Annotated in this window: 54 protein-coding genes (2 of these 54 cut by a window edge); 37 read left to right on the plus strand and 17 right to left on the minus strand. The window is 63.5% G+C overall.

What is annotated here, in order from left to right:
* On the plus strand, nt 1-134 hold the 3' portion of the coding sequence (locus ACVJNE_RS17400; RefSeq protein ID WP_499567588.1) for a 4-oxalomesaconate tautomerase. The gene continues 928 nt to the left of window position 1, outside the view; the window shows 134 of its 1,062 coding nt (coding positions 929-1,062); its start codon lies off the left edge, out of view; the stop codon is at nt 132-134.
* A gap of 18 nt (nt 135-152) precedes the next feature.
* On the opposite strand, the gene ACVJNE_RS17405 is transcribed toward ACVJNE_RS17400, so the two are convergent.
* The gene (locus ACVJNE_RS17405; protein ID WP_499567590.1) at nt 153-938 is read right to left on the minus strand and encodes an IclR family transcriptional regulator; all 786 of its coding nucleotides are present in this window, start codon (nt 936-938) and stop codon (nt 153-155) included.
* Nucleotides 939-1,237: 299 nt separating this feature from the next.
* Between ACVJNE_RS17405 and ACVJNE_RS17410 the strand changes: the two genes are divergently transcribed.
* Genes ACVJNE_RS17410 through ACVJNE_RS17465 form a run of 12 tightly spaced genes read left to right on the plus strand, consistent with a single transcriptional unit; the run spans nt 1,238 to nt 13,797 of the window.
* Nucleotides 1,238-2,458, plus strand: a complete 1,221-nt coding sequence (locus ACVJNE_RS17410) for a CaiB/BaiF CoA transferase family protein (RefSeq protein WP_499567592.1) — start codon at nt 1,238-1,240, stop codon at nt 2,456-2,458.
* 11 nt (nt 2,459-2,469) lie between these two features.
* Nucleotides 2,470-3,636 (plus strand): acyl-CoA dehydrogenase family protein, encoded by a 1,167-nt coding sequence (locus ACVJNE_RS17415; protein ID WP_499567594.1) that lies wholly within the window; start codon nt 2,470-2,472, stop codon nt 3,634-3,636.
* Between the two features lie 16 nt (nt 3,637-3,652).
* Complete coding sequence (locus ACVJNE_RS17420; protein WP_499567596.1) at nt 3,653-4,918, plus strand: acetyl-CoA hydrolase/transferase family protein; 1,266 nt, start codon at nt 3,653-3,655, stop codon at nt 4,916-4,918.
* Nucleotides 4,911-6,089: a CaiB/BaiF CoA transferase family protein gene (locus ACVJNE_RS17425; protein ID WP_499567598.1), complete on the plus strand. Its 1,179-nt coding sequence runs from the start codon at nt 4,911-4,913 to the stop codon at nt 6,087-6,089. Before ACVJNE_RS17420 ends, ACVJNE_RS17425 begins: the two co-directional genes overlap by 8 nt.
* 23 nt (nt 6,090-6,112) lie before the next feature.
* Entirely contained in the window at nt 6,113-6,568 is a 456-nt protein-coding gene (locus tag ACVJNE_RS17430) for a MaoC family dehydratase (RefSeq protein WP_499567600.1), read from the plus strand.
* Nucleotides 6,568-7,446, plus strand: coding sequence for an HpcH/HpaI aldolase/citrate lyase family protein (locus ACVJNE_RS17435; RefSeq protein ID WP_499567788.1), 879 nt, complete (start codon nt 6,568-6,570; stop codon nt 7,444-7,446). Before ACVJNE_RS17430 ends, ACVJNE_RS17435 begins: the two co-directional genes overlap by 1 nt.
* Before the next feature lie 31 nt (nt 7,447-7,477).
* Nucleotides 7,478-8,056 (plus strand): TRAP transporter small permease, encoded by a 579-nt coding sequence (locus tag ACVJNE_RS17440; RefSeq protein ID WP_499567602.1) that lies wholly within the window; start codon nt 7,478-7,480, stop codon nt 8,054-8,056.
* Nucleotides 8,053-9,339 carry a TRAP transporter large permease gene (locus ACVJNE_RS17445; protein WP_499567604.1) on the plus strand — a complete coding sequence of 429 codons (1,287 nt, stop codon included), beginning with the start codon at nt 8,053-8,055 and terminating at the stop codon, nt 9,337-9,339. The genes ACVJNE_RS17440 and ACVJNE_RS17445 overlap by 4 nt, the downstream gene beginning before the upstream one ends.
* 35 nt (nt 9,340-9,374) lie before the next feature.
* Nucleotides 9,375-10,412, plus strand: a complete 1,038-nt coding sequence (locus ACVJNE_RS17450) for a TRAP transporter substrate-binding protein (protein WP_421928552.1) — start codon at nt 9,375-9,377, stop codon at nt 10,410-10,412.
* Nucleotides 10,413-10,466: 54 nt separating this feature from the next.
* The gene (locus ACVJNE_RS17455; protein ID WP_499567606.1) at nt 10,467-11,771 is read left to right on the plus strand and encodes an MFS transporter; all 1,305 of its coding nucleotides are present in this window, start codon (nt 10,467-10,469) and stop codon (nt 11,769-11,771) included.
* 19 nt (nt 11,772-11,790) lie between these two features.
* On the plus strand, nt 11,791-12,252 hold the full coding sequence (locus tag ACVJNE_RS17460; protein ID WP_421928554.1) for a MaoC family dehydratase: 462 nt from the start codon (nt 11,791-11,793) through the stop codon (nt 12,250-12,252).
* A 30-nt stretch (nt 12,253-12,282) separates the two neighbouring features.
* Nucleotides 12,283-13,797: a class I adenylate-forming enzyme family protein gene (locus ACVJNE_RS17465; RefSeq protein ID WP_499567608.1), complete on the plus strand. Its 1,515-nt coding sequence runs from the start codon at nt 12,283-12,285 to the stop codon at nt 13,795-13,797.
* Between the two features lie 62 nt (nt 13,798-13,859).
* Here ACVJNE_RS17465 and ACVJNE_RS17470 read toward each other — a convergent pair whose 3' ends face one another.
* The gene (locus tag ACVJNE_RS17470) at nt 13,860-14,852 is read right to left on the minus strand and encodes a TRAP transporter substrate-binding protein (RefSeq protein ID WP_499567610.1); all 993 of its coding nucleotides are present in this window, start codon (nt 14,850-14,852) and stop codon (nt 13,860-13,862) included.
* 34 nt (nt 14,853-14,886) lie between these two features.
* The gene (ilvD, locus tag ACVJNE_RS17475) at nt 14,887-16,560 is read right to left on the minus strand and encodes a dihydroxy-acid dehydratase (RefSeq protein ID WP_499567612.1); all 1,674 of its coding nucleotides are present in this window, start codon (nt 16,558-16,560) and stop codon (nt 14,887-14,889) included.
* 115 nt (nt 16,561-16,675) lie between these two features.
* Here ilvD and ACVJNE_RS17480 point away from each other — a divergent pair, with 115 nt between their 5' ends.
* The 3 genes from ACVJNE_RS17480 to ACVJNE_RS17490 all read left to right on the plus strand — a co-directional run bounded on the left by ACVJNE_RS17480 (nt 16,676) and on the right by ACVJNE_RS17490 (nt 19,560).
* Nucleotides 16,676-17,614, plus strand: coding sequence for a LysR family transcriptional regulator (locus tag ACVJNE_RS17480; protein ID WP_499567614.1), 939 nt, complete (start codon nt 16,676-16,678; stop codon nt 17,612-17,614).
* Nucleotides 17,592-18,254, plus strand: coding sequence for a TetR/AcrR family transcriptional regulator (locus ACVJNE_RS17485; RefSeq protein WP_499567616.1), 663 nt, complete (start codon nt 17,592-17,594; stop codon nt 18,252-18,254). Before ACVJNE_RS17480 ends, ACVJNE_RS17485 begins: the two co-directional genes overlap by 23 nt.
* An 85-nt stretch (nt 18,255-18,339) precedes the next feature.
* Entirely contained in the window at nt 18,340-19,560 is a 1,221-nt protein-coding gene (locus ACVJNE_RS17490; protein WP_499567618.1) for an MFS transporter, read from the plus strand.
* 18 nt (nt 19,561-19,578) lie between these two features.
* Here ACVJNE_RS17490 and ACVJNE_RS17495 read toward each other — a convergent pair whose 3' ends face one another.
* From ACVJNE_RS17495 to ACVJNE_RS17520, 6 genes are all read right to left on the minus strand, one after another.
* Entirely contained in the window at nt 19,579-20,007 is a 429-nt protein-coding gene (locus ACVJNE_RS17495) for a hypothetical protein (RefSeq protein WP_499567620.1), read from the minus strand.
* An 83-nt stretch (nt 20,008-20,090) separates the two neighbouring features.
* The gene (locus ACVJNE_RS17500) at nt 20,091-21,119 is read right to left on the minus strand and encodes a zinc-binding alcohol dehydrogenase family protein (protein WP_499567622.1); all 1,029 of its coding nucleotides are present in this window, start codon (nt 21,117-21,119) and stop codon (nt 20,091-20,093) included.
* A gap of 105 nt (nt 21,120-21,224) precedes the next feature.
* The gene (locus ACVJNE_RS17505; RefSeq protein WP_499567624.1) at nt 21,225-21,575 is read right to left on the minus strand and encodes a cupin domain-containing protein; all 351 of its coding nucleotides are present in this window, start codon (nt 21,573-21,575) and stop codon (nt 21,225-21,227) included.
* Entirely contained in the window at nt 21,572-22,672 is a 1,101-nt protein-coding gene (locus ACVJNE_RS17510) for an alkene reductase (protein ID WP_499567626.1), read from the minus strand. Before ACVJNE_RS17510 ends, ACVJNE_RS17505 begins: the two co-directional genes overlap by 4 nt.
* A gap of 22 nt (nt 22,673-22,694) precedes the next feature.
* On the minus strand, nt 22,695-23,102 hold the full coding sequence (locus tag ACVJNE_RS17515) for a VOC family protein (RefSeq protein WP_499567627.1): 408 nt from the start codon (nt 23,100-23,102) through the stop codon (nt 22,695-22,697).
* On the minus strand, nt 23,099-23,299 hold the full coding sequence (locus tag ACVJNE_RS17520; RefSeq protein WP_499567629.1) for a hypothetical protein: 201 nt from the start codon (nt 23,297-23,299) through the stop codon (nt 23,099-23,101). The genes ACVJNE_RS17515 and ACVJNE_RS17520 overlap by 4 nt, the downstream gene beginning before the upstream one ends.
* Before the next feature lie 98 nt (nt 23,300-23,397).
* Here ACVJNE_RS17520 and ACVJNE_RS17525 point away from each other — a divergent pair, with 98 nt between their 5' ends.
* Nucleotides 23,398-24,282 (plus strand): LysR family transcriptional regulator, encoded by an 885-nt coding sequence (locus ACVJNE_RS17525; protein ID WP_499567630.1) that lies wholly within the window; start codon nt 23,398-23,400, stop codon nt 24,280-24,282.
* Here the strand turns inward: ACVJNE_RS17525 and ACVJNE_RS17530 are convergent.
* Genes ACVJNE_RS17530 through ACVJNE_RS17540 form a run of 3 tightly spaced genes read right to left on the minus strand, consistent with a single transcriptional unit; the run spans nt 24,279 to nt 27,731 of the window.
* Nucleotides 24,279-24,899: an SCO family protein gene (locus ACVJNE_RS17530; RefSeq protein ID WP_499567632.1), complete on the minus strand. Its 621-nt coding sequence runs from the start codon at nt 24,897-24,899 to the stop codon at nt 24,279-24,281. The two genes, ACVJNE_RS17525 and ACVJNE_RS17530, sit on opposite strands and share 4 nt — an antisense overlap.
* Complete coding sequence (locus ACVJNE_RS17535; RefSeq protein WP_499567634.1) at nt 24,896-25,387, minus strand: copper chaperone PCu(A)C; 492 nt, start codon at nt 25,385-25,387, stop codon at nt 24,896-24,898. The genes ACVJNE_RS17530 and ACVJNE_RS17535 overlap by 4 nt, the downstream gene beginning before the upstream one ends.
* A gap of 58 nt (nt 25,388-25,445) precedes the next feature.
* Complete coding sequence (locus tag ACVJNE_RS17540) at nt 25,446-27,731, minus strand: heavy metal translocating P-type ATPase (RefSeq protein WP_499567636.1); 2,286 nt, start codon at nt 27,729-27,731, stop codon at nt 25,446-25,448.
* Between the two features lie 168 nt (nt 27,732-27,899).
* Between ACVJNE_RS17540 and ACVJNE_RS17545 the strand changes: the two genes are divergently transcribed.
* Entirely contained in the window at nt 27,900-28,880 is a 981-nt protein-coding gene (locus ACVJNE_RS17545; protein WP_499567638.1) for an endonuclease/exonuclease/phosphatase family protein, read from the plus strand.
* Between the two features lie 58 nt (nt 28,881-28,938).
* Nucleotides 28,939-29,436, plus strand: a complete 498-nt coding sequence (locus ACVJNE_RS17550) for a hypothetical protein (protein WP_499567639.1) — start codon at nt 28,939-28,941, stop codon at nt 29,434-29,436.
* A gap of 2 nt (nt 29,437-29,438) precedes the next feature.
* Here ACVJNE_RS17550 and ACVJNE_RS17555 read toward each other — a convergent pair whose 3' ends face one another.
* Complete coding sequence (locus tag ACVJNE_RS17555; RefSeq protein WP_499567641.1) at nt 29,439-30,785, minus strand: Nramp family divalent metal transporter; 1,347 nt, start codon at nt 30,783-30,785, stop codon at nt 29,439-29,441.
* Nucleotides 30,786-30,933: 148 nt separating this feature from the next.
* The gene (locus ACVJNE_RS17560) at nt 30,934-31,350 is read right to left on the minus strand and encodes a MerR family transcriptional regulator (RefSeq protein WP_444728293.1); all 417 of its coding nucleotides are present in this window, start codon (nt 31,348-31,350) and stop codon (nt 30,934-30,936) included.
* Nucleotides 31,351-31,559: 209 nt separating this feature from the next.
* Between ACVJNE_RS17560 and ACVJNE_RS17565 the strand changes: the two genes are divergently transcribed.
* From ACVJNE_RS17565 to ACVJNE_RS17580, 4 genes are all read left to right on the plus strand, one after another.
* Nucleotides 31,560-32,216, plus strand: a complete 657-nt coding sequence (locus ACVJNE_RS17565; RefSeq protein ID WP_499567643.1) for a transglutaminase-like cysteine peptidase — start codon at nt 31,560-31,562, stop codon at nt 32,214-32,216.
* Between the two features lie 357 nt (nt 32,217-32,573).
* On the plus strand, nt 32,574-33,581 hold the full coding sequence (locus tag ACVJNE_RS17570; protein ID WP_499567644.1) for a L,D-transpeptidase family protein: 1,008 nt from the start codon (nt 32,574-32,576) through the stop codon (nt 33,579-33,581).
* Between the two features lie 370 nt (nt 33,582-33,951).
* Nucleotides 33,952-34,731: a L,D-transpeptidase gene (locus ACVJNE_RS17575; RefSeq protein WP_499567790.1), complete on the plus strand. Its 780-nt coding sequence runs from the start codon at nt 33,952-33,954 to the stop codon at nt 34,729-34,731.
* A gap of 123 nt (nt 34,732-34,854) precedes the next feature.
* A complete protein-coding gene (locus tag ACVJNE_RS17580) occupies nt 34,855-35,907 on the plus strand; it encodes a flavin-containing monooxygenase (RefSeq protein WP_499567646.1) in 1,053 nt (350 codons plus the stop codon).
* A 54-nt stretch (nt 35,908-35,961) separates the two neighbouring features.
* Here the strand turns inward: ACVJNE_RS17580 and ACVJNE_RS17585 are convergent, their stop codons facing one another.
* Together ACVJNE_RS17585 and ACVJNE_RS17590 are read right to left on the minus strand one after the other, a co-directional pair.
* Nucleotides 35,962-37,686: a M28 family peptidase gene (locus ACVJNE_RS17585; protein ID WP_499567648.1), complete on the minus strand. Its 1,725-nt coding sequence runs from the start codon at nt 37,684-37,686 to the stop codon at nt 35,962-35,964.
* Between the two features lie 150 nt (nt 37,687-37,836).
* Nucleotides 37,837-38,649, minus strand: coding sequence for an IclR family transcriptional regulator (locus tag ACVJNE_RS17590; protein ID WP_499567650.1), 813 nt, complete (start codon nt 38,647-38,649; stop codon nt 37,837-37,839).
* A 120-nt stretch (nt 38,650-38,769) separates the two neighbouring features.
* On the opposite strand from ACVJNE_RS17590, the gene ACVJNE_RS17595 reads away from it, so the two are divergent.
* From ACVJNE_RS17595 to ACVJNE_RS17655, 13 genes are all read left to right on the plus strand, one after another.
* Nucleotides 38,770-39,525 (plus strand): aspartate/glutamate racemase family protein, encoded by a 756-nt coding sequence (locus ACVJNE_RS17595; RefSeq protein WP_499567652.1) that lies wholly within the window; start codon nt 38,770-38,772, stop codon nt 39,523-39,525.
* 48 nt (nt 39,526-39,573) lie between these two features.
* The gene (locus ACVJNE_RS17600; RefSeq protein WP_499567654.1) at nt 39,574-41,229 is read left to right on the plus strand and encodes an ABC transporter substrate-binding protein; all 1,656 of its coding nucleotides are present in this window, start codon (nt 39,574-39,576) and stop codon (nt 41,227-41,229) included.
* A gap of 92 nt (nt 41,230-41,321) precedes the next feature.
* The gene (locus ACVJNE_RS17605) at nt 41,322-42,299 is read left to right on the plus strand and encodes an ABC transporter permease (RefSeq protein WP_173187552.1); all 978 of its coding nucleotides are present in this window, start codon (nt 41,322-41,324) and stop codon (nt 42,297-42,299) included.
* Nucleotides 42,292-43,191: an ABC transporter permease gene (locus ACVJNE_RS17610; RefSeq protein WP_499567656.1), complete on the plus strand. Its 900-nt coding sequence runs from the start codon at nt 42,292-42,294 to the stop codon at nt 43,189-43,191. Before ACVJNE_RS17605 ends, ACVJNE_RS17610 begins: the two co-directional genes overlap by 8 nt.
* The gene (locus ACVJNE_RS17615; RefSeq protein WP_499567658.1) at nt 43,188-44,213 is read left to right on the plus strand and encodes an ABC transporter ATP-binding protein; all 1,026 of its coding nucleotides are present in this window, start codon (nt 43,188-43,190) and stop codon (nt 44,211-44,213) included. The genes ACVJNE_RS17610 and ACVJNE_RS17615 overlap by 4 nt, the downstream gene beginning before the upstream one ends.
* A complete protein-coding gene (locus tag ACVJNE_RS17620; RefSeq protein WP_499567660.1) occupies nt 44,210-45,205 on the plus strand; it encodes an ABC transporter ATP-binding protein in 996 nt (331 codons plus the stop codon). The genes ACVJNE_RS17615 and ACVJNE_RS17620 overlap by 4 nt, the downstream gene beginning before the upstream one ends.
* Nucleotides 45,205-46,203, plus strand: coding sequence for an NADPH:quinone reductase (locus ACVJNE_RS17625; protein ID WP_499567662.1), 999 nt, complete (start codon nt 45,205-45,207; stop codon nt 46,201-46,203). The genes ACVJNE_RS17620 and ACVJNE_RS17625 overlap by 1 nt, the downstream gene beginning before the upstream one ends.
* A gap of 23 nt (nt 46,204-46,226) precedes the next feature.
* A complete protein-coding gene (locus ACVJNE_RS17630; RefSeq protein ID WP_499567664.1) occupies nt 46,227-48,062 on the plus strand; it encodes a hydantoinase B/oxoprolinase family protein in 1,836 nt (611 codons plus the stop codon).
* The gene (locus tag ACVJNE_RS17635) at nt 48,049-50,088 is read left to right on the plus strand and encodes a hydantoinase/oxoprolinase family protein (protein ID WP_499567666.1); all 2,040 of its coding nucleotides are present in this window, start codon (nt 48,049-48,051) and stop codon (nt 50,086-50,088) included. Before ACVJNE_RS17630 ends, ACVJNE_RS17635 begins: the two co-directional genes overlap by 14 nt.
* Entirely contained in the window at nt 50,085-51,449 is a 1,365-nt protein-coding gene (locus ACVJNE_RS17640; RefSeq protein WP_499567668.1) for a M20/M25/M40 family metallo-hydrolase, read from the plus strand. The genes ACVJNE_RS17635 and ACVJNE_RS17640 overlap by 4 nt, the downstream gene beginning before the upstream one ends.
* A gap of 297 nt (nt 51,450-51,746) precedes the next feature.
* Nucleotides 51,747-52,796, plus strand: coding sequence for a TRAP transporter substrate-binding protein DctP (gene dctP / locus ACVJNE_RS17645; RefSeq protein WP_499567670.1), 1,050 nt, complete (start codon nt 51,747-51,749; stop codon nt 52,794-52,796).
* A gap of 62 nt (nt 52,797-52,858) precedes the next feature.
* Nucleotides 52,859-53,371 carry a TRAP transporter small permease subunit gene (locus ACVJNE_RS17650; protein ID WP_173187538.1) on the plus strand — a complete coding sequence of 171 codons (513 nt, stop codon included), beginning with the start codon at nt 52,859-52,861 and terminating at the stop codon, nt 53,369-53,371.
* Complete coding sequence (locus ACVJNE_RS17655) at nt 53,368-54,684, plus strand: TRAP transporter large permease (protein WP_499567672.1); 1,317 nt, start codon at nt 53,368-53,370, stop codon at nt 54,682-54,684. Before ACVJNE_RS17650 ends, ACVJNE_RS17655 begins: the two co-directional genes overlap by 4 nt.
* 13 nt (nt 54,685-54,697) lie before the next feature.
* Here the strand turns inward: ACVJNE_RS17655 and ACVJNE_RS17660 are convergent, their stop codons facing one another.
* Nucleotides 54,698-55,468, minus strand: a complete 771-nt coding sequence (locus tag ACVJNE_RS17660) for an IclR family transcriptional regulator (RefSeq protein WP_173187534.1) — start codon at nt 55,466-55,468, stop codon at nt 54,698-54,700.
* 144 nt (nt 55,469-55,612) lie between these two features.
* Between ACVJNE_RS17660 and ACVJNE_RS17665 the strand changes: the two genes are divergently transcribed.
* A protein-coding gene (locus ACVJNE_RS17665) for a hydantoinase/oxoprolinase family protein (protein WP_499567674.1) crosses the window boundary here: on the plus strand, nt 55,613-55,934 show its 5' end (the start). The gene runs 1,724 nt beyond the window's last position; only the first 322 of its 2,046 coding nucleotides appear in the window; the start codon lies at nt 55,613-55,615; its stop codon lies off the right edge, out of view.

Raw genomic sequence — 55,934 nt, forward strand, 5'->3', positions numbered from 1 at the left:
GACGCGCGCTGTCAATAGAGCACCCGACCGGCGAAATGACCGTGCTGGCGACGCTCGACGACAGCGGGGCGGTGGTGTCGGCCGCCATCCTGCGCACGGCACGCAAGTTGTTCGACGGCATGGTGTTCGGTTGAATTCGAGCGCTAACGCGTTCAGCCGTTTTCAGGCAGCAGAGAGCGCAGGCCCTTGATGTTCTTCTTCACGTAATCCGGCCCGAAATGCAGCGCGATGGCGCTGTGCATTATGTGGGCGAACTCGTCGAGCCGCTCGCCGACCCGGAACCACGGCCCGGCGACGGTGATCGCAAACACCCGGTCGCCGAAGACGATCGGCAGGCCGATGCCACCGAGATCGGGCGTGAAGGCCGACGAGCTGACGAACCAGCCGCGATTGAGCGACTGACGGATGCTGGTCTCCACCGCTTCGATGCTCATCGGTGTGCCTTCGCCGTAGCGCTTGAACACCGCCTTGCGCAGAAGCGTGGCCTGCTGTGCCGGCGGCAACTGGCTGATGATGGCCTGGCCGGTCGCTGTCCCGTGAAGCGGAACGCGCGTGCCGACGCTGGCCGTATAGCGCACCGACGCCTTCGATTCGATAACCTCGAGAAAGATCGCATGCTGGCCGCTGGGGGCCGCGATCCACACCGTCTCGCCGGTCCGCTTCGCCAGATCGTTGAGCAGGCTGAGCAACGCTTCCGGCAAGGGTTCGGCAGCCGCGACCTCCTGCGCCAGCGTCAGCCAGCGTGGCGTCGGGTAGAAACGCCCGCGCGCCTCCGGCTCATACAGGAATCCGCGCGCCACCAGTGTGGACAGCAGGTTGAACGTGCTCGAGCGCGGCCAGCCGAAATGCTGCGACACCTCCGCCAGGCTCGCCGCCTTCTTCTGTTCGGCAAAAAACTCCAGCAGATCCAGTACGTTGGCTGCCTGTTTGACCAGCATTCGGAACGTCCCGTGTTTGAGGGGTGTCTGGGCGCGAATGGCCCGCGCGGAGTTGCCCGCCACCTCTGGTGACTCCACGTTTTCATGAAGATCGTAGGAGTTTACGGCGCTGTTGTCCATCAGCGTGGACCCATTCATCACGATTGCCCCGCGAAAGCCGGCAAACGGCATCCATCGTCGATTTTGAATTGACTTGCGCGAACTCATACGGCTAACTGTCCATAGAATAGGACAGATTGTCCATATATATGAATAAGCAGTGGGGAGCTTCCCGAAAGGGTTGGCTGCGGAGGAGGCAAATGGGACCGTTGCGCGGGATCCGCATCATTGACATGACCACCGTGCTGATGGGGCCGTACGCGACCCAGATGCTGGGGGATTTCGGTGCGGATGTGATCAAGGTCGAGGCGCCGGAGGGAGACCTCGTGCGCAAGATCGGCCCGGCGCGCCATGACGGCATGGGACCGATCTACCTCAACGCAAACCGCTCCAAGCGTTCGATCACGCTCGACCTGAAGCAGGCCGAAGGCCGCGCGGCCTTGCTGCGCCTTTGCGCCGATGCCGACGTGCTGGTCTATAACGTGCGCGCCAAGGCGATGAAGCGATTGGGCCTTTCCTATGAGGACGTATCTGCCGTCAACCCGAAGATCGTCTATGCGGGCATGTTCGGCTACGGCCAGGACGGCCCCTATGCGGCGCGGCCGGCCTATGACGATCTGATCCAGGGTGGCGCGACGATCCCGTTCCTGTTCTCGCGGGTTAACGAGGGCCAGCCGCGTTATGTGCCGTCGGCGATTGCTGACCGCGTGGTCGGTCTCGCGGCGGTGGGTGCGATCCTCGCATCGATCGTCGAGCGGGAGCGCTGTGGCCTGGGGCAGCGCGTCGACATTCCGATGTTCGAGACCATGGTCAGCTTCGTGCTCGGCGACCACATGGGCGGGCTCACCTTCGAGCCGCCACTCGATGCAGGTGGCTACTCGCGGCAGCTCTCACCCGACCGGCGCCCGTATCAGACCAAGGACGGCTATGTCTGCGCGCTGATCTACACCGACGGGCACTGGCAGCGCTTCTTTTCGGCGATCGGCCGGCCTGAGATGCCTGCGGCCGACCCGCGCTTTGCCAGTTTCGTTTCGCGGATGGCGCATATCGACGAGGTCTATGGCGAACTCACCCGGATTTTCCTGACCCGCACCAGCGCCGAATGGCTCGACCTGCTGGAGGAGGCGGACGTGCCGGCCATGCCGATGTACGACTTCCAGGGTGTGCTGCAGGACCCTCATCTGGTGGCGACGGATTTCTTCCGCGTCGTCGAGCACCCCAGCGAAGGCGCGATCCGCACCATGGCGGTGCCGGCCAAATGGTCGCGCAGTCCCGCCGGCCCCGCGCGTCACGCGCCGCGCCAGGGCGAGCACAGCGAAGAGGTGCTGCGCGAAGCAGGATTTTCGCCGGAAGAGATCGCCGATCTGCTGGAACGCGGTATCGCGCGGACGGCCGTGACATACGGTCCGGCGCAGGCTTGAGGAGACAGGGAATGGATTTCGGCTTCACCGAGGAACAGGAGGCGATCCGCGATTCCGTCGCACGGATCTGCGCGGATTTCGACGATGCCTATTGGCTGCGGCGCGACCGCGAGGGCGGCTTCCCGCACGATTTCTACGACGCGCTGGCACGCGAGGGCTGGCTGGGCATCTGCACGGCCGAATCCTCGGGCGGCGCGGGGCTGGGCATCCAGGAAGCCGCGATCATGATGCGCACCATCGCCGAATCCGGCGCCGGCCTCTCGGGCGCCTCGGCTGTGCACATCAATATCTTCGGCCTCAACCCGGTCGCCGTCTACGGCACCGACGAGCAGAAGCAGCGGATGATCCGGCCGATGGCCGAGGGTCGCGAGAAGGCATGCTTCGCCGTCACCGAGCCCAACACCGGCCTCAACACGACGCAGCTCAAGCTTAAGGCCGAGAAGCGCGGCGACCGCTACCATGTCAACGGCCAGAAGATTTGGATTTCGACGGCGCAGGTCGCCGACAATATCCTGCTGCTTGCCCGAACCACGCCGTTGGACGAAGTGAAGAAGGCGACGCACGGCCTCAGCCTCTTCTACACCAAGTTCGACCGCGACCGGATCAAGGTTCGCGAGATCGAAAAAATGGGCCGCAAGGCGGTCGATTCCAACGAACTGTTTTTCGAGGATTTCCAGATTCCCGAGTCCGACCTGATCGGCGAAGAGGGGCGCGGCTTCGAATACATCCTCCACGGCATGAACCCGGAGCGCATCCTGATCGCCGCTGAAGCGGTCGGGCTCGGCATGGCGGCGATCAACCGCGCCACGCGCTACGCCAAGGAACGCATCGTCTTCAACCGGCCGATCGGCCAGAACCAGGGCATCCAGCATCCGCTGGCCAAGTGCTGGGCGGAACTGGAAGCCGCATGGCTGATGGTGATGTCGGCGGCCTGGCAGTATGACACCGGCAAGCCTGCTGGTGCTGCCGCCAACGCGGCGAAATATCTGGCCGGCGAGGCCGGCTTCCACGCCTGCGAGACCGCGGTGATGACCCATGGCGGCTTCGGCTATGCCAAGGAATATCACGTAGAGCGCTATCTGCGCGAGATCATGATCCCGCGTATCGCGCCCGTCAGCCCTCAGCTCGCGCTTTCCTTCGTCGCCGAGAGGGTTCTCGGCCTGCCGAAATCCTATTGAGGCGCGTAGAGAACCGATGCGCGCCGTCGCTGCCGACGATCTCGATCTTGCCACCCTGCTGCGGCCGGGGGATCGTATCGTGGTCGGCCAGGCGACGGCCGAGCCGCGGACGTTGACGCGGCGGCTGGTCGGCACTGGTGGCCTGCCGCAAGGCTGCTCGGTGTTTCTCGGGGTGCTCAATTCGGACACGTTCGACGGCGCGGACGGGCTGTCGCTCGCGGGGTACGGCGCGGTTGGACAAGGTGCGCGGCTGGCGCGCGCCGGCAGGCTGGACATTCTACCATGGCATTATTCGCAGCTTGCACCGGCCTTCGCCGACGGCACGCTGCGCGCCGATTGCGTGCTGATCCAGCTTGCGCCCGCCCTTGAAGGGAACGGCTTCAACCTGGGGCTCGCCAACGACTACGTGCTCGATGCGGCGCGCAGGGCGCGGCTCGTCATCGCCGAGATCAACCCGGATGTGCCGCGGTGCCATGGCGCACAATGGCCCTCGGACATACCGATCCACATCTGCGTTGCCGCCGAACATCCGCCGCTGCAGCAGCAGGGCGTCGTGCCCGGCGAAACCGAACTGGCAATCGCCGACAATGTCGCTTCGCTGATACCGGATCGGGCTGCACTGCAGCTCGGCGTGGGTGCGATACCGCAGGCGGTGACCGGGAAACTCGCCGGGCACCGCGATCTCGGCCTGCACTCAGGCGCGCTGTTCGATGCCGTCGTCGACCTGATCGAATGCGGCGCGGTGACCAATATGGCCAAGGAATACGATACCGGCGTCAGCGTCGGCGGGATTCTGCTCGGCAGCCGAAGGCTCTACGACTTCGCGAACGACAACCGCGCGTTTTGCCTGCATCCGCCGGCCCGGACACATGCGCACGGAGTTCTCGGCGGATTGTCGCGTTTCTGCGCGATCAATTCGGCGATCGAGGTGGATCTGACCGGCCAGGTCAACGCCGAGACCGCCGGAGGACGCTATCTCGGTGCAGTCGGTGGGCAGGTCGATTTCGTGCGGGGTGCGAATGCCTCACGGGGCGGTCGCGCGATCATCGCACTGCCTTCAACCGCGCGAGGCGGTGCGGTCTCGCGCATCGTTTGCAGGGTGGAAACGGTGACCTGCGCGCGTTCGGACGCCGACGCGATCGTCACGGAATGGGGTGTGGCCGAGCTGCGCGGTTGCACGCTCTCGCAGCGCGTCGAACGCATGATCGCGATCGCTGCGCCGCAGTTCCGGGAAAGCCTGTCTCGCGAATGGCACGATGTGGGGAGGGCCGCCTGTGGCTGAGAACCGCAAGGGGCCGCTTGCCGGCCGGCGTGTCGTCGAGATGGCCGGTATCGGTCCTGCGCCATTTGCCGCGATGCTGCTCGCCGACATGGGCGCCGACGTGGTGCGGATCGACAGGCAGGTCGCGTCGGGGCTGGGCGTGCCGCGCCCCGACCGTTTCAATTTTGCCGGACGCGGACGGCGCTCGGTTGCACTGGACCTGAAGCGCCCGGAAGGCATCGACTGCGCCCTGGAGCTGATCGACAAGGCGGATGCGCTGGTCGAGGGCTTTCGTCCCGGCGTGATGGAGCGGCTGGGCCTCGGCCCCGAAGTTTGCCATGCCCGCAATCCGCGCCTCGTTTTCGGCAGGCTGACAGGTTGGGGGCAGCAGGGGCCGCTGGCGCAAGCGGCCGGCCACGACCTCAACTACATCGCACTGACCGGCGCGCTCGACGCCATCGGCCGTCGTGGCCAGCCACCGACACCACCGCTGAATCTGCTGGGCGATTTCGCAGGCGGCAGCCTGCTGATGGCCTTCGGTATCGTCAGCGCGCTGCTTCATGCGCAGCGCACGGGAGAGGGACAGGTCGTGGACGCGGCGATCGTCGACGGCGTTTCGCTGCTCACCACGCCACTGATGGGCTTGCAGGCGGCCGGGGTCTGGCCGGGCGGGCGCGGCGAAAACATTCTCGACAGCGGCGCGCCGCAATACGACGTCTATCGCTGCGCCGATAACGAGTACATCTCCATCGCGCCGATCGAGGGCAAGTTCCAGACCGTGCTTTTGAGCGCCATGGGCTTCGATCCGGCAGGCTTTCCCGACATGAACGAGCGCGCCAACTGGGATGAGGCGCGCCGGCTTCTGGCCGAGCGGTTTTCACAAAAGACGCGGGCGGAATGGTGCGCGTTGCTGGAGGGAACCGACGCCTGTTTCGCGCCCGTCCTGTCGTCGGCGGAAGCGCCGTCGCATGTGCACCATGCCGAGCGTGGCACTTTCATCACCATCGACGGGCTGGTGCAGCCGGCACCTGCGCCTCGTTTCAGCGGCACGCCCGCTGCCGCGCCGACGCCGCCCGAGGCGCCCGGCGAAAGCGGTGAAGCGGTATTGCGCGACTGGGGCATTGCCGAAGAACGCATCGCCGAATTGACAAAAACCGGCGTCCTCGGACGCAGAAACGAGAACGCGGCCTGACCGCCGCGAAAGGGAGGAAGAAGATGGCAGGTCTCTATTACGAGGAGTTCGAGGTCGGGCAGGAATTCGCGCACGAGCTGACGCGCACCGTTACCGAGCACGACAACATCTCGTTCAGCCTGATGACGATGAACCCGCAACCGCTGCATGTCGACGCGCATTTCTCCGCGCAGACCGAATGGGGCAAGCCTTTGTTCAACAGCCTTTACACGCTCGGCATCATGATCGGCATGAGCGTGCAGGACACCACGCTGGGCACCACTGTCGGCAATCTCGGCATGTCCGACGTACGCTTCCCGAAACCGGTCTTCGCCGGTGACACCTTGCGCAGCCACACGAAGATCGTTGCGAAGCGCGAGAGCAAATCGCGCGGCGATGTCGGCATCGTTGAGTTCGAGCACACCTGCACCAACCAGAACGGCGAAGTTGTCGCCGTCTGCCGGCGCGCGGGCATGATGCGCAAGCGGGCGGCTGCGTGATGCGCTCGTTCCTGTTCGTACCGGGTGACAGCGCCCGCAAGTTCGAGAAGGCGCGCGGCGGCAATGCCGATGCGCTGATCATCGACCTTGAGGATTCCGTTTCGGCCGAAGCCAAGGAGGCGGCCCGTGCTGCCACACGCGCGATGCTTGAAACGACCCGGAACGCCCAGAAATGGTTCGTGCGTGTCAATGCGCTTGACACGGGATTGACGCTCGCCGACCTGACGGCGGTGATGCCGCTGCGTCCGGACGGCATCGTGCTGCCGAAATGCGCCAGCGTGGCGGATGTCGAGAAGCTGGCGTTCTATCTCGATGCCTTCGAGGCGGCATCCGGGCTCGAAGACGGGTCGACGCGGATCATCGCGGTGGCCACGGAAACCGCCGAATCCATCTTCGGCTTGTCGAGCTACAAGGACGCCAGCCCGCGGCTATGGGGCCTGATGTGGGGCGCGGAGGATCTTGCCGCTTCGCTGGGCGCGACCGAGAACAGCGTCGACGCCGTCTATTCCGAGCCGTTCCGGCTGGCGCGCAACATGTGCCTGATGGGGGCGGCGGCCGCCGGGCTTGCTGCGATCGACACGGTCTGCACCAATATCGGTGATCTTGCTTATGTCGAGGCTGAAGCCAATGCAGCTCGGCGCGACGGCTTCGCGGCCAAGGCGGTCATCCATCCAAGCCATGTCGATCCCGTGAACCGCGCCTTCACGCCGCGGCCGGAAGAGGTCGCGTGGGCCGAGCAGGTGATCGCCGCCTTCGCGGCCGATCCGCGGGCCGGCGTGGTCAAGATAGACGGGAAGATGATCGACAAGCCGCACGAGCGCGCGGCGCGGAAGATCATGGCGATGGTGAACCGGCCCGAAGTGGCCGACGCCGTCTGAGGGGTCTGATCCACAGGGAGGAGGAAGAAAGATGATGCAAAGTCAGCCGCCTGCAAACGGTGCCTCGGCGCTGCTTGCGCGCATCGAGAGTGTGCTCGCGCTGCTGTCCGGCCTGTCGCTGGGCGCCATCATGCTGATCGTCGTTGCCGACGTGGCGATGCGCTACGTGTTCGCCGCGCCGTTGTCGTGGTCCTATAACCTGATCGGCCTCTATCTGATGGTCGCGGTGTTCTTCTTTGCGTTGTCGGACACGCTGCACAATCACGGCCATATCGCCATCGATATCTTTCAGCACCAGATTCCGCATCGTCCGCGGCATCTGGCTCTGGCGGTCGGCTATTTCCTGTCCACGGTCTTGATGGCGCTGATCGGCTGGCAGGCCTGGCTGCGGCTCAAATCCGCCTATCTGAACGACGACCGCATCGCTGCCGTCATTCCCTGGCCGACCTGGGTCGCCTATTTCATTGTGGCGGCAGGTTGCTTGGTCATGACACTGCGCTGCGTCTATCGCACCTTCGGTCATGCGGCATCCGGCCTGACGGGTCGCGACCTCGTAGAGACGCCACCGCCACCGGAAACCGAACCGCAGGCCGGGGAGGGCGTGGAATGACGATCGCGCTCGTTCTGCTGGCGCTAGTCGTCATGCTCGTCATCGGTCTGCCGGTTGCCTTCGCCATGGCCGTGTCGGGCGCCATCGGGCTCTACATCTTCGGCGGTCTGCCGGTGCTGTCAGGCATCCTGCGTACGTCGCCGCTGTCGACCGCCAATTCGTACGAGATCATCACGATCCCGATGTTCATCCTGATGGCGGAGTTCGTCATCATCTCGGGCGTGGCAAACGATCTCTTCCGCTCGGCGACCATATGGGTCGGGCGGATCAAGGGCGGGGTCGCGATGGCCACCGCGCTTGCGGGCGCGGGCTTCGGTGCGATCTCGGGCTCGAGCACGGCGGCGGCGGCGACGCTCGCCTCGACCTCGATCCCGGCGATGATGAAGGAAGGCTACGAGCCGAAGCTGGCCGGCGGCGTGGTCGCCATTTCCGGCACGCTGGCGATGCTGATCCCGCCATCGATCGCGTTGATTCTGTACGGCATCCTTGCCGACATCTCGATCTCGGCGCTTCTGATCGCAGGCGTCATTCCCGGCCTCATCGTCACCGTCGCGATCATCGCCACCATCGCCATACTGGTCTGGCTCTGGCCGGAATCCGCGCCGGCGGGCCGCGCCTACACGATGCGTGAAAAATTCGCCTCGCTGAAGCGCGTCGGGCCGATGATCCTGCTATTCTTCGCTGTCACCGGCACGATCTATACCGGCATCGCGACGCCGACCGAGGCTTCCGGCATCGGCGCATTTGTCGCCATGCTGCTGGCGATCAAGGAAGGCAAACTCAGTCTTCCAGCTTTCTCCGGTGCGCTGCGCCGCGCCGCGCAGACCAGCTGCATGATCCTGTTCATCATCCTTGGCGCGCACATCTTCGGCTACTACTTCACGCTGGCGCGGGTCACCAACGACCTGACGACATGGGTCGGCGGCCTGCCGCTTTCGCCGATGACGATCATGGTCTTCATCCTGCTCGGCTATATCGTGCTGGGCTTCATCATGGACCAGATCGCGATCCTGATCCTGACCGTGCCAGTAGTGTTGCCACTGGTCATCTCGCTCGGATTTGACCCGATCTGGTTCGGCGTCATCATCGTGGTCACCGCCGAGGTTGGCATGGTGACCCCGCCGCTCGGCATGAACGTCTTCGTCGTCGCACGATACACACGCCGCCCGCTCGGCGAACTGTTCCGGGGCGTGATGCCCCACGTCTGGGCGCATCTGCTCGTCATCGCACTGCTCACCGCCTTTCCGGCTATCATCCTGTGGCTTCCGTCCACGATGCAATGACCGCAAGGCAATCGTTCAAGAAGGAGGAGAACGTCATGAAATACCAACTGCATAGAACATTGCTTGCCGCGTCCGTGGTGGGCGCTGCCCTGGCTGCCGGCAACGCCGCGCAGGCCCAGGAACTGACCCTGCGTATCGGCGACAGCTTTCCGGTCGGCCACTACATCCCCGAGAACATGACCAAGTTCTGGATGGAGCGCGTGACCGAGCTGAGCGGCGGCGAAGTCGCGTTCGACTATTACCCCGCGGAACAGCTCGGCAAGGCGAAGGACCTGCTGTCACTGACGCAGACCGGGGTGATGGACATCGGCTATGTCGGCGCATCCTATGTCAGCGACAAGCTGCCGCTGTCGTCGGTTGCCGAGCTGCCGGAAAACTTCACGACGTCCTGCAAGGGCACAAAGGCATTCTGGGAGATCGCCAAGCCAGGCGGTGCGCTCGATCAGGCGGAGTTCGCGCCGAACGGCGTACGCGTGCTCCTCGTCATGGTGCTGCCGCCATACCAGGTGCTGACGTCGAATTCGGAAATCACCGATCTCGACAGCCTGCGCAACCTCAAGCTGCGCACGACGGGCGGCGCCAAGGAAATCGCGACCACCAAGATCGGCGCGGTGCCGGTGCAGATTTCCGCGCCTGAGACGCGCGATGCGCTTTCGCGCGGAACCATCGACGGCGTGCTGTTCCCGCATTCGAGCGTGCTGCCTTACGACATCCATCCGCTGCTGAAATACGGCACGCAGGACGTCAATTTCGGGTCCTTCGTGGTCACATACGTGATTTCGCAGGAGCGCTGGGACGCGCTCGATGAGGACGTGCAGGCGGCGCTCGTGCAGGCCGGCGACGAAGCCATCACCAAGGGGTGTGAAGCCGCCGACGATCTCGATCTCAAGGACAAGCAGACGATTGCCGATTCCGGTGTCACCTTCGTCAGCCTGCCCGACGAGGACAAGGCCCGCCTCGGCGAGCTGATGGGCGAGGTCAGCCAGCAATGGGCTTCCGACCTCGACGCTCGCGGGCGTCCGGGAACGGATATCCTCAACGCGTTCCGCGCCGCGCTCGAAAAGGCCGACTGATCGCATATGAACCGCCCCGGTGCGAGCCGGGGCGGTCTTCCACTGTAGGCATCCATGACCTCTCGCGGCGACCCTGAAGACAAACCGGCGTATCAACGCGGTTCGCGGAACGAGCTTGCGCTGGCCGGGCTGGTCGTGGCCATCGGCTTTCTGTTCAACTTCACCGCGCGCGGCGTGGTCGACACCTTCATGGTGTTCATGCTGCCGATGGAGGCCGAATTCGGCTGGAGCCGCTCGACGCTCACCGGCGTCTATTCCTTCTATCTCATCACGGTCGGCCTGATGGCGCCGCTGTCCGGCATGATGCTCGACAGGCTGGGGCCACGCGCCACCTACGGGTTCGGCCTGTGTGTGCTGATCGCGGCGACCTGGGCTGCTTCCACCACCACCGCCCTGTGGCATATCTACCTCTTCATCGGCGTATTCTGCGGTGTCGCCGCCTCTGCGCTCGGCATGGTGCCGGCGGCAGCCCTGATCGGGCGCTGGTTCGACCGCAACATGAGTCTTGCCATCGCTATAGCCTATGCCGGCTTCGGTTCCGGCATCCTCGTCATCGTGCCGTTGGCGCAGGCTGGTATCGATGCCTATGGCTGGCGCGAGACCTATCGTCTGATTGCCATGGCCCTCGTCTGCGTCGTGCCCCTGCTGCTCCTGCCGTGGGGGCGTATCCGCCAGGGACGCGTGCGTCCGTCCGCTGCCGAGCCGCTTGCCGATCAACCGGCCATGGCGGTGTCGAGACCAACCGGCTGGACCATCCGTAGCGCGGTAAAGACGCGCGAGTTCTGGCTTCTGGTACAGGTTTTCTTCTTCACCGCGTGCGGCGTCTACAGCGTCGTCGTGCAGACCGTGCCCTATCTCGTGGAACAGGGCTATCCGCCGATCGAGGCCGCACTCGCCTTCGGCGCTTCGGGCATGCTTTCGATCTTCGGCGTCGTCTTTGCCGGCTGGCTCTGCGCGCGTTTCGGCAACCGCTTCACGGCGACGCTGTCCTTCACGGGAACCTTTCTGGGCGCGGGCGCGCTGCTTGCCTATTCGGCCTTCGCCAGCCCATTCCTCATCCTGGTCTATGTGCTTGCGTTCGGTGTGAGCCAGGGCGCGCGCGGGCCGATCGTATCGACATTGACGGCGCGCATTTTCGCGAGAGGCGCGGTGGCTTCGATCTTCGGCACCATCTTCATGATGATGTCTTTCGGCTCGGCGTTCGGCGCCTGGATCTCGGGATTCCTGCACGATGTGACGGGCGACTATCGCGCTGCCTTCATCTTCTCCGGCGTCTCGATCCTGTTTGCCTGTTCGCCGTTCTGGATTTCGACGCGACTGTGCCATCCGCGCACGCTGCAGCCTCCGCTGGCAGAGTAACAATCTGAAAGGAACCGACATGCAACTGCTCGGAGAAGGATTTCGCTGGAACGACCTTTCGGTCGGCCAGCAGTTCCGCACATTCGGACGCACCATCACCGAAACCGACATCGTCAATTTCATATCCTGCGTCGGCATGCTGGAGTCGCTGTTCGTCGACAAGGAATACCGCGCGCAGCACTCTGCGATACCGGGCCGCCCGGCGCCGGCAGCGCTGGTCTATGCCCTGGCCGAGGGGCTTGTGCTCAACGCGACCGGGCAGGGCACGGGGCTTGCATTCCTGCACATGGAGCTGAATGTGGAGGGACCGGTGCTGGAAGGCGATACGATTCACGTCGAGATCGAAGTGATCGAGGTGCGCGCGGCGAGCAAGGGGGGCCGAGGCCTCGTGCGCACGCGCAATCGCATCGTCAACCAGCGCGGCGAGGCGGTCATCGTCTATACGCCGCTGAGGCTGATGGAAGGGCGGGCAACGGACTGACACGGCGGCGCCGCTAGCAGGAGGATACGCATGAACCTTGCCGACTGGCTGGACGCCACGGCCCGGGCAAAACCCGACGCGCCGGCGATCTTCGAAGGTACGGAGCTCTACGCGACCTATGCCGGCTTCGCGGCACGGGTGCGTGCGCTGGCGGCAGGCCTGCAGGCCGCGCACGACCTCAAGGCTGGTGACCGCGTCGCCGTCTTCATGAAGAACTGTCCGGCCTATCTTGAACTGTTCTATGCGGTCTGGTGGTTTGGCGGCACCATCGTGCCGATCAACAGCAAGCTGCATCCCCGCGAGGCTGCCTGGATCGTTGGCGACGCCGGCGCGACGGTTCTCGTCTGCGACGGTGACGGGCTGGGCGCGGATGCAGGCCTGCCGGCCGACTGCGCACAGATCGCCGTAGGCTCGCCGCAATGGTCCGCCCTCTTCGAGCAGGGTGAGGGAGATGCCTCGCCGGCGCGCGTGTCGGGGGATGATATTGCCTGGCTATTCTACACATCGGGCACGACCGGCCGTCCCAAGGGCGTCATGCTGACCCATTGGAACATGCGCGTGGCAACGCTTGCCTATGCCCTGGATGTCGACCAGCCTGCGCCGGACCAGGCGACGATCTATGCGGCGCCCATTTCGCATGGCGCAGGCATCTACAACTTCGTCTTCGTGCGCGCCGGCGGCAGTCACGTGTTCCCGCTGTCGCGCGGGTTCGATCCGGCAGAGATCGAGGCCCTGTCGCGCCATTTCGGCCAGACCGTGATGTTTGCCGCACCCACCATGGTCAAGCGCATGATCGAGGCCGCCAAGGCTTCAGGCTATCGCGGCGAGGGCATCCGCACCGTGGTCTACGGCGGCGGGCCGATGTATGCGGCGGACATCGACGAGGCGCTGTCGCTGTTTGGCCCCCGCTTCGTCCAGATCTACGGACAGGGCGAGACGCCGATGACGATCACGTCGCTGCCCCGCGAACTCGTTGCCGACGAGACGCATCCGCACTGGCGAGAGCGCCGTGCCTCCGTAGGGCAGGCGATGTCCTGCGTTGAGGTGCGCATCGCGAATGACGGCGAGGATGTGCAGCCCGGCGAAGCAGGCGAAATCCTCGTTCGTGGTGCGACAGTGATGAAGGGCTATTGGCGCAACGAGAAGGCGACGGCGGAGACACTGCGTGACGGCTGGCTCCACACCGGCGACATCGGCCGGCTGGACGAGGACGGATTCCTGACGCTCACCGACCGCGCCAAGGACCTGATCATCTCCGGCGGCACCAATATCTATCCGCGTGAGGTCGAGGAGGTGGTCGCCCGGCATCCCGGTGTGCTCGAGGTCTCGGTTGTCGGCCAGCCGAGCGCGGAGTGGGGCGAAGACGTCGTTGCCTTCGTGGTGCCGCGCGGCGAAGGCGCCTGCGATGCCAAGGTGCTCGACGCATGGTGCCGTGCCGAGATGGCGTCCTTCAAGAAGCCGAAGCGTTATGTCTTTTGCGCCGAACTGCCGAAGAACAGCTACGGCAAGGTGCTCAAGACGGAGCTGCGCAGGCAACTCGCCTGAGGCCGGACGATTGTGGTTGGCATTGGAGCGCCAATGCCAACCACGCGATCAGGTTCGCAAGGCTACTTGCTTGCGATGATCTGGTCGACAAGCTCCTTGCCAAATGTGCCGTAGTAGGTCTCATACGCAGTCGTCAGCGCCTTCTGAAAAGCAGCGCGTTGCTCCGCGCTGAGTTCTCCGACGTCCATTCCGGCTTCCTTGAGCTGTGCGACGCCGGAGGTTTCGACGTCGTCGACGAAGCCGCGCATGGCGGTCACGGCTTCGGAGGCTGCCTTGCGGAAGATCTCCTGGTCCTCTTCCGACATGCCGTCCCAAAGCTGCTTGGAGACGAGCAGCATCGCCGGCGAATAGACGTGGCCCGACAGCGTCAGGTACTTCTGCACTTCCGACAGCTTGGCGGACGTGATGACCGACAGCGGGTTCTCCTGGCCGTCGATGGTGCCCTGCTGCAGGGCGCCGATTACCTCCGGCCATGCCATCGGGGTGGGAGCCGCGCCCAGCGCCTCAAAGGCGGTGATGTGGGTCGGGTTCTCCATGGTGCGCAGCTTCAGGCCGGCGACGTCGGCAGGCCCTGCAATGGCGTTGCGGTTGTTGGTGATGTGGCGGAAGCCCTGCTCGCCCCAGGCAAGTGCGACGAGGCCGACATCGTCGAACTTGGCCAGGATCTCCTGGCCGATCGGGCCGTCGAGCACGGCGCGGGCATGGGCAAGGTCACGGAACAGGAACGGGATGTCGAAGACGCCGGTCTCCGGCACGAAGTTCGACAGCGTGCCGGACGAGACGATGGTCGCCTCTACGGTGCCGAGCTGTACGCCCTCGATGACCTCGCGCTCGCCGCCGAGACCGGACGAGGGGAAGTGGCGGAACACGTAGCGGCCGTCGCTCTCGGCCTCGACGACCTCCTGCCACTTCTCGGCAGCCACGCCGTAATGCGACGTCGTCGCCAGAGCGTAGCCGAGCTTTACTTCCTGCTGCGCGTAGGCGGAGACCGACAAGGCCAAGGTCGTTGCAGCGGCGAATACCGTGCCGGCGATGTGTCTAACGTAGTGGTTCATGTTTATTCCTCCCTGTTGAAGATTGTGACGCCACCTATCCCGTGACGGCTCCCTTGCTGGCGGGGCTGGCGAGCGCTGCGAATTTGGCGAGTACGCCACGCATGTAACGGGGCTTCGGCTGGGTCCAGTTGCGCCGTCTGCGCTCGATCTCGTCGTCATCGACGTCGAGCTGGATCAGGCGCGAGGGTGCGTCGATGGTAATCATGTCGCCTTCCTCGACCAGCGCGATGGTGCCGCCTTCAAAGGCTTCCGGCGTGACGTGGCCGACGAGCAGCCCCCACGATCCGCCGGAAAACCGCCCGTCGGTGATGAGGCCGACCTTGTCGCCGAGCCCACGCCCCACGATGGCTGACGTCGGCGCCAGCATTTCAGGCATGCCCGGCCCGCCCTTGGGGCCGAGATAGCGCAGCACCAGCACGTCGCCGGGACGTATCGCATCCGACAGGATGGCGTGCATGGCGCTCTCCTCATCCTCGAACACGCGTGCCGGCCCGGTAATCGATGTCGATTTCAACCCAGTGATCTTCGCGACAGCGCCGTCTTCGGCGAGATTGCCGCGCAGGATCGCCAGATGGCCCTCCTTGTAGAGTGCATCTTCGACGGGACGCACAACGTCCTGATCGGCAGGGGGGCTGGCCGGCACCTGCGCCAGCTCTTCAGCGATGGTCCTGCCGGTAATGGTCAGGCAGTCGCCGTTGAGCATCCCGGCTTCGAGCAACAGCTTCAGCACCTGCGGCACGCCGCCCTGCCGGTGCAGGTCGACGGCCATGTATTGACCCGATGGCTTCAGGTCGCAGATGACCGGCACCTTGCGCCGCATCCGTTCGAAGTCCTCCAGCGTCCATTCGACTTCAGCCGCATGGCAGATGGCGAGGTAGTGGAGGACTGCATTGGTGGAGCCGCCGGTCGCCATGACCAGCGCGATGGCGTTTTCGACGCTCTGCCTGGTGATGATGTCGCGCGGCTTTATCCCCTTCTTCACCGCCTCGACGAGCACGCGCGCCGACTCAGCCGTGGACTCCAGCTTTTCCCCGTCGACGTTCGCCATGGTCGAAGACCCCAGCAGCGACATGCCGAGGGCCTCGAAGGAGGAACTCATCGTGTTGGCCGTGTACATGCCGCCGCACGCGCCGGTGGTGGGGCAGGCGTTGTGTTCTATGCCTTCGAAATCCTCCCGGCTCATCGTGCCGGCATTGAATGCTCCGACGGCTTCGAATGCGGAGATGACGGAAAGGTCCTGCCCCTTCCAGCGGCCGGGCTTGATCGTGCCGCCATAAACGTAGATCGCCGGAACGTTTGCCCTCGCGATACCCATCATTCCGCCGGGCTTGTTCTTGTCGCAGCCGCCGATGACCAGCACCCCGTCCATCCACTGGCCCTGCACGGTGGTTTCAACGCAATCCGCTATGACCTCGCGGGAGACCAGAGAATATTTCATGCCTTCCGTGCCCATGGACATGCCGTCGGAAATCGTGGGCACACCGAACATCTGCGGATTGGCGCCCGCAGCCTTGATCGCCGCGGCGGCGGCGTCGGCCAGCGGTTGGAGACCCGCATTGCAGGGGGTGATGGTGGAGTGACCGTTGGCAATGCCGATCATCGGCTTGTCGAAATCGTCGCTGGTGTAGCCGAGGGCGCGAAACATGGCGCGATTGGGTGCGCGCTCATTGCCCTGCGAGATCGTTTTCGATCGCTCGTTATGTGGCACTGGCTAACTCCTCCGGCTGGCTTAGGCGGAGCCAAGCATAGACCCGAGCGAATTAATCCAGGAAATCTATTTATTATATGGTATTAGGTCGCCAAGTATATTAATTGGGTGCAACATGGAACTGCGCCAGCTTCGTCATTTCGTCGCCGTTGCGGAAGAACTGCATTTCGGCCGCGCCGCCGAACGGCTGGGGATCACCCAACCGCCGCTCAGCCAGAGTATCCAGGCGCTCGAAGCCGAACTCGGCCTCGCGCTGTTTTTTCGGACCAAGCGGAGTGTGCGGCTGAGCCCGGTGGGGCAGGAATGGCTGCCCTATGCGCGACGGATCCTCAAGGAGGCTGCGCTGCTGCCGGATCTCGCGCGCCGTCTGTCGCGCGGCGAAGTCGGCACGGTACGTTTGGCGTTCGTGAGCTTCGTCAGCTACAGCTTCCTGCCGCCGCTGGTGCGTCGCTTCAAGCAGTCATTCCCGGAGGTGGAACTGGTGATGGGCGAGGCGACGAGCGATGTGCAGATCGAGGCACTTCTCGGCGGCGAGCTGGATGCCGGATTGATTATCCCTCCGCCGAACCGCGCAGTGCCTGTCCCGCTTGGCTATGTGCCAGTCGTGTCCGAGGAGCTTGTGGTCGCGGTGCCGTCGGCGTGGATCGAGGCCGGGCAGATTGCGCCTATCGGCGGAGCGGTGTCGTTCGACCATCTGCGCGACAAGCCGCTCATCCTGTTTCCAAGGCAGGGTGCGCCCGCGCTTCACGATGTTGTCACCCGCTATTACGCGGACCAGGGCGCGCGTCCGTTCATCGCGCAACATGCGATGCAGATGCAGACGATCGTCAACCTGGTCGCGGAAGGCATGGGGATCGCCTTCGTGCCCGGCTGCATGCGCAGTCTCGCGCCGCCGGGAGTCACTTATCTGAAGCTCGAAGGAACGGCTCCGGTGACGGAGGTGGGCGTGGCCTGGAGACCCGACAGCGCGTCGGAAGCACTCAGGCAACTGGTCGATATGGCAACGAGCGCCCGGGAAGGCCCGTTGCGGAATGACGCCGTTCGAGCAAATTGATTGCGCCAGCCAGAGAGGGATAGCGCCAATGTCGGAAACCACGCGATCCAGGATCGTCGATGCCGCGGAAGCCCTCTTTTACGCGCATGGCCTGCGCAGCGTCAGTGTCGACGCGATCGCGGCGCAGGCCGGCGTGACCAAGCGGACGCTATATTATCACTTCGAAAGCAAGGATGCGTTGATCGCCGCTTATCTGGAGGCGCGTGACGCGTCGACGCGCAGCCGGTATCGCGATTGGCTGGGTGATGACGACCGGCCGTTGCCCGACAGGATCGGGCGTATGTTTATGGCGCTGGCTTCGCATGCGGCGCAGCCGAAGTGGCGCGGCTGCGGCTTTACCCGAGCGGCCGTCGAACTGGCTGGGCAGCCGGGCCATCCGGCCGTGTTGATGGCGGCGGACCACAAGCGGCGTTTCGAGGCGTGGCTGGCCGAAGAATTTCGGAGCAGCGGCGCCGGAGACCCGGAAACGCTTGCGCAGCAGGTCATGCTGCTGCTCGAAGGCGCTATCGCCCTGATGCTCGTCCACCGCGACGTGTTGTACGCGCGGGTGGCCGGCGAGGCTGCCGCCACGCTTGTTTCCAGCCGGATTGCCAACCGGCTCGGCTCCGGCCGGAACGTGGAGGTCCGCGCCGTCGGCTGAAGCCAATCGGCATGTATACCGACTAGTGAGTTTCGCCTTTCCGGTGCGGGCTTATCGTCGGCGGAACTCGTCGAGGAGGATTCCCGTGCCGCAGCCGATTGCCAGACAATGGACGCCAGCTCTGATCCTGTGCCTTGTGGCCGCCGGCACCATCCTTTCGCTTTCGATGGGGCTGCGGCAGAGCCTGGGCCTGTTCATGGAGCCGATGGTGCGCGCGACCGGTATCACGGTGGCAACGTTCGGCTTCGCGATGGCGCTTCAAAACCTTGCCTGGGGTATTGGGCAGCCGTTTATGGGCGCCGTGTGCGACCGCTTCGGCGGGCGTCTGGTCGTCGTGATCGCTGCCGCGCTGTATTGCGCCGGCCTCTACATGACCGCCTCGGGCGGGCATCTCGGGCTCTACATTGGCGGTGGGCTGCTGATCGGCCTGGCGGTGGCGGCAACCTCGCACGGGGTGCTGGTCGGCATCGTTTCGCGCCTTGCGGCACCTGCCGTGCGTGCGACGGCGGTTTCGATCCTGGCAGCCGTCGGTTCGCTCGGCACCTTCGTCGTTGCACCTGCCGCGCAGGTAATGATCGACGCCTGGTCCTGGCAGGGTGCGCTCGGCGGTCTCGCCTTGCTGGCAGCGTCGATGGCGGCTGTGGCGTTGCTGTTTCGACGAGGGGGTGTCGATCCGGTCGCTTCAAGTCCGGCGCACCGCGTCGATGCACGCAGTGCGATTGCCGAGGCCCTCGCCAACCGCACATTCGTCATCACGACCTTTGCCTTCTTCGCCTGTGGTTTCCAGTTGATATTCATCGCGACGCATTTGCCGAACTTCATCGCCATATGCGGCCTGCCGCCTTCCGTTGGCGCCGAGGCGATTGCGCTCATCGGCATATGCAATGCAGTGGGAACGCTGGTTGCAGGCTATCTGTGCCAGCGCTGGGGCAACCGGAACGTGCTGGCGCTGATCTACCTGTTACGGACCGCGTCGGTTGCCATCTTCTTCGCGCTGCCCGTCAGCGTCGAGACGACGCTGGTCTTTGCAGCGGCCATGGGCTTCCTGTGGCTGAGTGTCGTTCCTCCGGTCAGCGGCCTTATCAACGGATTGTTCGGCCCGGCGAATTTCGGCGCCCTGTTCGGTGTCATGTTCATGAGCCACCAGGTCGGCGCTTTTCTCGGCGCCTGGCTGGGTGGCCTGAGCTACCAGTGGAGCGGCAGCTATTCGATTGGCTGGGTGTCCCTCATCGTCGTCGGCGTTCTGGCGGTAATGCTGCAACTTACCGCCGCCGACGACCGCGCGCGCGGCCTGCCGCAGCATTGAGCCTTGGTATTCGGTTTTTCAGCCGGGTTCCGGTGCCTGGCCTGACCGGTGGTCGTGCAGCGTTCGGCCGGCCAGCACCCAGAAGAGAAAGCCGGCAAACGCCGCCGACAGCACACCGGCACCTAGCACAAGCCAGTCTTCAAGACGTTGATCGATACTGACATTCCCCGTTAGCAGCAGGATCGAAAGCCCGGCCAGGGCCCCCGTGATGCTGAAATAAGCCGCTCCGCCCGTTCGCTTCCACCAGGCATAAGCGACAGCGCATAGGGCGAATGGAATCGTCAGCACGGCGATTATGATCGCGATGAAAGTCACCACGGCGATACCCTCGTCGAACAGATTGGTGTTGGTGGCTGCGCTCATAAGTAGCCAAAACACCAGCGCCGCCGCGAATGACGATACGCAATATGCAACCAATGTGCGTAGAACCAGCGCGAGAATCGTCAATGTCAGTGCCTCCCTTCAAACGAGGCGTCACACATATTTACAGCGGCGACAACGAGACCGTCACCGCCGCCGAAACTTTTGGGCTATTCCCAACCCTCCACGACGATCTTGCCGATCATTGCACCGGTTTCAACGGCTGCGTGAGCCTCGCGCATTGAACTCGCCGTGATTGGAGACAAGGTCTTCGTCACCGTAGTGCGGATTCGCCCTGCATCGACCTCATCTGCCAGGTCGTTGAGCAGATTGTGCTGCTCGATCATGTCGGGCGTCTGGTGCATCGCGCGCGCGAACATGAACTCCCAGTGCAGGCTGGCGGCTTTGGATTTCATTCCGCCCATGGGCATCGGCAGGTCTGTGTCGTCGATGGAGACGATGGCGCCCTGCGGGCGGATCAGCTCGACCGCGGCGCTCCAGTGGCGCATGTCGTTGAATATGGCGATGTGGTCGACATGTTCGAAACCAAGCGCCCGCACCTGCGTGACGAGATCGTCCCGATGGCTGACCGAATGGTCGGCTCCCATTTCGCGCACCCACGAAATCGTTTCAGGTCTCGAGGCTGTCGCGATGACGGTCAGCCCCACCAGTTTCGCGAGCTGGATGGCAATGGAGCCGACGCCGCCTGCGCCGCCTACGACCAGGATCGTCTGGCCCTTGTCTGCACCGTTTCTGTCGATCCCAAGCCGGTCGAAAAGCGCTTCGTAGGCCGTGATAGCGGTCAACGGCATCGCCGCCGCTTCGCCGAATGTGAGGCTGCTCGGCTTGCGGCCCACAATCCGCTCGTCGACGATATGGAACTGCTGGTTGGAGCCCGCCCTCGTAATATCGCCAGCGTACCAGACCTCGTCTCCGGGCTTGAACAGGCTGGCGGCCGATCCGACGGCGACGACGACGCCTGCGGCATCCCAGCCGATCACCCGGGGTTCGGCTTCGACCTTGTCCTTTGGCGCACGCACCTTGACGTCGACCGGGTTTACCGAAACGGCCTTCACTTCGACCAGTATGTCGCGACCGGCTGGTTCTGGCATCGGCAATTCGACGTCCACAAAGGCCTCGGGGTTGGTTGTCGGCAAATAGCGGGTCAGTGCTACCGCTCTGGATTTGATGTTTGTCATGTCTGTGATCCTGCAAGTGTTAAGGAGAGTGATAGGCGCCGCTCCAGCTATCTCATTCGCGGCGTGGGCCGGCCGTTACGTCGAGTTTTGCGGTGGTCGTATTCATCATCTGTCGAATTCCAGTGTGACGAAAACCAGATCCTGGTCGCCGGTGTTGGTGAGGTCGTGAACGAAGTCGTCGCCAGGCCCCAGGTCGGGAAAATGACGGGTGTCGCCTGCGCAGTAGGCAACAGTTTCCACCCGTCCGTCGCCGTAGCGCGATATCGCGTGCCCGTCGGTCAGGACTGTCCAAAGATAGGGCCGGTCATGGTGATGGGCGGCGAGCGTTTCGCCCGGCCCGAGACGTAGATGCCAGATGCGCATGCCGCCCGTTTCTGCAACCAGCTCGGTGCCGATGCGGTCGTTGCGCCGAGCGGTCTCGATCTCCTCCCGCGTCAGGGGACGTGTGGTGTTCATGCCGCGTCCGCCCACGTGCTATAGGTGGTGTAGCCTTCGGCATCGCCGCCGAAGAGCTTGCCACCGTCGAACGAGGCCAGCGGCAGATCGCGGCCCAGCCGGCTTGGCAGGTCCGGGTTGGCGATGAAAGGCCGACCGAACGCGACGACGTCGGCGTGGCCGGCTGCCAGAATGCGCTCGGCCTTTGCCTTGTCGTAACCGCCGGCGACGATGATCCTGCCGGGGAAGGCCTTCCGAAGCATTTCCCTGAATTCGATGGGCGTTTCCGGAGCGTCGTCCCAGTCCGCCTCGGCAATGTGGATGTATGCGAGCCCTATCCTGTCGAGCTCGCGTGCAAGCTCAAGAATGGTGCGCGGCGCATCGGCGTCGTCCATGCCTCGTTGCGTAATGAATGGCGAAAAGCGCATGCCGGTTCTGTCTGCGCCGAGCTCGGCCGCCACAGCCTCCGCCACGTCAACCGCGAAGCGGATGCGATTCGCGCTAGTGCCGCCATAGCGGTCGCTTCGCTTGTTCGACGTCGAACGCATGAACTGATCGATCAGATAGCCGTTGGCACCATGAATTTCTGCGCCATCGAATCCGGCCGCCCGGGCATTGCTCGCGGCCTGCCCGTAGTCGGAAACGATGTCTTCGATCTCCTGCGCCGCGAGTGCGCGCGGGACTGGGCATTCGACCATGCCTCCCTGCCCTGTCGCTGGGTCGACGACCCAGACGGTCGCGCCGGGCGCGATCGCCGAGGGCGCAACAGGGGTTCCGTCCGGGTGGAAGCTCTGGTGGCTCATGCGCCCGACATGCCAGAGCTGGGAGAATATCCGGCCATGGCGTGCATGCACGCTATCGGTAACGGCCCGCCAACCCGCGATCTGTTCGGCGGAGTGGATGCCGGGCGTGTAGGAATAGCCCTGGCCCTGCGGCGTGATCTGTGTTGCTTCCGTGACGATCAGCGCCGCGTCGGCGCGCTGAGCATAGTAGGTGGCCATCATCGCATTCGGAACATTACCGGGCTGTGTCGAGCGCGACCTCGTCATCGGGGCCATCGCGATGCGGTGCGGGAGCTTCGAGGCTCCCATATCCAGCGGTGCGAACAATTGGTTCACGGACTTTCTCCTTGTTCTGGGTTCAGCTTTGCCAAGCCACTGTTTCGTTGTCGGCGGCGTGGAAAACGGCCTCTATGAGCGGGCCGCCGGGCGCGCGGAAAAACAGCCGGCGTTCGGCCAATTCGGGCAGATCCATCTGCGAATATCGAATGTCGCGCGCGTCAAGCTTCGCCCGGAAGCCGTCGTAGTCATCCATGCGGAAGCCGACATGGTCCCACGCTTCGCGGGCCATTTCCGTGCCCAGCCCATATGAACCGATGAGATGCACGATCGGCCTATCGCCGGCATAAAGCCAATGGCCAGGTATCGTCCGTATCGCTGCTGGCCGGCGTCTTTCCTCGAGATCGAAGACGTCGATGAAGAACGCGAGGCTCGACGGCAGATTCCGGGTTCTCAGCGTCACGTGGTCAAGCGACGGAAGTGCGGTCATCCCAGTGCGACCCGCCGCAGGCGCTGGCGCCCTAAGTTGGATTTCGCTGTGGTGAACACCTTGTGCAGTAGCGCCCGGGTTGCAATCGCGCGGTTCGTACGCGCCGCGTCCTGGCGCTGCTCGATGAACCTCGATTGTTCGGAGGGTGTCATCCGATCGTAAGCAGTTCGCAAATCCGTTTCGTTCGCACCGGCCATTTTGTCCCTCCGCGATTTGTGTTGCCGCGGTTTTACGCCTTGCGCCTTAGTCTGATAATTGAGAGATTTTCGAACTGTCTTTTTGAGAATGGCGAATAATGATCCTGGACAATCTCAACCTTTTCCTGCGGATCGTGGAACGCGGCGGCATGGCTGCGGCCGGGCGCGATCTTGGCCTGTCGCCGGCTACCGTTTCCGAACGCGTCGCCGGGCTTGAGGCCCATTTTGGAACGCGGCTCCTCAATCGCACGACGCGTTCGATCAGCCTGACGGAGGAAGGTCGCGAGCTCGTGCAGGGGGCTCAGCGCTTACTGGCCGAGGCGGAGGAACTGGATGCCCGCATTCGGCTCGGCGTCGAACGGCTGGCCGGGCCGATAAAGATCAGCGCGCCGATCGATCTGGGGCGCAACCGGATAGCGCGCGTTCTCGACCGCTTGGTCGAGCACCACCCCGAGATCACTGTCGATCTCCACCTGAACGATGGTTACGTCGATCTGGCTGGTCAAGGCTTCGATCTCGCGGTGAGGTACGGCAACCTTCCAAGCAGTTCGCTTCATGCCAGGCGGCTGGCCGAAAGCCCCCGATTGATCTGCGCATCGCCAGCCTATCTGAAAAAGAACGGCACCCCGGCCACGCCCGAGGACCTGCTCTCGCACAATTGCATCCTGATGCGGTTCGGCGAGAACGTCGACCGGATGTGGCATTTTCTGATGAATGGCGAGCCGCTCAGCATCCCCGTGCGCGGCAACCGGATCGCCAATGATGGCGACCTGGTTCGGACCTGGTGTGTCATGGGACACGGCATCGCACGGAAATCGCGCTGCGACATTGAAGCCGATCTGGCCGGGGGCAGGCTCGTCGCACTGCTTGACGATTACCAGACGCCGCCGCTGGACCTCCAGGCAGTGTTCACGGAAGGCCGAACGCAGACCCGCCGTGTTCGCGTTCTGGTGGATTTCCTTGTTGCGGAATTCTGCAACTAGCCGGTGTTCGCCATCCGGGCGAGCCGCCGCAGCTTCTCCAGTTTCGTTTCGCGCGGCTCGTGCATGTCCATCATGCCGGTGAAGCCGCCGTCGGGCCGCATGAGGAAGACGCCGGCCGTGTGGTCCATCGTGTATCCGCCCGTCTCGAGCGGCACCTTTTTCGCGTAGGCGGAAAAGGACTTCAGCGTGTTCTCTGTTTCCTTCGCCGACCCACGAAGCGCGGTTATGCGGCTGTCGAAGGACGTCATGTAGCTCGAAAGCGCGGCCGGGGTATCCCGTTCCGGGTCGACGGTGACGAATAGGACCTCGAAGCTGTCTGCGTCCGGACCGAGGTCGGCCATCAGGTCCGTGAGTTCGAAGAGCGTCGTGGGACCGATGTCGGGGCAATAGGTGAAGCCGAAAAACACGATATACGGGCGACCGGCAAGCGACTGGTTGTCGATGCGTTCGCCTGCGGGCGTCAGAAGCGAGAACGGACCGCCGGCCTTTGCCGTCCCGGTGGCCGTTGTCTGGTGTGTAACCGTGCTTTCGGGAAACTGCATCGAGATGAGCAGAAAGCCACCAAGCATGAAGACAGCCGCCCACACGGCCAGCCGGAATAGCCGGGCGCCGTTCATGGCTTGTGACCTGCATGCTCGCCGTCCCCGGTTGCTCCGCCCAAGGCTGTGCGCTGGATCACGAACTCGACGTCGATCGTTCCCGACCGTGCGAACTCGAGCGTTGCCTTGTAGCTGTCTCCTTCGATCAGTTGCCAGTCCGGGCCTATGAGCATCAGATGCATGCCTCCGGGTGCAAGCTCGATGGTTGCGCCGGGCGCGATCTCAGCGCCGTCGGGAAGGGCGCGCATGCGCGCGACACCGTCGTCCATCGTCATCTGGTGAATCTCGATGCGCGACGCGATCGGTGTGGAGCCGCCAAGCAGCCTGTCAGGTTCCGATCCTGTATTCGTGACCGTCAGGTAGGCCCCCGCCACCGGGGCGGACGCCGCCGTAACCCGCGCCCAGGGGTGGTCGATCACGACAGCGCCGGACGAAAATTCATGCGCTGACGCGGCTGTGGAACAGAGCGTCCCGGCCAGCAGGACGACTTTGAATGGCAATGACAAGAAACGGCTCCCTCACTGAACGGTTTTTCGAATGCGGCAATTGGCGATCGAGCCTCGATCAGCTTGCCGAGATGCCTCTCCAGCCAAGCAGGCGCATGGCGTTCGCCGTGACAAGCACCGTGGCGCCCGTGTCGGCCAGAATGGCGGGCCACAACCCGGTCACTCCGAGAACCGTCGTCACCAGGAAAACGGCTTTCAGGCCGAGCGAGATGGTTATGTTTTGGAAGATGTTGCGCATCGTCAGGCGCGACAGCGTGACCATGTTGGCCACATCGATGACACGACCATGCAGAACCGCTGCGTCCGCGGTCTCCAGCGCCACGTCGGTTCCGCCGCCCATGGCGATTCCGATGTCGGCTGCCGCAAGCGCGGGAGCGTCGTTGATGCCGTCTCCAACCTTGGCGACAAACTTGCCTGCCTTGCGCAGTTCGCCGACGATCTTCTGCTTGTCCTGCGGCATAAGTTCCGCCCGGGCTTCCATGCCCAGAGTGCTTGCGATTGCCTTCGCCGTGCGCCGGTTGTCGCCGGTGAGCATGATCGTTTCAGCACCGAGATCGCGCAGCGCAGCGATGCCCGCCCTGGCATCCTCACGCGGCTCGTCGCGCATCGCGATGAGGCCGGCGACGGTGTCTGCGACAAGCAGGACAGAGACCGTCTTGCCCTCGTCGTTCAGTGCGGCGATGCGCGCTGACAGTGTCTCGTCCAGCACGACCTTTTCGGACGCCGCGCGCGGGGAGGCCAGAAAGAGCTTCACACCGTCGACAGTGCCCACGACTCCCTTGCCGCCTACGGCACCGGCATCCGATGCCGCTGTCACGGCCACCTTCTCGTCGTCGGCCTTCGCCAGTATGGCGGTTGCCAGCGGATGGCTCGATCCCGCTTCAAGGGCGGCTGCCAGCCGCAGAACCTCGTGCTCCGTGCGGTCGATCGCGATGATGTCAGTAACCTTGGGCTTACCTTCTGTGAGCGTTCCGGTCTTGTCGAATGCCACGCTGTCGACCTTGCCGAGATTCTCCAGAATGGCCCCGCCCTTCATCAGCAGACCACGCCGGGCGCCGGCCGAAAGGGCAGCGGCAATTGCCGCCGGGGTTGAAATCACGAGGGCGCAAGGGCAGCCGATCAAAAGTGCGGCGAGCCCGCGATAGATCCATGTCTCCCAGTCTGCGCCGGTAAGCAGCGGCGGCAGGATGGCGATCAGTGCCGCCACGACCATCACGCCAGGCGTGTAATATTTCGCGAACCGGTCGATGAAGCGCTCGGTCGGGGCCTTGGTCTCCTGTGCTTGCTCGACCAGCGCGATGATGCGGGAGATGGTGTTGTCGGCGGCGGCAGCAGTGACCCGAACCCGCAACACGCCTTCCTGATTTATGGTGCCTGCAAAGACGACGTCGCCGGGCTCCTTGCGCTTTGGCACAGATTCGCCGGTGATCGGGGCTTCGTCGACCGCGCTTTCGCCACTGAACACTACGCCGTCCGCGGGGATCCTGTCGCCCGGCCGTGCGAGCACGATCATATCGACCCCGAGGCTTTCCGCCGAGACCGTTTCGGTTGCGCCGTCGCGCTCGACAAGCGCGGTCTTCGGCATCAACGTTGCAAGTGCGCGTATCGAGGCGCGGGCGCGGCCCCTCGCGATCCCCTCGAGCAACTCGCCGACGAGGAAGAGCACCACGACGACGGCTGCCTCTTCCGCCGCATCGATGACAACCGCACCCACCGCCGCAATCGTCATCAACGTTTCGATGGTAAACGGGCTGCCGTTCGTGGCCCCGGCAAGCGCCCGGCGCGCAATGGGAATCAGTCCGATGGCCATGGCGATGATGAAACCCCATGGCTGCGTCTGCGGGAGAAGCTTGGCGGCCACGAAAGCGATGCCAAGCGCTGCGCCGCAGGCGATGGTCAGCCGCGCCTTCGATGTCGCCCACCAGGGGCCGTCCTGCTGGGCATGGTCGTGTCCGTGCAGATCCTCCAGCCCATCAGACTTGTCAGCGCGCGAGCTGTTCCTGGACGAACCCGAATGGCTGGTCGGTTCGTCCGTTCCATGCCGGGCGCCATGCTCGTGCGCGTGGTCGCCGGTGCAGCCCTGCGCTGCCTTGGCCTTTGCGTCCGCCGGGCTCTGCGCGTTCCCTGCAGGGACTGTCTTGTAGCCCAGCCCGCTTACCTTCCGCGATACCGCGGCGACATCGAGGCTGTCGTCGTGATCGACAGTCATGGTGCCGGCGACAACCGAGACTTTGACATCGGCAACGGACGGCATGCGGCGTACCGCGGTATCGATTTTCGCCGCGCAACTCGCGCAATCCATGCCTTCGACCCTGAAGCGGGTCTGGCGGCTCGAAACGGTCATTGTAGACACTCCTGACTCACAGGAGTGCCGGTATAAGACCTCTAGTGGCTAGAGAGACAAGGGGTGGCGCAGGAAATCTTAACCTGCGCCGTGCGTCAGATTGACTTCTTGGCGCGGTGCGTGCCTCTGCGTCACTTTAGACATGGGTGTTATATGAGGGGGCGGCATTTGGGTGCTTTTGGGAAATACGCCCGCATTGTGCGGGTGCTGGTTTTGCTGACGGTGGCGACGCAAGTCGTCTTCGCCGCGGCGGCTCTCGTGTCCCTGTTCCTTTCGCGCCATGTGTGGGCTGCGGACATGGCCAACTTTCTGCGCCCGCACCTGTTCCTTGCTGGCGCGGGCCTTTTCGTGTTCGGCTTTGCCCTGCCGTCCCGATGGGCCAGGGCAGGCGGTGTTCTCGCACTCGTCGCCGCCGCCGTTCCCTTTTTTCTCCTGCCGGCTCCCGCGCCATCGACGCCCGGAACGGCGATCTCCGTGGTGAGCGCCAACATCTATGTCGACAACCCGGACCCCTCGGATTTTCTTGCGATACCGGAAGTCGCCAGCGCCGACATCGTGGTTCTGCAGGAGATGACGCCACTGTGGCAGGATGCGCTTGTGGCCAGCGGCCTGTGGCCCCACGAGAGCAGCCGAGACCTCGACGCCAACACGGATATGAAGCTGTTCAGCCGGTTTCCCGTCTTGGACGAGAGGACGGTTTCGCCGCAAAGCACGGATACCGGCGGCCGCTTCGCAATCCGCTATGAAGTGCTCGTTGGCGAGCGGACGGTGGTCGTCTACGCAGTGCACCCGCAGACGCCCAGAACCCCGCCGATGTGGCGCGAGCGCAGCGCCTATCTCCGCGACCTTGCCGAGGCTCTCAAATCCGAACCGCCGGAGACACCGGTTATCGTGGCGGGTGACTGGAATACACCGTCCTGGTCTCCCTTCTTCCAGGACCTGCTGTCGTCGACCGGCTACCGCACGACCGAGTCGCGCTGGTGGCCGGCTCCGACGCGCTTCAGCACCAGATACGGATCGGTGACGCAGTTGGGTACGCCGATCGATCGCATTATTGTCTCGCCGTCGGTCGGCCTCGAAGATGTGTCGATGGGCCCTACATTTGGATCGAACCATCTTCCGGTCATCGCGAGGCTGACCATTCCGTAGCGCGCTCAAGCGGCCGGGTTCACGGGCCGCTCGGCCTACAGGCGGGGAGACAAGACGCATGCGATTGACATCACTTTTTCGTGCGCCTGCGGTCGTGTTGATGCTCTGCACGGCGGCCACCGCCGCCGAGCCTCCGGTTGGGGTTTTCCTGTTTTATCCGCAAGAGGGCGGTGCGCCGACATCCGCCGATTGCGAGGCGCTGGTCCGCGAGGTGAAGCCGTCCGTTGAGAAGGCTGAGGCCTGGCGCTGGGGCCGCGCACCCATGGGCGCCGACCTGGAATTCTATCTGTTCCTCGACCAGGACAGGATGGAGCCGAGCTACGCGGCGGAGGGAGATTACGATTCCGGCACGGTCCGGTGGGGTGAGACGCGGGGCGGCGAGACGGGCTTCGACCTCGTCCCCGACGATCATCCGGAAGTCACGATCAGAGGTTCGATGCAGACGCGGCCGGGCAGCCAGGTTGTCGCCGTCACGCTGCACGGCATCCCTTCGTCCAAGGGCAAGCAGGACCGGACGTCGTATTTCTGCCGTTTCGAGGACGAGATGCGGGCCTGATCCTAAGTCCGTGCCGACAGGAAATCCGCGATCAACTTGATGTTGAGCGCCGCTATGATGAAGGCGATTGCGAATGCGAACGCGACCAGCCAGCGCGGAGCGACGAGTGCGCCCATCTTGCGTTTGTCCGCCGTGAACATCACCAGCGGAAAGACTGCGAAGGACAGTTGCAGGCTCAGGACAACCTGGGTGAGGATCAACAGATGCGCCGTGCCGCTTTCGCCATACCAGATGGTGACGGCCGCCGCCGGCACGATGGCGATCGCCCGGGTCACCAGCCTGCGCAGCCACGGCGGCAGCCTGATGTCGAGAAAGCCTTCCATCACGATCTGGCCCGCAAGCGTCGCTGTCACGGTCGAATTAATACCGGAACACAGAAGCGCAACGCCGAAGAGCGTCGGTGCGATCGCGGCGCCGAGCAGCGGCGCCAGCAGGCTATGCGCCTCGCCCAGCTCGGCGATTTCCGTTCGCCCGGTGGCATTGAATGTCGCGGCGGCGAGGATCAGGATCGCCGCATTGATACAGAGCGCGAACATCAGCGCGACCGTCAAGTCGATGGTGGCGAACTTCAACGCCTCCCGCTTGTCGGTCAGGCTGTCGCCGTAGTTACGGGTCTGGATGATACCGGAGTGCAGATAGAGGTTGTGCGGCATCACCGTGGCGCCAAGGATGCCGAGTGCGAGGTAGAGCATTTCCGGATTGCTTACGATCTCCGTCGTTGGCGCGAAGCCCCTTATCACGTCGCCCCAGTCAGGATCGGCGAGCACGATCTGCAGCGCGAAGCAGACGGCGATGACGCCGAGCAGCGCAATCACCAGCGCTTCCACCCACCGGAAACCGAGCTTCTGGAGGTAGAGGATCAGGAAGACATCCAGTGCGGTGATGATCACCCCGATTTCCAGCGGAATGCCGAAAAGCAGGTTGAGCCCAATCGCTGTGCCTATGACCTCGGCGATATCGGTTGCGATGATCGCGATTTCCGCAAGCAGCCATAAAATACGCGATACCCACACGGGGTAGGCGTCCCTGCATGCCTGGGCGAGATCGCGCCCGGATGCGATCGCCAGCCGCGCGCAAAGCGACTGCAGGACGATTGCCATTATGTTGGATATCAGGGCAACTACGAGAAGCGTGTAGCCGAACCTTGATCCTCCGGCGATCGACGTCGCCCAGTTGCCAGGGTCCATATAGCCCACGGCAACGAGATAGCCCGGCCCGAAGAAAGCCGCTGCCCTGCGCCAGGACGACCCGCCGGTGCCCACCGGAACCGATCGATGAACGTCCGACATAGAAGGCACTTTGGGTCTGCTGCTCCAGCCTCCGGGAAGGTCTGGCGTTGGATCGGTCATGGTTGTGTTATTGTGTTACTAGATGCATTTGCAATTCATTTGCAAATAATGCCAAATCCGCTCCTTTTGCAAGGCCGTTTCTTCTCGGCCGCAGTGCCCGCGCAAATTTGCGGGAATGGGGGGACGGTTGAGGCTCGTCTAACCGGACCTATTGATGTTCGCTTTCACATAGGTCGTGGTTTGCAAGCGACTGCAGCACGTAGCAGTCTTTGATATGGTCGCCATGACAGCAGGTGGCGATACGCCCCAGTTCCGTTTCCAGCGTCTGCAACCTGGCGATCTTCTCGCGCACGCTCTGGAGCTGGCGAACGGCAATCTGGTCGGCATCGGCGCAGGGGCGTTCTGGATGGGCGCTCAGCTCCAGAAGCTCCCTGATGGCCTCGATCGTGAAACCGAGATCACGGGCGTGCTTTATGAACGAAAGACGGTCCCTGTCGCGGAGCCCGTAGCGACGCTGGTTCCCCTCCGACCGTTCGGCAGCGGCCATCAACCCCATCTGCTCGTAGTAGCGGATGGTGGGAATCTTGACTCCTGTCTGGCGGGAGAGGGTTCCGATCGTCAGCATCAAATCCTCCAGTCTCTAGAGATATTAGCCACAACGAAGCGGTTTGTAACTGGCCTTTCGCCGCATTGGAACAAACCATGTGGTCAATGAAAACTTGCTGCGACGCATGCAATTTTCAGAAAAGTTGTATCTAATTCAAGTATCTGATTTTTCAGCGTTTTCAGGCGATTGAAGTATCTCTTCCCTAAAGACAACGGGGAGACGACCAGATGATACACCTGATGCTCGGCACCTTCGTGCTCATGATGTCGTGCGTTGCTGCTTCGGCCAATGCCTTTCATTTCAATCCCACCCAACCGACCAATGCGCGCAACATGCTGACCTTTGGCGCAACGAGCATGCCCGTCGGCTATTACAACTACTGCCGCAACTATGCCGAGCGCTGCGCTCGGGCACCGGAAGGGCCGTCGGTCCAGCTCACCAAGCCGCGCTGGCGCGAGATTGTCACGGTCAATGCCGAGGTGAACCAAGCTGTCGCACCGCTGACCGACATGGAGATTTTCGGGGTCGAGGAACGTTGGGAATATCCGACTACGGTCGGAGACTGCGAGGATTACGCGCTGATGAAGCGCAAGCGGCTGAACGAGATGGGGTATCCCCTCGGAGCCCTTCTGCTCACCGTGGCGCGTGATGCCAATGGCGGCGGGCATGCGGTCCTGACCGTCGTGACGGATCTCGGCGACTTCATTCTCGACAACGTCGAGCAGAAGGTGCTGCCCTGGCAGGAAACGGAAATCTATTACCTCAAGCGCCAATCGCAGGATGACCTGAATCTTTGGGTTAGTCTCGTTGACGAGACCGCACCTCTCGCCTTCTCGGGCGGGAAAAGCGCTCCTTCGACCGCAGCTGCGAGGGAGAAGAGATAAAGCGCAGCCTCTGCGAAGAGCATTTCCATCGCATTATGCCCAAGCGCCAGACAGACAAGCCGCAACACCATTGAAAGTGTGAGGTAAATGGCCGCTCCTGCGGCGATGAAAGTTCCCAGGCGCAACAACATTTCGTCGGGTGGGTCGCACTGTTTCGGTCGGCTCACCCTTTCACCATGGCCTGACACGCGCCAGTCAAGCGTGTTTGATCCATCCGTTATCAACGCCGTTCCCGACGCGGACATTTCGCACCATGCTCGCTCGCGAAGTTGTGGGCGGAAACATCATCTTAACTATGATAAGCGGACAATCGTGTCTTGGCCGAGCCGTACGAGTCCGTCGAAGAAGCGATAGTTGATGATGCCGACAGCACTGAGAATTGCAGGGATTGTAGCACTGGCGTTTTTGCTGAGCGCCTGTGTTTCCACCGTTCTCGACGTTGACAGCAAGGCGACACAGCCCATTCCCGCCGCGCTCAAGGCCGAGATGTCGCGCAAGTCGATGTCGCCCTCCGCGCCCATTCTGGTCAGGATATTCAAGCAGGAAAGCGAGCTTGAAATCTGGAAGCGAGGCCGAAATGGCACATTCGCGCTTCTGAAGACCTATCCGATGTGCCGTTGGTCGGGAAAGCTCGGCCCCAAGAAGCAGACCGGAGACAGGCAGGCGCCCGAAGGCTTCTACCATGTCTCGGCAGGCATGCTGAATCCCAAGTCCCAATATTACCTTTCGTTCAACCTCGGCTACCCGAACAGGCTTGAATCGGCGCTGGGCTACACTGGTGAAGCCCTGATGGTGCACGGCGCCTGCTCGTCGTCCGGCTGCTATGCACTGACGGACGAAGGCGTTGCGGAGATCTATGCTGTGGCACGCGAAGCACTGCGGGGAGGGCAAGGGTCGTTTCAGGTTCAGGCATTCCCCTTCCGCATGACGCCCGAAAACATGGCGAAGAATCGCAACGACCCGAACTTCGCATTCTGGTCCGATCTCAAGCAGGGATACGATATTTTCGAGGTGACCCGCCGCCAGCCGAAGGTTTCCCATTGCGGTGGCCGGTACGTCTTCGACAGGGAGTTTGAGGGCGGCGAACCGACGAATGTGCTTGCTGCCTGCCCGCCGTCGCTTGACGCATCATCGCCGCTGGTTGCCGCCAAGACACAGGCCGACCGTGTCGCGATGGAGAAGCTGACGGTGACGGGCACGGCGCTTTCCGCCCACGCCTACGTCGACGGCGGCATGCACCCGACCTTCCGCAAGCTCCTGGAGCGGAGCGGCGAAGCCGCGTTGGCAAAGCGAACCTCGCTCACATCCGTGCCGATCAGCCGCCCTGCCGCAGCGCTTGCCGACCCTCACTCCCCCGGGAAATAGGGTCTTATGATCAGGGCGCTGGCTCTCCTTCTGCTGGTGTGTTTGGCCAGCCTGCACATCGCGGTCCAGCCGGCAACGGCCGGCTTCGAGCCGCGTGAAGCAGCATACCTCTCTGTTGACGCGGAAGACGGCGACACCACGTCCTCGTCATTGCCGGGCGAACCGACCGACTGTCACGATGGGTGCGTCTGGCTTGTCGCTGTGCAGAAATCAATGGAACGCGCAACGGCCCGCGCATTCGTGAAGGCGCGCCCATGCAGCGGTTTCGGAGCCTTCGCCGCCATACTTGGCCCTCCACCCCGATAGGTTTGCCTGGCGAAAAGATCGACCATCGCATCAGGCGGGAAACCAACCCGCGACACAGGGGTTGATGGTCGTAGACCGCTTTATCCATCGCTTGAAATTCGAGCGACCCGATGAACTTATCGTGAGTAAAACAGTGAACAGTTTAGATAATCGAGCATATCCGTCCCGCCGCCGCGTGTTGGGCCTGGCCGGCGCGGCAGCCGCAGGGCTGGTCTTGCCTGCATGCACCACGACCGAAGATATACCGGTCAGGCCTGTGCCCACCGGGCCTCGCGTCGACCCAGCCTATCTTTCCATGTACGGCCCCATGCCGCAGGAAGACTTTCCGATTCCCGCGGTCGATTTGAGCAAGGTGCCCGACCGCTTCTATCGCCAGCTTGTAGACGACCCGACCGGTGAGCGTCCCGGAACGGTGGTCGTGGATACGCGATCCTTCTTTCTCTATCTCGTTCTCCAGGGCGGCCAGGCCATGCGCTACGGCGTCGGCCTGGGTCGGCAGGGGTTCGAATGGTCCGGCGACGGCGTGATACAGTGGAAACGTCGCTGGCCGACATGGACCCCGCCCGCGGAAATGATCGCCCGCCAGCCGGAGCTCGAAAAGTACAGCGCCGAGAATGGCGGTCAGCCGCCCGGTCTGACCAACCCGCTAGGTGCCAGAGCTCTTTATATCTTCCAGGGCGGTCAGGACACGCTCTACCGCCTTCACGGCACGCCTGAATACTGGACGATTGGCAAGGCTGTCTCGAGCGGCTGCGTGCGCCTGATGAACCAGGACATCATCGACCTTTACGACCGCGTCGCCATCCCGTCGCCGATCGTCGTCCGAGGCGGTGTCGGGGTTTGATGCTGCTGGAAAGAAAGCGCTTGCATCTCTAGCCGCTAGAGCTTGCAGACTCATGTCTTCGACATCGGATAGGCAAGGAGGCGGCGTAAGTTCGATGGTGGTCGGGTTTCACACGGTCGGCTGATGCAACGTTTCGTCCTTGTCATCGGTGCGGGGCAGGCGGGCCTCGCAGCCGCCTATCACCTGGCCCGCGCGGGTGAGCCGTTCGTTGTCGTGGACGGCGCCGACCGCGTCGGCGATAGCTGGCGGGCACGGTACGATTCGCTCACCCTCTTCACCCCGCGCCAGTTCAGCGCGCTGCCGGGGCTCAATCTCGACGGCAACCGCGAGCTTTATCCGGGGCGCGACGAGTTTGCCGGCTATCTTGAGCGGTACGCCTCGCATTTCGAGTTTCCGATCCGCCTGAACACGCGCGTCGTTCGTCTGTGCAAAGACGACGGCGTGTTCAACGCCACGCTGGGTGATGGGTCAGAAATTCGGGCCAGTGAGGTGATCGTGGCGACTGGCGGGTTTCAGGAGGCACTGACGCCGGCGGTTGCCGGTCAGTTCGGACGCGAGGTGCTGCAGCTTACGACGCAGACCTACTGCAATCCGCATCAGTTGCCCGAAGGGCCGGTTCTTGTCGTTGGTGACGGCGCCAGCGGTCGTGACATCGCCGCCGAGGCAGCGCAAAGTCAGTCCACCATCCTGTCGACAGGCAAGCCCCGCAGGCTCTTTCCAGAGCGCGTGTTCGGCAAATCAGTGTGGTGGTGGCTGAACGTATCCGGTGTGCTTCGGGCGCCTGCAGAAAGCTGGATTGGCAACAAGTTGAAGCAGTCGGATGCGTTTCCGGACAGGGGCAGAAGCTTCAGTGCTATTGCCGGTCTTGGCGTACGGATCGCGCCACGGCTTGCCGCGGCCTCCGGCAGCGAAGCCAGGTTTGCCGACGGAACTTCGGCCGCGATACGCACGGTTATCTGGGCGGTGGGGTACCGGGACAACAATCGGTGGATCGACATACCCGGAGTGATGGCTGCCGATGGGAGCGTTCTTCAGCGCGGCGGCATCTCGCCAGTGCCGGGCATGTTCTTCGTCGGCAGGCCATGGCAGCGCAATCGCGCGTCCGCGCTGGTCATGGGAGCCGGGCCCGACGCCGGCCATGTCGTTGCCAGCCTGTTGCATAAACGGAGAGGGTAGCGCGCTCGGTCGAGCGGTGTGGGAAGGCGCCCTGTGGCGCCTCCCCCTGAACAGTTAGGCAGTCAGGATGGCGATATGCCGCTTCGCCTGCCGTAGCGCCGAGATGAGCTGGTTCTGGCCACGCACCAGTTGCGTTTTGGCGAACCCAAGTGTGTCCACATGGCTGTCGAGCTCGGCCGCGACCGCGATCGAAGGCAGCGCCGGCACGGTCAGCGCCGGGTCATGATGGAAACGCGGAACGCGCGTGAAGTTGATCGGCACGAGGATGCGGGCCAGATCCTGGATGACCTGGTTTGCAACCTTGGGCGCGATCTTTCCGGCTTCGACACCGGCGTAGAAATCCTCCAGTGCGCTGCTCAGTTCGGCGACGGCCTTCTTGGAGGCGGACAGGTCGAAACGGTCCCCGGCCTTGGCCTGATAGTCATCGATCGTCTCGGTGAACTCCTTCGTCGTTGCGCGCCAGTCGAACGGCAGGATGGTGGCGTTGGCGTTGCGCAGCACGGCAAGGAGATAGACCTTGATGTCGCGCAGCAGGATGTCCTTGTCTGCGATCTCAAGCGTATCGTTTTCCGTATGCCAGGCGATGTTGCCGCCGCAGCCGCCGACCGTGTAGTAGCCCTTCTCCTCACGCAGCACGTCGGGCATCGTCGACGACAGCATCAGATAGCTGGAAATGCCGATATTGTTGAAGGAGTAGTCGCCGGCGCGGTGCGGGCGTTCGCCTTCGATAGCTTTGCCCGCGACTTCCTCGATAACATCGGCGAGGAAGGTTTCGGTCTCGCTCATCCGGCACAGATTGATGAATTCGCTGGCCCAGCGGCAGCCAGGGCTGTCGCAGTTGACTTGCGCCACGGCGTTCTCTTCCAGATCGAGCGCGAACGCATCCGAGAACCAGGTTGAGCCGGCATAGCGGCCTGTCGAGTGACCCGGCCACCAGCAGATGCGGACGGAGCGCTTCAGCTTGTCCCGGTTCGCCCATAGCACGCGCGCGATTTCCAGCATGGTCGCGTCGCCGGTGGCGTTGTCGCCGACGCCCACGTCCCAGCTGTCGAGATGGCCATGCAGGAAGACGTATTTTTCCGGCTCTTCGGTGCCGGGGATGAAGACCTCGGGCAATTTGGAGGTGAACCAGCCTTCCTCCATTTCCGTGAAGAGCGTGACTTTGCCGCCCTTGTCGGCGATCTCGATCAGCGCCTCGCCATCGGGCTGGTTGACGGCGACCGCCGCGATCTTCGGCTTGCGCGGCAGGTCGTCGAGATCGGGCGTGCCCCAGATCGTGGTGCAGATGCCCCAGTGGACATCGACCCCGGGGTTGATGCCGATCACGCCGATGGCGCCGATCTCCTCGAACTGCGAGACGAGGCCGGGGCTCGCAAAGCCTTCCGAAATCACGATCTTGCCGCGCACGCGGTTAGCCAGCTCTTCGGTCGTGTCGACCTTCTGCTCGAACATGTCGGTTATCATGGCGTTGTGGCGGGCGCCCACATAGACCAGCTCGCCCGAAATGCCCTTGCGCGCATCGACGCTGTACGCCGGGGGCTTGGCGCGGAAGGACTTGCCCCCGGCTTCCACGCGTGCCGCGCCCGGAAGGCTGAGATAGAGGCTCGGCTCGTGCACCGTCACTTCGACACCGTGCTTGCGAAGGCGCTGCACCACCTCGTCCATGCCGCGGTTCACGTCCGTGGGATGTTCGCGCTTGAATGTCGAGAAGCTTTCCACCAGCGCCCATGGTTCATCGACGGTCGCGGCTGACAGAATTTCGGTCTCGATCTGGTTCATGGAAGGAAGGCTCCCCGTCTTGTTTTATTCAATGAAACATTGTTTCACAACGAATTTACGCTACCAGAGCTCATGCGCGCGGTAAAGCCGGTCGCGTGAATGACGCGCCCGGCCTCGCCTGCATAACGGTCGTGGAAAGGGAAACGGGCCCTAGGCGATCAGCGCCGTGCCGATCTGCGCGGGGTCGCCGGGATGGAGCGAGAGCTTCGAAGAAATCTCGGCCGCTGCCTCGCGCGCGGCCTGGATGTAGTGTTCGCGGCGCTCTTCGTCGAAGCGCACCATCGCGCCCGCGACGGAAATCGACGCGATGACATCGTCATGCGGTCCCATGATTGGCGCGGCGACGGAAAACGCGCCTTCGTCGAGGTCGTTGAGCGCGATGTTGAAGCCGTTTGCGCGGATTCGGTCAAGCAATTGGCGCAGCTTGTCGCGATCGGTAATCGTGTAGGGTGTGAAGGCTTCCAGCGGCCCGGACAGCACCGCGTCGATGACGCTCTGGTCGGCAAACGCGAGCAGGCACAGCGAGCCGCCGCCGGCATGGAGGGGGCCGTTGCGGCCGGCCTGCGCGAAGAGGCGGATGGAGTGGTGTCCCGCGCGTGTTGCAAGCACCAGCGAGCGTGACCCCTCCCGCACGACCAGGTTGATGTTCTCCGAGGTCCTGTCGCGCAGTGCATCCATCACGGGCCGCGCCGCAAACAGAAGGCTGCCGTCGCGTCCGACACGTTCGCCGAGAACGCCCACCCGGTAGCCGAGCGAATAGACGGCCAGCTCCGGGTCGCGGAAGACGAAGCCGCGCTCCTCAAGCGTCTGCAGCAGCCGGAAGACGATCGACTTGGTCAGGCCAAGGGACTTCGAAAGCGCAGTGACACCCTGGCCCGGCTTCTCGCCGAGGGCTTCCAGCACGAGAAGCGCGCGGTCTACCGCTGCGATCCGGTAATCCCGATCCTGCCCCTCTTTTGTCATGGTGTCCTCCCGGATCGATTATCGCGTCAGCCGATGGGCTGTTGCAATATCGGAAAATTGTGATTTAGTGAGCGTAATAAGAAACGTAGTTTCATCTAATGAAACATGAGGGGTGAGTCAATGCGGATCGCTTACGTCGTACCAGGGCCGATGTCGAAGACGTCGATGGGGGCCAAGGAGATGCGTCGCCGTGAGGAGCTTCTGAACTCTTGGGCGTTTCCGGGCACTGAGGTCTCGGTGGTTGATGTGCCCAGCGGTCCCGCCTCGATCGAGTCCGCCTACGAAGAGGCGATGTGCGTGCCCGCCACGATCGAGCTGATCATGAACTGCGAGCGTGACGGCTTCGATGGTGCCATCATCGGCTGTTTCGGCGATCCCGGCCTGGAGGCCGCGCGCGAGATGGTGACGATGCCGGTGGTCGGCCCTTGCGAAAGTTCCATGCTGCTTGCCGCCGGGCTCGGCCACAAATTCTCGATCCTCACCATCTTCGACAGCATGGCTGCCGGTCAGGAGCTGCTCGCCTATAGGGCCGGCGTCAAGGCCAAGCTCGCCTCGGTCCGCGCAACCGGCATACCCGTGCTCGATCTGATGAAGGACCCCGAGGCGACGAAATCCCGCCTGATCGATGTCGCCAAGGTGTGCGTCGAGCAGGATCGCGCGGACGCCCTGCTTTTTGGCTGCATGACGATGTCGTTCCTCAATATGGCGGACGAGGTATCGGCTGCCGTCGGCGCGCCGGCCGTAAACGCCGGCAAGGCCGCGCTCAAGCATTTGGAAACACTTGTATCTATGGGTCTGTCCCATTCGAAGACCGCTTTCCCGACGCCCGCCAAGATGAAGGCCGGGCAGTCCGTGGAGACCCTGCGCGTTGCATAAACGACGCGCCAATAAGAGCAAACGATACCCATCCAGAGGAGAACTAGCATGAGGTCCAGCTTCAAGGCGGTCAGCTTGGCTGCCATTCTCGCGGCGTCAGCCGTGATGCCGGCTCTTGCCGGCGACCAGATCCGCACGATCGATCTTTTTACCCGTCCTCAGGCTGCGCAGCCGCAGGAGTTCCAGTCGATCCAGCTCATCGCCCAGGAATGGCGCAAGCTCGGCCTTGACGTGAACGTTCGGGTGATGCCGTGGGAGCAGATGTCCGACATCGTCTGGTACCAGCGCGATGCGTGGGATGTGACAGCCTGGCAGATGGTGGGCCGTCCGGAGCGGTCCGACCCGGACGAGATCATCTACAACCTCTTCCATTCTTCCACGGCCGAAAAGGGCTATAACTTCATCGGCTATATCAATCCGGCCTATGATGAAGTGGCGACAGCGCAGCGCGTCGAGATCGACGAGGAAGCGCGCAAGGGCCTGATCTACAAGGCGCAGGAAATTCTGGCTGCCGACCAGCCCAACATGATGCTGGTTCATCCGCGGCAGACCTTCGCTTTCGACAACACGGTCTGGAACAAGGACTCCGTCGTCGAGCAGAGCGGCATCGGCATCCGCAACACCTGGACCTTCATGTCGCTGGAGCCGCTGGGCGAGCAGAAGGACATCATCCTCAATTCGGGTGACAACGTTCAGGCGATCAATCCGCTCTATATCTCCGGCGGCGTCGATAGCTGGGTGTTCGAGCTGGTCTACGACCGTATCGCCCGCGTCGGCCCGGACGGCCTGCCGAAGCCCTGGGCGGCTGAAAGCTACGAATGGCGTGACGACAAGACCATCGAGGTCAAGCTCCGCGAGGGCATGAAATGGCATGACGGCGAGCCGCTGACCGCCGAGGACGTCAAGTTCTCCTTCGAGACCGCGGTCTCCGGTGAAGCGCCGATGTACGCGCCGTTTGCGTCCAACATCGAGACGATCGAGGTGGTCGACGACCTCAACCTCGTGTTCACGCTGAAGCAGCCTGCCGCATCCTTCATCACCTCCAGCCTTGCCAAGATCAACCTGATCCCCAAGCATGTCTGGGAGCCGGTGATCGAGGACCTGAAGACAAAGGAAGAGAACGCCGAGAGCTATCAGGAGCAGACACCGATCGGCTCCGGTCCGTTCAAGTTCGAGCGCTGGCTGACAAATGAGGAAATCGTCCTCTCCGCCAACAAGGACCACTTCAATGCGCCGAAGGCCGATCGCTGGATCCTGCGCATCGTCCCCAACGTCGAGGCTGCGCTTGGCATGCTGCGCTCCGGCGAGATCAACTTCATGGGTGAGTTTTCCGGCGATCCGCAGGTGCTGCTCCAGGCGGCAGAGCAGGACGGCGATCTCGAGGTCGTCTCCACGGTGGAGATGGGCTTCCGCTACGTGGCGTTCAACAACCGCCGCGCGCCGTTCGACGATCCCGCATTCCGCAAGGCTCTCTCTCAGGCTGTCGACCGCCGTCTGATCGTGGGTGCTGCCTTCCGCGGATTTGCGGAACCGTCCAATTCCGTCATCTCTCCGGCGCTCAAGTTCTGGTACGATGCGGCCGTGATGGACGGGTTCGAGACCGGGACCGATGTCGCGGCGCGGATGCTCGAAGAGGCGGGCTACACGCTCGAAGGCGGACGCCTGCACTATCCGGGCGACAAGACCGAAGAGCTCGCGAAATAACTGATACCGGGCGGCACGCTGGCATCGGTCGGCGTGCCGCCATCGATCTGGCGGTACCGCTCGGTTTCCCGCGCCGACGTTGGAGTTCTCCCATGCCTCACCTGAAGGCGGCGCTCAGCCGTACGCTTCAGCTCCTGCTTGTTCTCTGGGCCGTGGTGACGATCCTGTTCCTGATGTTCAGGCTTATGCCGGGCAACCCGATGGCGGCCTACATCGATCCCACTTTTACCGTCGAGCAGCAGCAGGCGCTGATGGCGCAGTTCGGTTTGGACAAGCCGCTGTGGGAACAATACTTCATCTATGTCGGCAATCTGTTGCAGGGTGAGCTTGGCCAGAGCTTCCGGTACCGCGAGCCCGTCGCCGACCGCATCCTGGCGCTCCTGCCCAACACGCTGATCCTGACCTTCACCTCGCTTATCATCGCCTATGTGTTCGGCATTCTTGCCGGCGCCTATCTCGCCTGGAAGCGTGGCGGCGTCGTGGAGAATGCGGCAATCCCGCTGGTGCTGACGACGCGGGCCATGCCCGAATTCTGGCTGGGCATGGTGCTGCTTGCGATATTCTCCTTCAATCTCGGCTGGTTTCCCGCCGGAGGCACGCGCCCGGCCGGCGCGAACTACGACAGTTTGTGGGCGCTTTACACCTCGCGCGATTTCCTGACCTACCTGGCGCTGCCGGCGCTGACGCTGGCGATCTACAGCCAGGGCCTGCCGCTGCTTCTCATGCGCTCCAACATGCTGGACGTCATGAAGGAAGACTTCGTCACCATGGCGCGCATCAAGGGCCTGTCGAACTGGACCGTCGTGGTGCGCCATGCGGCGCGCAACGCGCTGCTGCCGGTGATGACCTCGTTTGCAATCGCGGTGGGCTACCAGCTCCAAGGCAATGTCGTGGTCGAGTCGGTGTTCTCGTGGCCCGGTCTCGGGCGCGAACTCGTCAACGCGGTTTCGGCTTCCGACTATCCGCTGGCGCAGGGCGCGTTCCTGATGATTGCCGTGGTGGTCATCGTCATGAACCTGATCGCCGATCTTCTCTATGCCTTGCTCGATCCGAGGATCAGCCATGCTTGATGCCGCGGTGGAAAGAAAGCCGAGCCTGATCGGACGCATGTTCCGCAGCCTGCGTTTGCCGCTGAACGACCCGTTTGCCGTTCTGGGACTGCTGATCTACGCGGTATTCGTAGTGACCGCGATTTTCGCCGACCAGCTAGCGCCGTACGATCCGACGGAGATTCTCTACACCCCGGATTACAATCTCGCCGCCGACCTGCGGCCTGGCGAGGACGGCTACATACTCGGCACCACCAGCCTTGGCCGCGACATCTTCTCCCAGATCGTCCACGGCTCGCGCTCGGCCCTGCTGATCGGCATCACGGCGGCCTTCATGGTGGCGCTGATCGGCTCGATCGTCGGGCTGGTGTCGGGCTATTTCCGCGGCTGGGTCGACATGATCCTCATGCGCCTCGCCGACATCGCCTTCGGCATTCCGTTCCTGCCCTTCGTCATCGTGCTGGCGGCGTTCCTGGAGCCATCGATCTGGAACGTCGTGATCGCCATGGCGCTGGTTCTGTGGCGCGACACGGCACGTGTCATCCGCAGCCAGGTGCTGACCTTGCGCTCTCGCGGCTATGTCGACGCCGCGCGCGTCGCCGGCTCTTCCGACATGAAGATCATCCTGCGCCACATCGCGCCGAACATCCTGCCGTTGTCGTTTCTCTACGGTTCGATCGCGATCGGATGGGCCATCCTGACGGAAGCCTCGATCTCCTTCCTCGGCTTCGGAGATCCGCAGTCGATAAGCTGGGGCTACATGCTGCAGGACGCCTTCGCCAGCCAGGCATTGGCCAAACAGGCCTACTACTGGTTCGTGCCGCCCGGCATCTGCATCATCCTCGTCGTTTCCGCCGGCTTCTTCATCACGCGCGGCTACGAAAACATCCTCTTTCCCAAGCTTGGCCGATGACTGAACCCCTGCTTTCCGTCCGCGACCTCAAGGTCAGCTATAAAGTCGGCTCCGGCAGGATCGATGCCGTCGACGGTGCGAGCTTCGATGTGCCCCGCGGCTCGATTGTCGGGCTCGTCGGAGAGTCCGGCTGCGGCAAGACGACGGTCGCGCGGGCGCTGACGCGCGTCATTGCCGACAATGCCGCAATCACCGGCGGCCAGATGATGTTCGGCGGGCGGGACCTCGTGACGCTTCCCGAGCGCGAGATGAACGCCCTGCGCTGGCGCGACATCGCATTCATCCCGCAAAGCGCGATGAACTCACTCGATCCGGTCTACACCGTTGAGTACCAGCTCAACGAGGTGCTTCGGCGGCGTGGCGGGCTCGGCCGCCGGGATGCGCGCAGGCGCTGCGAGGAACTGTTCGAGCTGGTGGGCATCGACCGTGGGCGTCTGTCGGACTACCCGCACCAGTTTTCCGGCGGGATGCGCCAGCGCGTGGCGATCGCCCTGGCGCTGGCGCTCAATCCCAAACTTGTCATCGCCGACGAGCCGGTGACGGCACTCGACGTGATCGTCCAGCGCCAGATCCTCGATCAGCTTCGCGAACTGCAGGCCGCGCTCGGCATCTCGGTCATTCTCGTCACGCACGACATCTCGGTGGTCGCCTATATCTGCGACCGCACTGTCGTCATGTATGCCGGGAAGGTCGTCGAATCCGGAACCATGCAGGCGACGCTGACCGAGCCGTCCCATCCCTACACGATGGGGCTGCGCAACGCTTTTCCCGACCTTCAGGGTGCTGCGTCCGGGGTGCTGACCCCGATCGAGGGCGCACCACCCAACCTGGCTTTTCCGCCGCCGGGCTGCCGCTTCGCGCCGCGATGCCCCTTCGTCCTCGACACATGTCGAACCGTGCAGCCACCCCTCGAGGGTATTGCCGCCGACCACGCCGTGGCCTGCCATCGGGCCGGCGAAGCGGCCGCGCTGCGAGAAAAGGCGGCGCGCATCGAAACCTGGATGGGGAGGGAGGTCGCATGACAATGCAGACTTCGGCACCACTCATCAGCATTGAGGATGCCCGGCTTCACTACAAGGTCGGTGGTGCGCTGTCGGCGCTGCGCGGCAACCCGCCAGTGGTCAAGGCCGTGGACGGAGTAACCTTCACCATACGCCGTGGCGAGAGCGTCGGACTTCTGGGAGAATCCGGCTGTGGCAAGACCTCGATGGGGCGCCTGCTGCTCAAGCTGGAAGAAGCGACCGGCGGCGCGATCCGCTTCGACGGCGAGAAGATCGCTGACCTCAGGGGGCAGGCGCTCAAGCGTTACCGCTCGCGCGCGCAGTTCATCTTCCAGAACCCGTTCGACGCGATCAACCCGCGCTTCACAATCCGTCAGACCCTGTCCGAGCCGCTGGAGAATGCAGGCGTCCCCTCGGCCGAACGCGAGGCGCGCATCGTCTCCGTTCTGGAACTCGTTCGCCTGCCCGAACCGCGCCAGTATCTCGACCGCTATCCGCACCAGCTTTCGGGCGGGCAGTTGCAGCGTGTTGTCATGGCACGCGCACTGATCCTCGAACCCGATTTCGTCGTTGCCGATGAGCCGGTGTCGATGCTTGATGTGTCGGTGCGGGCCGGCGTGCTCAATGTCTTTCGCGACGTGCGCGATCGCCTCGGCCTGACCGCCATCTATATCAGCCATGACCTCGCCCTCGTGCGCTACGTGTGCGAGCGCACCATCGTCATGTATCTCGGCAAGGTGATGGAGGACGGCCCGACCGAGGACATCGTCCACGAACCGCTGCACCCCTACACCAAGGCGCTGGTTGCGGCGGTTCCCGTGCCGGACCCGAACCAGAGCCACGATGCGTTGCCGATCGGCCGTGGCGCGCCTGACCCACGCAATCCACCCTCTGGTTGCGTCTTCCGCGACCGTTGTCCGCACGCTTTTGACCGCTGCAGCCAGGAAGTGCCCGAGCTGAGGCAGACCGGGACGCGGCAGGTCGCGTGCCACCTCTTCGAAGGGGCCGATTGATGCGCTGTGCCTTTTATACCCGGACCGGTCCCGCTGCAGACGTGCTCGTCATCGGCGAAAGGCCGGACCCGGTTGCAGGGCCGGGCGAGGTATTGGTGCGCGTTCGCGCGTCCGGCATCAATCCAGCGGACGTGAAACGGCGCGCCGGATGGAACGGCATGGCGATGCAGCATCCGCTCGTCATTCCACATTGCGACGGGGCTGGCGAGATTGTTGCGGTGGGTGACCGGGTCGATCCGTCACGCGTGGGTGAACGCGTCTGGATGTGGAACGCACAGGGCGGATATGGCACGGCTGGTCGCGCTTTCGGCACGGCGGCCGAGCTGATCGCGCTGCCCGCCGAGCAGGCGGTGCAGCTTCCTGACGCTATGTCTTTCGAGGCGGGAGCGTGTCTGGGCGTGCCGGCGATGACCGCGTATCGCGCTGTCTTCGCCGACGGAACGGTGGAAGGCCAGACGGTTCTGGTTGCCGGAGCTGCGGGGGCTGTCGGTCATTGCGCGGTGCAGATGGCCAAAGCGGGTGGGGCCAGGGTCATCGGCACCGTTTCGACCCCGGCGGCCGCCGAGCACGCGCGCGCTGGCGGCGCCGACGAAATCATCGACCGCCGGCAGGAGGATGTCGCAGCCCACGTCCTCGATCTTACCGTCGGCAAGGGCGTGGATCGTGTGATCGAAGTCGACTTCGGAGCCAATCACGCAGTCGACATTGCCGCGCTCAAGGTAAACGGCACGATCGCGTCCTATTCCTCGACCAGCGACCCAAAGCCCGTTTTCGACTACTACGCTTTTGCCAACAAGGGCGCCAACCTGCGTGTGATCCAGGGGTTTGCGATCCCGAAGGCCGAGCGCCTCGAAGGTGAGCTTCGTATTGCCGAGCTTGCCGCCAAGGGCGATTTGCGCGTGGCCATCGCCAGAACCTTCCCCCTCGAGGACATCGCCGACGCCCACTGCGCCGTCGAGGCCGGCGGAAATCTGGGAAACGTCGTCGTCACTTTATGAACGCATCAACAGGAAACCATTCGATGCATCAGACAACCACGGCCGCAAAACTGGCCGACCGGCCGGAGAGGGAGGAGCGCGCGTGCGATCCCATTTCTCTGGAGATCATCCGCGGCGCTATTGCCGCCGCGCAATCGGAAATGGAGGCGTTGCTGGAGCGTACCGCCATCTCCGCCTTCATTCGCGAGAAGAAGGATTTCTACACCGCGCTCTTCGATGCCGACGGCATCATGGCGGTGGGGTCCATGGTGCCGATCTTCGGCGACATGACGAGCCCGGTATTCGAGAAGTTCCCGGCCGACGAGATGAAGCCGGGCGATCTCTATTGGTATAATGACTGCTACGGTTCACGGGGCGCGGTCTCGCACTCCAACGACCAGGTCTTGCTGGCGCCCGTCTTCAAGGACGGCCGCCGCTGCGCATTCGTGATGAGCTGGGCGCATTTCGCCGACATCGGCGGGCTGCGGCCGGGTTCGATCAGCCCGGATGCGACCGAGATCTACCAGGAAGGCATCATCATCCCCGTGACCAAGCTCGCCGATGAGGGCAAGGTCAACGAGGCGACGCTGTCGATCTTCCACCGCAACTCGCGCTTTCCCGAGCAGAGCAACGGCGACATGCGCGCGCTGATGGCGAGCGTCGATCTCGGTGTGAAGCGCATGGGCGAGATTGTCGACCGCTTTGGCGCCGATGTCGTCGAGGACGCCTTCGCCCAGTTGCTCGACCGGACGCGCCGGCTTGTGCGCGACCGGCTCGCTGAGACGTTCGACTACGGCACCCACTCCTTCACCGATGCCATCGATGGTGACGGGCACGGCAACGGTCCCTTCAAGATTCGCTTCTCCCTCACCCGCGAGAAGGGCGCAGACGGAGAAGACCGCTTCCTTTTCGACGCCAGCGAGAGCGACGACCAGGCTCCCGGCCCGGTCAACTATCTGATGAACCGGGGCGTTCCGGGCATGGCGCTCGGGCTCTATTATCTCGGCGGCGACCCGTCCCAGGTCTGTAATGCCGGTGGGCCGAACGCACTGGACGAAGTCCGTCTGCGCGAGGGTTCGCTGCTGCTGCCGCGTTTCCCGGCACCGCTCGGCATGCGCGGCCTGACTACCATGCGGGTGATCTCGGCAATCAACGGCCTGCTCAACGTGGCGAATGGCGGAGCGCCTGCCGCCAATTCCGCCTATGTGATCTCCATCATGCGCGGCAATTTCCGCGATGAGTCCGGCGATCTCCAGCGCTTCCTGTTGGCCGACGGCATCGGCGTCGGTTATGGTGCGAGGCCCGAGGCCGATGGCATCGACGCGGTCTATTTCGTCGCGCAGGAGAACTATCCGGTCGAGTTTCTCGAACTGGGCTATCCCGTTCGCCTGCGCACCTATGGCGTCATGCAGGATTCCGGCGGCGCGGGCGCGTATCGCGGCGGCTGCGGTATCGTGCGCGAATATGAGGTGCTGGCAGAGGACGCCGTGCTTGCGGTTCGAATCGACAGCGTGAAGAACCCGCCCTGGGGCATCGAAGGTGGCATGTCGGGCGGCGTGGGCCGCGCTGTCGTCAACCCGGGAACGGACAGGGAGCGGCCGCTCGCGCCGCTGTCGGACGGCAACCGGCTCGTGCGGGGCGACATCCTGCGCATCGAGACCGGCGGTGGTGGCGGCTACGGCCATCCCTACGATCGGCCGCTTGCCAAGGTGCTCGAAGACGTGCTCGGCGGCTATGTCAGCGTCGATGCGGCCCGTGCACTCTACGGCGTCGAGATCGTCGACGGCCGTGTCGACGAAGTCGCCACCAGACGCCTGCGCTCCGAGCGCCCCGCCACCCGCCGTTTCCATCGCAAGGACTATGTCGATGCACTCGACTGATCAGGCACTTTCCATCGCCGTCGACATCGGCGGGACCTTCACCGACATCTCGCTGCTTGACCGCTCCAGCGGACAGGTCTGGCGCGCCAAGACGCCCAGCGTGCCTTCCGATCCTTCGGAAGCCTTCCTGAACGGCATCCGGCTCGCGCTTGCCGACGCGGGAGCGCCCGCATCGAAGCTGCAGCAGGTGCTGCACGGCACCACCGTCGCCACCAACATGATCCTCGAGGACAAGGGCGCGCGCACGGCGCTCGTGACCACGCGCGGGTTTCGGCATGTGCTGGCGATCGGTCGGCAGGATATTCCCCGCAAGGCCAATCTCTACACATGGGTGAAGCCGGAGCGACCGGTACCCGCGTCGCGCATCATCGAGATCGACGAGCGGATCGCGCCGGGCGGCGGCGTGGAGCGCGCGCTCGATGAGGCGAGCGTCGAGCGCGCCGCCGAGGCCATCGCCTCGATGGATGTGGAAGCTGTCGCGGTCTGCCTCCTGCACGCCTTCGCCAATCCGGCGCACGAGCGCCGCGCCGCCGAAATCCTGCGGCAACGGCTGCCGCATCTCGCGGTGACGACCTCGGTCGACGTGCTGCCGGTCGTTCGCGAATACGAACGCTCGCTGACGACGGTGCTCAACGCCACGGTGATGCCGGGCGTGACCACCTATGTAGGCCGACTAGAGCAGCGGCTGGAGGACGAGGCGGTCTCCGCGCCGCTTCTCCTCATGCAGTCGAATGGCGGCGTGGCCGGCGCATCCGCAATCCGCCAGGCACCGGCGCTGACCGCACTTTCCGGGCCGGCGGCCGGTGTCGTCGGCGCCCGCGCGATCGCGGCTGCCTGCGGTATCGACGATCTCATAACGGTCGACATCGGCGGCACCAGCGCCGACATCTGCCTGATCAAGGGCGGGCATATCGGCCTGACCCAGAACGGCAAGGTGGGCGAATGGCCGCTGCCGCTGCCCATGGTCGACATGGTGACCATCGGTGCCGGCGGCGGGTCGATTGCCGCCGTCGAGGATGGCGCGCTTTCGGTCGGTCCGCGCAGCGCGGGCGCACGGCCGGGCCCTGCCGCCTATGGTCATGGCGGCCAGCAGGCAACCGTGACGGATGCCCATGTCGTGCTCGGCCATCTGCCGTCGAAACTGCTCGGCGGACGCATGGCGCTCGATGTCGAGGCCGCGCGCAGGGTCGTTGCGGAAAGTGTCGCAAGCCCGCTGGGGCTCGACATCGAGGAGGCCGCGCGTGGCATCCTCGCGATTGTCGACAACCATATGGTGGGCGCCGTGCGGGTCGTCTCGGTGGAGCGCGGCCACGATCCGCGCCAGTTCACGCTTGTGCCGTTCGGTGGCGCGGGTCCGCTGCACGGCTGTGCGCTGGCCGAGCTGCTCGGCATCTCGCGCATCATGATTGCGCCGGCACCGGGCGTTCTGTGTGCCGACGGGCTTCTCGCCGCCGATCTCAAGGCGGAGTTCAGCCGTACCCTGCCGCGCGCGGGCGCGATCGACACAACCATGGCGAACGCCGTCTTCGGCGAACTGGAAGCGCAGGCGCTGGACTGGTTCGAGCAGGAAGGCGTCGCCGACGAGAAGCGCCGCGTGCAGCGCGTCGCGCTTCTCCGCTATCATGGTCAGGGCGGCGAGATTGCCATCCGTTGGGTGGACGGCGTCGAGGCCTTGGAAGCTGCGTTTGCCGACGAGCATCGCGCGCTTTACGGCTTCACGCTTGACGCTGCCATCGAACTGGTGACCTTGCGTGTCGAGGCTTCAGGGCTTACCGCCGCCGCTCCGATCGGTATCATCGAGAATGGAGACAAGGTGGAGGCCTATGACGAGGCGACCGTGCATCTGTCCTCCGGCGAAGCGAGGGTTCCGCTTGTCGACCGCGCAGGGCTCGGGGCCGGTGCCACCTTCAGCGGCCCAATGATCCTGACCCAGCTCGATACCACCACATTTGTCGCACCGGGCTGGACGGGACACGTCCACGAGACCGGCGCGCTTATCCTGTCCCGGGAGGGAGCCGCCCAATGACCACGATCGACAGCCGTCTTGAGCCGGTCTTCGCGCATATCGAGCAGAACCGCTACAGCTTCATCGAGCGGGTGATGGACTATGTCCGCCACCCTTCAATAAGCGCTCACAATCTGGGCATTCGCGAAGTGGCGACAATGCTCGTCGACCATCTCGCCGGGCTCGGCTTCGACGCGGAGGCCGTGCCGACGGCGAACCATCCGATGGTGCTCGGCAAGCGCATGGTCTCACCGGACAAGCCGACCGTGCTTCTCTACGGGCATTACGACGTGCAGCCGCCGGACCCGCTGGAACTGTGGGAAAGCCCGCCCTTCGAGCCGACCATCCGCAACGGTCGCATCTATGCGCGCGGCATCGGTGACAACAAGGGCCAGCATTTTGCCCAGCTTCTGGCGATCGAATCTCACCTGGCCGTTCACGGCGAGCTGCCCTGCAACGTCATCTTCCTGCTCGAGGGCGAGGAGGAGATCGGCAGCCCGCACATCGCCGATTTCGTTCGAGAACATGCCGACCGGCTCAACGCCGACCTCGTGGTGACCTCGGACGGCCCGCTGCACGAAAGCGGCGCACCGGTGGTCACGTTCGGCGTGCGTGGCGTTGCGGCATTCGAGCTCCGTGTCCGTACGGCCTCGAGAGACGTACACTCGGGCAATTTCGGCGGCGTCGTGCCGAACGCCATCTGGAAGCTGGTTCATCTGCTTGCGACCATGAAAAGCCCCACCGGCGAGATCACCATCAATGGCCTCACCGAGCCCGTCATTCCGGCAACGAACTATGAGCGGGATGCCGTCGCCCGCCTGCCGCTCGACCTCGACGCATTGAAGGCCGAGCTTGGCCTCAGTGAACTCGATCAGCCGCGCGACCGCGGCTATTACGACCGGTTGATGTTCCACCCGACGCTGACCATCAACGGCATGCATGGCGGCTATGGCGGGCCGGGGATGAAGACCGTCCTGCCATGCGAGGCATTCGCAAAATGCGACATCCGCCTCGTCGAACCCCTGACGCCTGAATACGTGTTCGAGAAGGTGGCTGCGCATGTGAAGGAGCATGCCCCCGACGTGGAATTCGTCCCGCTCAACGGCATGCTGCCGTCGAAGACCCCGATGGATTCGCGCTACGCCGAGCCGATCCGGCGCGCCGTGGTAGCGGCGCGCGGGGTGGAGCCGCTGATGTACCCGACGGTCGGCGGCAGCCTGCCGGACTACGTCTTCACCAAGATCCTCAACAAGCCGGCCTTTGTCATTCCCTACGCCAATGCCGATGAGGCGAACCACGCGCCCAACGAGAACCTGGAGATTGTGCGCTTCGTCGACGGTATCCGGACCGGAGCAGCGCTCCTGCACGAACTCGGCGGCTAGGGCGGAGACGCCGGCGCAGGGGCGCTGTTCGCCAGCCGATCTTTCAAGATATTGCGGGTGCCGCTGACGGTGGCATTTGACTGACGGCCTGCCGAAAGTCAGCCGCCGTCGGGCGTTGCGTGCGTTGTGCGCAGCGCCTGATCGCCTTGGCCGCCAGTTCCAATCCCCACAGTTCCGAGATAGCAGAGCGCATTCTGAGGGTCGGTTTCACAACTTGACGACAGGGGCGAAATGCGCGAGAGTTTCATAAAACAAGATGAAATCTCATTATATGAAACTATTGAAGGGGAAAACTTGATGTTTGCACGTTTCAGACACCATCTGCGCGCTGTCGTGATGCTCGGGGCCGGTCTTCTTGGCGTATCCGCGGCTTCCGCCCAGGATGCCGTACACTGGCGCATTCAGAGCAACCTCAATGCCGGCGAGCCGGGATACGTGGCGCTCCAGGAGAAGTTCGCGGACCTCGCGACGGAGATGTCAGGCGGACGCATCACGTTTGAAATCTATCCGGTCGGTTCTCTTTTCCCGATCGCCGACGGCCTGGAGGCCGTGGGCGCGGGCGTCACCGAAATGGCGGTTCTGACCGGTGGATATTACGCCGGCAAGCTCGGCCCGATCGCCAGCATCGAGAGCGGCGTGCCTGGCTCGCTGCGCACACCGCTGGAGCGGTTCAACTTCTTCTACAAGCGCGGCTTCCTGGACATCGCACGCGAGGCCTACCAGCCGCACGGCGTGTTCTATCTCGGGCCGCAGCTTTCGCCGGCCTGGGACATCATGTCGACGAAGCCAATCACGTCGCAGGCCGACTTCAACGGCCTGAAGATCCGTGCTTTCGGTCTCGAAGCTGAGTGGTACGAGAAGATGGGCGCCTCGCCGGTCTTTCTGAGCGGCGGCGAAATCTACACCGCCCTGGCCACAGGCGTTCTCGACGCGGCACGCTGGGCAAGCCCCGCCGGCAACATGAACAACTCGTTCCACGAAGTCGCCAAATATTATGTTCAGCCATCGCCAATGCCGGTGCCGAACAACTTCTTTGCGGTCAACAGCCAGGCATGGGATGCGTTGCCCGACGATCTGAAGGCGATCCTTCAGGAGGCTGCCGTCGCGTCCTCGCTTGACTACATTCTCATCAGCATGAACAACGACGCTAAGGCCATGCAGGAAATGCAGGCTGCCGGCGTTGAGATTTCCACCATCCCGGAAGCCGAGTGGCTGGCGATGGAGGCGGAGGCCCGCACGCTTTGGCAGGCCTATGCGGAAGAGAATGAACTGGCCGCTCGTGGCGTGGAGCTTCTCAACGAGTTCCTCCGCGATCTGGGGCGGCTCGACAGCGCAGCCGCCGAATAGGCACGGCTTGCAGCGCGGCCCTGACGAACCCCGTCAGGGCCGCTTTTTCATGACGAGGGACGATGCTGAACACCATCATCAATCTTCTCGAGCGTCTGATCACGGGCATTGGTCGTGTCGTCGCGCTCTTCGTTCTGGCGATCATCGCCATCATGATCTACGAGATGTTTTCGCGCGCCGTGCTTGGCCGTTCCGTGCGTTGGGCCGGCGATGCGAGCACTTGGCTTCTCGTCGCGTTCATCTTCCTGGGTGGCCCATGGGCCATGGCGAAGGGCAACTTTGTGCGGGTCGATGCTGTCTACGAACATTTTTCGCCGCTTGCGAAAGCCATCGTAGACACCGTGGTCTCCACGGCCCTCTTCGCGCTCTTCATCTGGGTGCTGTTGTCCTTCGGTTATGACTTCGCATTGAAGTCGTTTGCCATGGGCGAGCGATCGGCAACCGGCGGCTGGGGCGGGCCGGTATGGCTGCCCAAGGCCATGCTTCCCATCGGCGCTGCGCTGTTGGTGCTGGCGTGGATCCTGAACCTCCTGCGTGGCTGGCGCGACGCGCTTTACGGTCAAGAGGCCGCATGATGATGGCCGACCCCGTACTCACGACGAGCCTGCTTTTCGGCTTCATGCTGCTTTTTCTCATGCTGGGCGTTCCGATCGCTATCGCGCTCGGCGGCATCTCCATCGGCATGATCTACTTCTTCTGGAGCCCGATGGCTCTGAACATGGTGCCTATCCGCGCCTTCTCGACCGCCTCGAGTTTCGAATACGTCGCGATTCCGCTCTTCATCTTCATGGCGGCCATGCTGCAGCGCGCAAGCATCGCGGAAGACCTGTACAACACGATGCAGAAGTTCTTCGGCGGGTTGCGAGGCGGCCTGGCCGTCGGCACCATCGTCATCTGCACCCTGTTTGCCGCTATGGCGGGCATCAGCGGCGCCGCGACCATCTCGATGGGCATGATCGCCATTCCCGCCATGCTGGCCCGCGGCTACGGCAAGGACATCGCACTCGGCTCGATCGCCGCCGGTGGCTCGCTGGGCATCCTGATCCCGCCGAGTGTGACGATGATCGTATACGGCATCGTCGCAAACACCTCGATCGGCAAGCTTTACGCCGGCGGCCTTCTGCCCGGCCTGCTGATTTCAGCACTTTTCATCGCCTACCTCATCATCCGCGGCTGGCTCCAGCCGGAAATCAGCGGTGGTCGCGAGATGACGCGATATTCGTTGCGGGAGAAACTCGTCAGCCTCAAAGGCTTGGTGCTGCCTGTGCTGCTCATCGTCGGCGTCATGGGTTCCATCCTGACCGGCATCGCCAGCGTGTCGGAGGCCAGTGCAATCGGCGCTGCCGGATCGATCCTGGCGGCGGCGGTGCTGCGGCGTCTCGATTGGTCGGTGCTGCGGCAGGCCTGCGAGGAGACGCTGCAGCTTAGCTGCATGATCTTCTGGATCATCATTGGCGCGACGGCGCTGTCGACCTTCTATACCGCGATGGGCGCATCCCGCTTGATCGAGGGTCTCGTGCTGGACCTGGAGGTGAACCGATGGCTCATTCTCGTCGGCATGCTGTCGATCCTGTTCATCATGGGCATGATGCTCGATACCGTGGGCATCATCATGATCACCGCGCCGATCTTCGTGCCGATCATCACCGCGCTCGGCTTCGATCCGGTCTGGTTCGGCATTCTCTTCATCATCATGATGGAGATCGGCTTCCTAACGCCGCCCTTCGGCTACAACCTCTTCTATCTGCGAGGCGTCTCGCCGCCAGAGGTGCGCATGACCGATATCTACCGGTCGGTCGTTCCGTTCATCGCGTTGATGCTGGTTGCGGTCGCCATATGCATGGTTTTCCCGCAGATTATCCTCGTGCTGCCGAACGCGATGTTCTGAACCGGCCGCCCCGTCAGTCGGCGCGCAGCGTGGAGACCATCGTACTCAGTCGCTGCGCCGCCGCCTTCATGGGCTCCAGCCAGAACTCGGCCGGCTGCTTGCGCAATCGCGTGACCGGGCCGGTGATGCCGATGGCATAGACCACGCCCACGTTGTCAACGGGAACCGGACAGGCATATGCCATGATGTTCTCGTCGATCTCGCGGTCACAGATCGCGTAGCCGGTCTGTCTGACCTTCTCGAACTCGGCGAGCACTTCGTCTCGAGAGGTGTGCGTGAAAGGCGTGAGTCGCTCAAGCGGTTCCGTTAGATATGCGTCGAGCATGGAACTGTCCTGATAGGCAAGAATCGCCTTGGCCGATGCAGCGGCGTGCGCCGGCAGGTGGTCGCCCGGAAGGACATGCAGCCGATGCCCCTGATCGGGTGCCGACCGCGCGATTGAAAGAACCCCCGTACGGTCGAGGCGCACGACGTAAGCCGTTTCGCCGAACCGCGCGGCAAGGTCGTCGACGACGAGTTGGGCGAACGCGCTGGCCTTGTCGCGGTCGACGCCGAGGTGAAGCATGCGCCACATGCGCGCGCCGATCCGGAACGTCTTGTACCATGTGTCGTCGCTGGCAAGGATGCCGAGATCGACCAGCGTGCGCACCAGGCGATGCGCCGTCGGCTTCGGCAGCCCTGTCAGCTGAGCGATGTCGGTAAGCGTCAGTCCGTCGTGGGAAGCCGCGACGATTTCGACGATCTGGAAATAGCGCTCGATCGGCCCCGATCCGTTGGTCGCCACTCAAACCTCCTGCCTGTTCGCCACGTTCCAATGCACTGCGAAGCACACAACTACAAGCCGACACCGGCTTGACAAAGTCGCGCCTCGTCGATTGAATATCATTTATTGAAACTATATTCCATAAAATGAGATTTAGAGGGCTGGATGAGTGTTAGCGTTGGTGTCGATGTGGGCGGCACATTCACGGACTTCCTGATGCTGGACTCGGCCACCGGCCGATTCGCGACGGCCAAGGTGCCGACCACGGTCGACGACCGATCCAGGGGCTTCCTTCAAGGCATCGACGAACTCGGCGTTCCCGCCGATGCCATCAACTGGCTCGTGCACGGCACCACGGCCGGCACCAATGCGGTCCTGGAGCGAAAGGGTGCACGCGCCGGCCTCATAACGACACGCGGATTCCGCGACGTCCTCGAGCTTGGGCGCCGCACCCGTCCGAACGCATACGGCCTGTCCGGCAATTTCA

The organism is Mesorhizobium sp. DxT (assembly GCF_058448885.1).

Excerpts from the sequence above, each read along its gene's own strand:
- ACVJNE_RS17405 (WP_499567590.1), bottom strand. The coding sequence starts at position 938 with ATGCTGGTCAAACAGGCAGCCAACGTACTGGATCTGCTGGAGTTTTTT.
- ACVJNE_RS17410 (WP_499567592.1), top strand. The coding sequence starts at position 1,238 with ATGGGACCGTTGCGCGGGATCCGCATCATTGACATGACCACCGTGCTG.
- ACVJNE_RS17415 (WP_499567594.1), top strand. The coding sequence starts at position 2,470 with ATGGATTTCGGCTTCACCGAGGAACAGGAGGCGATCCGCGATTCCGTC.
- ACVJNE_RS17420 (WP_499567596.1), top strand. The coding sequence starts at position 3,653 with ATGCGCGCCGTCGCTGCCGACGATCTCGATCTTGCCACCCTGCTGCGG.
- ACVJNE_RS17430 (WP_499567600.1), top strand. The coding sequence starts at position 6,113 with ATGGCAGGTCTCTATTACGAGGAGTTCGAGGTCGGGCAGGAATTCGCG.
- ACVJNE_RS17435 (WP_499567788.1), top strand. The coding sequence starts at position 6,568 with ATGCGCTCGTTCCTGTTCGTACCGGGTGACAGCGCCCGCAAGTTCGAG.
- ACVJNE_RS17440 (WP_499567602.1), top strand. The coding sequence starts at position 7,478 with ATGATGCAAAGTCAGCCGCCTGCAAACGGTGCCTCGGCGCTGCTTGCG.
- ACVJNE_RS17445 (WP_499567604.1), top strand. The coding sequence starts at position 8,053 with ATGACGATCGCGCTCGTTCTGCTGGCGCTAGTCGTCATGCTCGTCATC.
- ACVJNE_RS17450 (WP_421928552.1), top strand. The coding sequence starts at position 9,375 with ATGAAATACCAACTGCATAGAACATTGCTTGCCGCGTCCGTGGTGGGC.
- ACVJNE_RS17455 (WP_499567606.1), top strand. The coding sequence starts at position 10,467 with ATGACCTCTCGCGGCGACCCTGAAGACAAACCGGCGTATCAACGCGGT.
- ACVJNE_RS17460 (WP_421928554.1), top strand. The coding sequence starts at position 11,791 with ATGCAACTGCTCGGAGAAGGATTTCGCTGGAACGACCTTTCGGTCGGC.
- ACVJNE_RS17465 (WP_499567608.1), top strand. The coding sequence starts at position 12,283 with ATGAACCTTGCCGACTGGCTGGACGCCACGGCCCGGGCAAAACCCGAC.
- ACVJNE_RS17470 (WP_499567610.1), bottom strand. The coding sequence starts at position 14,852 with ATGAACCACTACGTTAGACACATCGCCGGCACGGTATTCGCCGCTGCA.
- ACVJNE_RS17480 (WP_499567614.1), top strand. The coding sequence starts at position 16,676 with ATGGAACTGCGCCAGCTTCGTCATTTCGTCGCCGTTGCGGAAGAACTG.
- ACVJNE_RS17485 (WP_499567616.1), top strand. The coding sequence starts at position 17,592 with ATGACGCCGTTCGAGCAAATTGATTGCGCCAGCCAGAGAGGGATAGCG.
- ACVJNE_RS17500 (WP_499567622.1), bottom strand. The coding sequence starts at position 21,119 with ATGACAAACATCAAATCCAGAGCGGTAGCACTGACCCGCTATTTGCCG.
- ACVJNE_RS17505 (WP_499567624.1), bottom strand. The coding sequence starts at position 21,575 with ATGAACACCACACGTCCCCTGACGCGGGAGGAGATCGAGACCGCTCGG.
- ACVJNE_RS17515 (WP_499567627.1), bottom strand. The coding sequence starts at position 23,102 with ATGACCGCACTTCCGTCGCTTGACCACGTGACGCTGAGAACCCGGAAT.
- ACVJNE_RS17520 (WP_499567629.1), bottom strand. The coding sequence starts at position 23,299 with ATGGCCGGTGCGAACGAAACGGATTTGCGAACTGCTTACGATCGGATG.
- ACVJNE_RS17525 (WP_499567630.1), top strand. The coding sequence starts at position 23,398 with ATGATCCTGGACAATCTCAACCTTTTCCTGCGGATCGTGGAACGCGGC.
- ACVJNE_RS17530 (WP_499567632.1), bottom strand. The coding sequence starts at position 24,899 with ATGAACGGCGCCCGGCTATTCCGGCTGGCCGTGTGGGCGGCTGTCTTC.
- ACVJNE_RS17540 (WP_499567636.1), bottom strand. The coding sequence starts at position 27,731 with ATGACCGTTTCGAGCCGCCAGACCCGCTTCAGGGTCGAAGGCATGGAT.
- ACVJNE_RS17550 (WP_499567639.1), top strand. The coding sequence starts at position 28,939 with ATGCGATTGACATCACTTTTTCGTGCGCCTGCGGTCGTGTTGATGCTC.
- ACVJNE_RS17555 (WP_499567641.1), bottom strand. The coding sequence starts at position 30,785 with ATGACCGATCCAACGCCAGACCTTCCCGGAGGCTGGAGCAGCAGACCC.
- ACVJNE_RS17560 (WP_444728293.1), bottom strand. The coding sequence starts at position 31,350 with ATGCTGACGATCGGAACCCTCTCCCGCCAGACAGGAGTCAAGATTCCC.
- ACVJNE_RS17565 (WP_499567643.1), top strand. The coding sequence starts at position 31,560 with ATGATACACCTGATGCTCGGCACCTTCGTGCTCATGATGTCGTGCGTT.
- ACVJNE_RS17570 (WP_499567644.1), top strand. The coding sequence starts at position 32,574 with ATGATGCCGACAGCACTGAGAATTGCAGGGATTGTAGCACTGGCGTTT.
- ACVJNE_RS17575 (WP_499567790.1), top strand. The coding sequence starts at position 33,952 with ATGGTCGTAGACCGCTTTATCCATCGCTTGAAATTCGAGCGACCCGAT.
- ACVJNE_RS17580 (WP_499567646.1), top strand. The coding sequence starts at position 34,855 with ATGCAACGTTTCGTCCTTGTCATCGGTGCGGGGCAGGCGGGCCTCGCA.
- ACVJNE_RS17585 (WP_499567648.1), bottom strand. The coding sequence starts at position 37,686 with ATGAACCAGATCGAGACCGAAATTCTGTCAGCCGCGACCGTCGATGAA.
- ACVJNE_RS17590 (WP_499567650.1), bottom strand. The coding sequence starts at position 38,649 with ATGACAAAAGAGGGGCAGGATCGGGATTACCGGATCGCAGCGGTAGAC.
- ACVJNE_RS17595 (WP_499567652.1), top strand. The coding sequence starts at position 38,770 with ATGCGGATCGCTTACGTCGTACCAGGGCCGATGTCGAAGACGTCGATG.
- ACVJNE_RS17600 (WP_499567654.1), top strand. The coding sequence starts at position 39,574 with ATGAGGTCCAGCTTCAAGGCGGTCAGCTTGGCTGCCATTCTCGCGGCG.
- ACVJNE_RS17605 (WP_173187552.1), top strand. The coding sequence starts at position 41,322 with ATGCCTCACCTGAAGGCGGCGCTCAGCCGTACGCTTCAGCTCCTGCTT.
- ACVJNE_RS17610 (WP_499567656.1), top strand. The coding sequence starts at position 42,292 with ATGCTTGATGCCGCGGTGGAAAGAAAGCCGAGCCTGATCGGACGCATG.
- ACVJNE_RS17615 (WP_499567658.1), top strand. The coding sequence starts at position 43,188 with ATGACTGAACCCCTGCTTTCCGTCCGCGACCTCAAGGTCAGCTATAAA.
- ACVJNE_RS17620 (WP_499567660.1), top strand. The coding sequence starts at position 44,210 with ATGACAATGCAGACTTCGGCACCACTCATCAGCATTGAGGATGCCCGG.
- ACVJNE_RS17625 (WP_499567662.1), top strand. The coding sequence starts at position 45,205 with ATGCGCTGTGCCTTTTATACCCGGACCGGTCCCGCTGCAGACGTGCTC.
- ACVJNE_RS17630 (WP_499567664.1), top strand. The coding sequence starts at position 46,227 with ATGCATCAGACAACCACGGCCGCAAAACTGGCCGACCGGCCGGAGAGG.
- ACVJNE_RS17635 (WP_499567666.1), top strand. The coding sequence starts at position 48,049 with ATGCACTCGACTGATCAGGCACTTTCCATCGCCGTCGACATCGGCGGG.
- ACVJNE_RS17640 (WP_499567668.1), top strand. The coding sequence starts at position 50,085 with ATGACCACGATCGACAGCCGTCTTGAGCCGGTCTTCGCGCATATCGAG.
- dctP (WP_499567670.1), top strand. The coding sequence starts at position 51,747 with ATGTTTGCACGTTTCAGACACCATCTGCGCGCTGTCGTGATGCTCGGG.
- ACVJNE_RS17650 (WP_173187538.1), top strand. The coding sequence starts at position 52,859 with ATGCTGAACACCATCATCAATCTTCTCGAGCGTCTGATCACGGGCATT.
- ACVJNE_RS17655 (WP_499567672.1), top strand. The coding sequence starts at position 53,368 with ATGATGATGGCCGACCCCGTACTCACGACGAGCCTGCTTTTCGGCTTC.